55 protein-coding genes (2 of these 55 only partly in view) are annotated in these 57,671 nt (G+C 55.7%); 34 read left to right on the top strand and 21 right to left on the bottom strand.

Going from position 1 to position 57,671, the window contains the following annotated elements; translation table 11 throughout:
• The 21 genes from B3K78_RS01660 to B3K78_RS01760 form a co-directional block, all read left to right on the top strand.
• On the top strand, positions 1-1,001 hold the final stretch of the coding sequence (locus B3K78_RS01660) for a phage terminase large subunit family protein (RefSeq protein WP_286694069.1). Its footprint begins 1,003 nt before the window's first position; the window shows 1,001 of its 2,004 coding nt (coding positions 1,004-2,004); its start codon lies beyond the left edge, outside the window; its stop codon occupies positions 999-1,001.
• Entirely contained in the window at positions 1,001-1,201 is a 201-nt protein-coding gene (locus B3K78_RS01665) for a DUF6148 family protein (RefSeq protein ID WP_286694070.1), read from the top strand. The genes B3K78_RS01660 and B3K78_RS01665 overlap by 1 nt, the downstream gene beginning before the upstream one ends.
• The gene (locus B3K78_RS01670) at positions 1,201-2,742 is read left to right on the top strand and encodes a phage portal protein (RefSeq protein WP_286694071.1); all 1,542 of its coding nucleotides are present in this window, start codon (positions 1,201-1,203) and stop codon (positions 2,740-2,742) included. The genes B3K78_RS01665 and B3K78_RS01670 overlap by 1 nt, the downstream gene beginning before the upstream one ends.
• A complete protein-coding gene (locus B3K78_RS01675) occupies positions 2,678-4,675 on the top strand; it encodes a ClpP-like prohead protease/major capsid protein fusion protein (protein WP_286694072.1) in 1,998 nt (665 codons plus the stop codon). Before B3K78_RS01670 ends, B3K78_RS01675 begins: the two co-directional genes overlap by 65 nt.
• 84 nt (positions 4,676-4,759) lie before the next feature.
• Positions 4,760-5,062 carry a DUF2190 family protein gene (locus B3K78_RS01680; protein ID WP_286694073.1) on the top strand — a complete coding sequence of 101 codons (303 nt, stop codon included), beginning with the start codon at positions 4,760-4,762 and terminating at the stop codon, positions 5,060-5,062.
• Entirely contained in the window at positions 5,063-5,377 is a 315-nt protein-coding gene (locus B3K78_RS01685; RefSeq protein WP_286694074.1) for a head-tail joining protein, read from the top strand.
• Positions 5,378-5,380: 3 nt separating this feature from the next.
• Positions 5,381-6,010 carry a phage tail protein gene (locus B3K78_RS01690; protein ID WP_286694075.1) on the top strand — a complete coding sequence of 210 codons (630 nt, stop codon included), beginning with the start codon at positions 5,381-5,383 and terminating at the stop codon, positions 6,008-6,010.
• Positions 6,011-6,012: 2 nt separating this feature from the next.
• Complete coding sequence (locus tag B3K78_RS01695; RefSeq protein ID WP_286694076.1) at positions 6,013-6,477, top strand: hypothetical protein; 465 nt, start codon at positions 6,013-6,015, stop codon at positions 6,475-6,477.
• Positions 6,478-6,480: 3 nt separating this feature from the next.
• The gene (locus B3K78_RS01700) at positions 6,481-7,233 is read left to right on the top strand and encodes a phage tail tube protein (protein WP_286694077.1); all 753 of its coding nucleotides are present in this window, start codon (positions 6,481-6,483) and stop codon (positions 7,231-7,233) included.
• A gap of 120 nt (positions 7,234-7,353) precedes the next feature.
• Positions 7,354-10,362, top strand: a complete 3,009-nt coding sequence (locus tag B3K78_RS01705) for a coiled-coil domain-containing protein (RefSeq protein ID WP_286694078.1) — start codon at positions 7,354-7,356, stop codon at positions 10,360-10,362.
• On the top strand, positions 10,362-10,757 hold the full coding sequence (locus tag B3K78_RS01710; protein ID WP_286694079.1) for a hypothetical protein: 396 nt from the start codon (positions 10,362-10,364) through the stop codon (positions 10,755-10,757). Before B3K78_RS01705 ends, B3K78_RS01710 begins: the two co-directional genes overlap by 1 nt.
• Entirely contained in the window at positions 10,754-10,996 is a 243-nt protein-coding gene (locus tag B3K78_RS01715; protein WP_286694080.1) for a hypothetical protein, read from the top strand. The genes B3K78_RS01710 and B3K78_RS01715 overlap by 4 nt, the downstream gene beginning before the upstream one ends.
• A complete protein-coding gene (locus B3K78_RS01720; protein WP_286694081.1) occupies positions 10,989-11,771 on the top strand; it encodes a hypothetical protein in 783 nt (260 codons plus the stop codon). Before B3K78_RS01715 ends, B3K78_RS01720 begins: the two co-directional genes overlap by 8 nt.
• The gene (locus tag B3K78_RS01725; RefSeq protein WP_286694082.1) at positions 11,768-12,124 is read left to right on the top strand and encodes a hypothetical protein; all 357 of its coding nucleotides are present in this window, start codon (positions 11,768-11,770) and stop codon (positions 12,122-12,124) included. The genes B3K78_RS01720 and B3K78_RS01725 overlap by 4 nt, the downstream gene beginning before the upstream one ends.
• On the top strand, positions 12,121-13,596 hold the full coding sequence (locus B3K78_RS01730; RefSeq protein WP_286694083.1) for a hypothetical protein: 1,476 nt from the start codon (positions 12,121-12,123) through the stop codon (positions 13,594-13,596). The genes B3K78_RS01725 and B3K78_RS01730 overlap by 4 nt, the downstream gene beginning before the upstream one ends.
• 9 nt (positions 13,597-13,605) lie before the next feature.
• Positions 13,606-15,690, top strand: a complete 2,085-nt coding sequence (locus B3K78_RS01735; RefSeq protein WP_286694084.1) for a hypothetical protein — start codon at positions 13,606-13,608, stop codon at positions 15,688-15,690.
• Entirely contained in the window at positions 15,690-17,426 is a 1,737-nt protein-coding gene (locus B3K78_RS01740) for an SPRY domain-containing protein (RefSeq protein ID WP_286694085.1), read from the top strand. The genes B3K78_RS01735 and B3K78_RS01740 overlap by 1 nt, the downstream gene beginning before the upstream one ends.
• Before the next feature lie 2 nt (positions 17,427-17,428).
• Complete coding sequence (locus B3K78_RS01745) at positions 17,429-19,360, top strand: hypothetical protein (protein WP_286694086.1); 1,932 nt, start codon at positions 17,429-17,431, stop codon at positions 19,358-19,360.
• Between the two features lie 9 nt (positions 19,361-19,369).
• Positions 19,370-19,603, top strand: coding sequence for a hypothetical protein (locus B3K78_RS01750; RefSeq protein WP_286694087.1), 234 nt, complete (start codon positions 19,370-19,372; stop codon positions 19,601-19,603).
• 160 nt (positions 19,604-19,763) lie between these two features.
• Positions 19,764-20,567 (top strand): hypothetical protein, encoded by an 804-nt coding sequence (locus tag B3K78_RS01755; protein ID WP_286694088.1) that lies wholly within the window; start codon positions 19,764-19,766, stop codon positions 20,565-20,567.
• Complete coding sequence (locus tag B3K78_RS01760) at positions 20,515-20,985, top strand: thermonuclease family protein (protein ID WP_286694089.1); 471 nt, start codon at positions 20,515-20,517, stop codon at positions 20,983-20,985. Before B3K78_RS01755 ends, B3K78_RS01760 begins: the two co-directional genes overlap by 53 nt.
• A 43-nt stretch (positions 20,986-21,028) precedes the next feature.
• Here B3K78_RS01760 and B3K78_RS01765 read toward each other — a convergent pair whose 3' ends face one another.
• On the bottom strand, positions 21,029-21,601 hold the full coding sequence (locus tag B3K78_RS01765) for a hypothetical protein (RefSeq protein WP_286694090.1): 573 nt from the start codon (positions 21,599-21,601) through the stop codon (positions 21,029-21,031).
• Between the two features lie 518 nt (positions 21,602-22,119).
• On the opposite strand from B3K78_RS01765, the gene B3K78_RS01770 reads away from it, so the two are divergent.
• The 3 genes from B3K78_RS01770 (at position 22,120) to B3K78_RS01780 (ending at position 25,769) form a co-directional block, all read left to right on the top strand.
• A complete protein-coding gene (locus B3K78_RS01770; RefSeq protein ID WP_286694091.1) occupies positions 22,120-22,953 on the top strand; it encodes a hypothetical protein in 834 nt (277 codons plus the stop codon).
• 181 nt (positions 22,954-23,134) lie between these two features.
• A complete protein-coding gene (locus B3K78_RS01775) occupies positions 23,135-24,049 on the top strand; it encodes an OmpA family protein (protein ID WP_286694092.1) in 915 nt (304 codons plus the stop codon).
• Positions 24,050-24,065: 16 nt separating this feature from the next.
• The gene (locus B3K78_RS01780) at positions 24,066-25,769 is read left to right on the top strand and encodes a ShlB/FhaC/HecB family hemolysin secretion/activation protein (RefSeq protein ID WP_286694093.1); all 1,704 of its coding nucleotides are present in this window, start codon (positions 24,066-24,068) and stop codon (positions 25,767-25,769) included.
• Here B3K78_RS01780 and B3K78_RS01785 read toward each other — a convergent pair.
• Genes B3K78_RS01785 through B3K78_RS01795 form a run of 3 tightly spaced genes read right to left on the bottom strand, consistent with a single transcriptional unit; the run spans position 25,759 to position 28,120 of the window.
• Positions 25,759-27,105, bottom strand: coding sequence for an ATP-binding protein (locus B3K78_RS01785; RefSeq protein WP_286694094.1), 1,347 nt, complete (start codon positions 27,103-27,105; stop codon positions 25,759-25,761). The two genes, B3K78_RS01780 and B3K78_RS01785, sit on opposite strands and share 11 nt — an antisense overlap.
• Positions 27,105-27,791: a response regulator transcription factor gene (locus B3K78_RS01790; protein ID WP_286694095.1), complete on the bottom strand. Its 687-nt coding sequence runs from the start codon at positions 27,789-27,791 to the stop codon at positions 27,105-27,107. The genes B3K78_RS01785 and B3K78_RS01790 overlap by 1 nt, the downstream gene beginning before the upstream one ends.
• 5 nt (positions 27,792-27,796) lie before the next feature.
• Positions 27,797-28,120 (bottom strand): PepSY domain-containing protein, encoded by a 324-nt coding sequence (locus B3K78_RS01795; RefSeq protein WP_204995565.1) that lies wholly within the window; start codon positions 28,118-28,120, stop codon positions 27,797-27,799.
• 188 nt (positions 28,121-28,308) lie between these two features.
• Between B3K78_RS01795 and B3K78_RS01800 the strand changes: the two genes are divergently transcribed.
• The gene (locus B3K78_RS01800; protein WP_204995564.1) at positions 28,309-28,932 is read left to right on the top strand and encodes a glutathione S-transferase family protein; all 624 of its coding nucleotides are present in this window, start codon (positions 28,309-28,311) and stop codon (positions 28,930-28,932) included.
• Between the two features lie 152 nt (positions 28,933-29,084).
• Positions 29,085-31,046, top strand: coding sequence for a DUF3604 domain-containing protein (locus tag B3K78_RS01805; protein WP_286694096.1), 1,962 nt, complete (start codon positions 29,085-29,087; stop codon positions 31,044-31,046).
• A gap of 14 nt (positions 31,047-31,060) precedes the next feature.
• Here the strand turns inward: B3K78_RS01805 and B3K78_RS01810 are convergent, their stop codons facing one another.
• Positions 31,061-31,846, bottom strand: a complete 786-nt coding sequence (locus B3K78_RS01810; protein ID WP_286694097.1) for a hypothetical protein — start codon at positions 31,844-31,846, stop codon at positions 31,061-31,063.
• A gap of 52 nt (positions 31,847-31,898) precedes the next feature.
• Between B3K78_RS01810 and B3K78_RS01815 the strand changes: the two genes are divergently transcribed.
• Positions 31,899-32,687 carry an alpha/beta fold hydrolase gene (locus B3K78_RS01815; RefSeq protein WP_286694098.1) on the top strand — a complete coding sequence of 263 codons (789 nt, stop codon included), beginning with the start codon at positions 31,899-31,901 and terminating at the stop codon, positions 32,685-32,687.
• Between the two features lies 1 nt (position 32,688).
• Positions 32,689-33,543 (top strand): DUF2971 domain-containing protein, encoded by an 855-nt coding sequence (locus B3K78_RS01820; protein ID WP_204995560.1) that lies wholly within the window; start codon positions 32,689-32,691, stop codon positions 33,541-33,543.
• 2 nt (positions 33,544-33,545) lie between these two features.
• On the opposite strand, the gene B3K78_RS01825 is transcribed toward B3K78_RS01820, so the two are convergent.
• Together B3K78_RS01825 and B3K78_RS01830 are read right to left on the bottom strand one after the other, a co-directional pair.
• Positions 33,546-35,144: a GMC family oxidoreductase gene (locus B3K78_RS01825; protein WP_286694099.1), complete on the bottom strand. Its 1,599-nt coding sequence runs from the start codon at positions 35,142-35,144 to the stop codon at positions 33,546-33,548.
• 104 nt (positions 35,145-35,248) lie between these two features.
• Positions 35,249-36,067, bottom strand: a complete 819-nt coding sequence (locus B3K78_RS01830; protein WP_286694100.1) for a pseudouridine synthase — start codon at positions 36,065-36,067, stop codon at positions 35,249-35,251.
• 91 nt (positions 36,068-36,158) lie between these two features.
• Here B3K78_RS01830 and B3K78_RS01835 point away from each other — a divergent pair, with 91 nt between their 5' ends.
• A complete protein-coding gene (locus B3K78_RS01835) occupies positions 36,159-36,659 on the top strand; it encodes an SRPBCC family protein (RefSeq protein ID WP_027872665.1) in 501 nt (166 codons plus the stop codon).
• Positions 36,660-36,687: 28 nt separating this feature from the next.
• Here B3K78_RS01835 and B3K78_RS01840 read toward each other — a convergent pair whose 3' ends face one another.
• The 4 genes from B3K78_RS01840 to bioA form a co-directional block, all read right to left on the bottom strand.
• Positions 36,688-37,269: a YtfJ family protein gene (locus tag B3K78_RS01840; protein WP_204995558.1), complete on the bottom strand. Its 582-nt coding sequence runs from the start codon at positions 37,267-37,269 to the stop codon at positions 36,688-36,690.
• A 141-nt stretch (positions 37,270-37,410) separates the two neighbouring features.
• Positions 37,411-37,830 (bottom strand): secondary thiamine-phosphate synthase enzyme YjbQ, encoded by a 420-nt coding sequence (locus tag B3K78_RS01845; RefSeq protein ID WP_286694101.1) that lies wholly within the window; start codon positions 37,828-37,830, stop codon positions 37,411-37,413.
• Positions 37,831-37,855: 25 nt separating this feature from the next.
• The gene (locus tag B3K78_RS01850) at positions 37,856-38,671 is read right to left on the bottom strand and encodes an ion transporter (RefSeq protein WP_204995556.1); all 816 of its coding nucleotides are present in this window, start codon (positions 38,669-38,671) and stop codon (positions 37,856-37,858) included.
• A complete protein-coding gene (gene bioA, locus B3K78_RS01855) occupies positions 38,668-39,975 on the bottom strand; it encodes an adenosylmethionine--8-amino-7-oxononanoate transaminase (RefSeq protein WP_286694102.1) in 1,308 nt (435 codons plus the stop codon). The genes B3K78_RS01850 and bioA overlap by 4 nt, the downstream gene beginning before the upstream one ends.
• A gap of 111 nt (positions 39,976-40,086) precedes the next feature.
• Between bioA and B3K78_RS01860 the strand changes: the two genes are divergently transcribed.
• A complete protein-coding gene (locus tag B3K78_RS01860; RefSeq protein ID WP_286694103.1) occupies positions 40,087-41,469 on the top strand; it encodes a class II fumarate hydratase in 1,383 nt (460 codons plus the stop codon).
• Here B3K78_RS01860 and B3K78_RS01865 read toward each other — a convergent pair.
• Positions 41,466-42,128 carry an arylesterase gene (locus B3K78_RS01865; protein ID WP_286694104.1) on the bottom strand — a complete coding sequence of 221 codons (663 nt, stop codon included), beginning with the start codon at positions 42,126-42,128 and terminating at the stop codon, positions 41,466-41,468. The two genes, B3K78_RS01860 and B3K78_RS01865, sit on opposite strands and share 4 nt — an antisense overlap.
• Between B3K78_RS01865 and B3K78_RS01870 the strand changes: the two genes are divergently transcribed.
• Both B3K78_RS01870 and B3K78_RS01875 read left to right on the top strand, forming a co-directional pair.
• Positions 42,103-42,783, top strand: a complete 681-nt coding sequence (locus tag B3K78_RS01870; protein ID WP_286694105.1) for an ABC transporter ATP-binding protein — start codon at positions 42,103-42,105, stop codon at positions 42,781-42,783. The genes B3K78_RS01865 and B3K78_RS01870 overlap by 26 nt on opposite strands.
• A complete protein-coding gene (locus B3K78_RS01875) occupies positions 42,777-45,257 on the top strand; it encodes an ABC transporter permease (RefSeq protein ID WP_286694106.1) in 2,481 nt (826 codons plus the stop codon). The genes B3K78_RS01870 and B3K78_RS01875 overlap by 7 nt, the downstream gene beginning before the upstream one ends.
• Before the next feature lie 7 nt (positions 45,258-45,264).
• Here B3K78_RS01875 and B3K78_RS01880 read toward each other — a convergent pair whose 3' ends face one another.
• Complete coding sequence (locus B3K78_RS01880) at positions 45,265-45,948, bottom strand: TetR/AcrR family transcriptional regulator (RefSeq protein WP_051170802.1); 684 nt, start codon at positions 45,946-45,948, stop codon at positions 45,265-45,267.
• A gap of 234 nt (positions 45,949-46,182) precedes the next feature.
• Here B3K78_RS01880 and B3K78_RS01885 point away from each other — a divergent pair, with 234 nt between their 5' ends.
• Entirely contained in the window at positions 46,183-46,974 is a 792-nt protein-coding gene (locus tag B3K78_RS01885) for an SDR family oxidoreductase (protein WP_286694107.1), read from the top strand.
• A gap of 85 nt (positions 46,975-47,059) precedes the next feature.
• On the opposite strand, the gene B3K78_RS01890 is transcribed toward B3K78_RS01885, so the two are convergent.
• From B3K78_RS01890 to mutS, 4 genes are all read right to left on the bottom strand, one after another.
• Entirely contained in the window at positions 47,060-48,787 is a 1,728-nt protein-coding gene (locus tag B3K78_RS01890; protein ID WP_286694108.1) for a potassium/proton antiporter, read from the bottom strand.
• A gap of 119 nt (positions 48,788-48,906) precedes the next feature.
• The gene (locus tag B3K78_RS01895; RefSeq protein ID WP_204995549.1) at positions 48,907-49,134 is read right to left on the bottom strand and encodes a hypothetical protein; all 228 of its coding nucleotides are present in this window, start codon (positions 49,132-49,134) and stop codon (positions 48,907-48,909) included.
• Positions 49,135-49,380: 246 nt separating this feature from the next.
• Positions 49,381-49,704 (bottom strand): ferredoxin FdxA, encoded by a 324-nt coding sequence (fdxA, locus tag B3K78_RS01900; protein ID WP_027872654.1) that lies wholly within the window; start codon positions 49,702-49,704, stop codon positions 49,381-49,383.
• Positions 49,705-49,839: 135 nt separating this feature from the next.
• A complete protein-coding gene (gene mutS / locus B3K78_RS01905) occupies positions 49,840-52,404 on the bottom strand; it encodes a DNA mismatch repair protein MutS (protein WP_286694109.1) in 2,565 nt (854 codons plus the stop codon).
• Between the two features lie 222 nt (positions 52,405-52,626).
• On the opposite strand from mutS, the gene recA reads away from it, so the two are divergent.
• The gene (gene recA / locus B3K78_RS01910) at positions 52,627-53,661 is read left to right on the top strand and encodes a recombinase RecA (protein ID WP_204995548.1); all 1,035 of its coding nucleotides are present in this window, start codon (positions 52,627-52,629) and stop codon (positions 53,659-53,661) included.
• Between the two features lie 54 nt (positions 53,662-53,715).
• Here the strand turns inward: recA and B3K78_RS01915 are convergent, their stop codons facing one another.
• The 4 genes from B3K78_RS01915 to B3K78_RS01930 all read right to left on the bottom strand — a co-directional run.
• Positions 53,716-54,885: a PilT/PilU family type 4a pilus ATPase gene (locus tag B3K78_RS01915; RefSeq protein ID WP_204995547.1), complete on the bottom strand. Its 1,170-nt coding sequence runs from the start codon at positions 54,883-54,885 to the stop codon at positions 53,716-53,718.
• Positions 54,886-54,989: 104 nt separating this feature from the next.
• Positions 54,990-57,083 carry a TadG family pilus assembly protein gene (locus B3K78_RS01920; RefSeq protein WP_286694110.1) on the bottom strand — a complete coding sequence of 698 codons (2,094 nt, stop codon included), beginning with the start codon at positions 57,081-57,083 and terminating at the stop codon, positions 54,990-54,992.
• 2 nt (positions 57,084-57,085) lie between these two features.
• Positions 57,086-57,340 (bottom strand): DUF3613 domain-containing protein, encoded by a 255-nt coding sequence (locus B3K78_RS01925; protein WP_204995545.1) that lies wholly within the window; start codon positions 57,338-57,340, stop codon positions 57,086-57,088.
• Positions 57,341-57,351: 11 nt separating this feature from the next.
• A protein-coding gene (locus B3K78_RS01930) for a tetratricopeptide repeat protein (RefSeq protein WP_286694111.1) crosses the window boundary here: on the bottom strand, positions 57,352-57,671 show its 3' end. 391 nt of this gene lie beyond the right edge of the window; only the last 320 of its 711 coding nucleotides appear in the window; the start codon falls outside the window, past its right edge — the gene reads right to left on this strand; it ends in the stop codon at positions 57,352-57,354.

Genomic DNA, 57,671 nt, shown 5'->3' on the forward strand with positions numbered 1-57,671 from the left:
ATATCACCTTCCACGTCTGGACGGCCTACAGCCCATTCACCACCTGGGCCCGAATCGTCGAGGATTTCCTCAAGGCCAAAGGTGACGCCAGCAAACTAAAAACGTTCGTCAACACTACTCTGGGCGAGACCTGGGAGGACGAGACCGGCGAAGGCCTAGAGTGGGAACAGCTCTACAACCGGCGCGAGGTATTTCCTCAGGTGCCAGATAGAGCCGTTGCCCTGTTTGGTGGAATCGATACCCAAGATGACCGCTACGAAGGCAGGGTCTGGGCCTACGGACCAGGTGAGGAAAGCTGGCTGGTTGACCGCTTTATTTTGTTTGGTGACCCGGCCGGCGAGGAGCTGAAGAAGAAAGTCGAAGAGCGCATCCGGAAGCACTACACCCGAGAAGATAACAGTCCGATTGGTGTCACTCGATGGACCTGGGATTCCGGGGGGCATTACACCGACGAGGTGTATTCAATGTCCAAAAAGCTCGGGATCTTCACGATCATCCCGACTAAGGGCGCCAGTCAGTACGGCAAGCCTATCGCAGACTTCCCAAAGTCGCGCAACCGCAAGGGCGTATTTCTGACGATGGTCGGGACAGACAACGCCAAAGAGCTGATTTATTCAAGGTTGCGGATTCAGCCAGAGCCGGGCGAACCGGTACCGGGCTGTATCCATCTGCCTGCCAATTCCGAGATCTGCGACCAGGACGAGGTCAAGCAGCTAACTGCAGAGGTTAAGCGCACGAAGGTGCAGAACGGCCAGCGCGTCTACCGATGGGATTCGATGGGCCGAAGAAACGAGGCCTTGGACTGCTGCGTTGGTGCCCTCGCAGCCCTGCGCATATCGCAACAACGATTTGGGTTCTCCCTCGATGCACCGCCTCCCAGGCAGCCGCCGGAGAAGCCCGACTCCAAACCAACCAGCAAAGACGACGACTCCCGCAAGAAGGGTGGGGACGGTAGCGATTGGCTTGGCATCAAAAACTCAGGCGGAGGATGGCTCACCTAATGCCAACACCGACAGCACAACAAATGCTCGACAAGTACATGGAGGCCGAGCTGGCCCTACTTGAGGGCAAATCCATTACCTGGAATGGCAAGACCTACACCCGGGAAAACCTCGGCGAGATCCAGCGCGGCCGCCGGGAGTGGGAGCGCCGCGTTGGTAGCCAGGCGGCCCGGCCTTACGGATTCGCGAGATTTTATTAATGACCATGAACTGGATTGACCGGGCACTGGCACCGCTGTTTCCCGGCATGGTCGCTAGCCGCGTGGCTGCTCGCCTGGCAATCCGCGCCTATGAGGCCGCTCACCCATCCCGCACCCACAAGGCCAAGGCCGAGCGCCGTTCAGCGAACGCCGCGATAAAGGCCTCAGCCAAATCCCTGCGGGATCAAGCCCGGGCATTGGACGAGAATCACGACATAGTTACCGGCCTTTTCGACAAGCTCGAGGAGCGTGTTGTTGGCGCCAAAGGTATTGGCATTGAGCCATTGCCGCTGCTGACAGCTGGGGAGGTCGCCACCGATCTAGCGGCACAAATTAAAGCTGCTTGGGGCGAATGGAGCCTGCGGCCAGAGGCATCGGGAATGCTCTCCCGGCCCGAAGTAGAGAGACTGGTGGCCAGAACTTGGTTGCGTGACGGCGAGGCCCTGGCCAGCTTCATTGCCGGGAACGTGCCCAGTTACACCCACCTGACCGATGTGCCATTTGCGCTCGAGCTGCTGGAGCCCGATTACCTACCGCACGAGGATGACGCGGCCAAGGGCATTACCCAAGGCGTAGAGCGAAATGAGTGGGGCAGGGTAAAGGGCTACCACGTATTCAAAAAGCACCCGGCAGATTCTATTTCGTTCAAGGCTGACACCAAATTCGTCAAAGCCGACGACATGATCCACATCGCCACCCGCAAGCGCATTGGTCAAGTGCGTGGTGTGTCGCTGCTGGCGCCGGTAATGATCCGCTTGGCAGATATCAAGGATTACGAAGAATCCGAGCGCGTGGCGGCCCGCATCGCCGCGGCGCTGGCGTTTTACATCAAAAAGGGTGACCCGGGGCTGTATGCGCCCAACACTGACACGGACCAGAAAACCGGAGAGCGCAGCATTCCGTTTGGTCCCGGCATGGTGTTCGACGGGCTAGCACCGGGCGAGGACGTTGGCACCATCGAGAGTAATCGGCCCTCAGCCCTGCTTGAGGGCTTCCGCAACGCCATGTTGCGGGCTGTGGCTGCCGGTACCCGCACCAGCTATTCATCACTGGCCAGGGATTACAACGGCACTTATTCGGCGCAGCGCCAAGAGCTGGTCGAGTCGCAGTCCGGTTTTGAGGTCCTGCAAAACACCTTTATCGATCAATACGCCCGCCGGGTTTACCGGCGCTGGCTAGAGGTGGCCATTGCTGCCGGAAAAATCCGAATTCCTGCTGGCGTCGACAAGCGCACTCTTTTCAACGCGGTTTACATCGGTCCAGTTATGCCATGGATCGATCCCAAGAAAGAAGGCGAAGCATGGAGAGGGCTGGTCGCCGATGGATTTGCCACCGAGGCAGAGGTTGCTCGTGCCCGCGGCGGCAACATTGCGGAGGTCAAGAAACAACGGCGTCAGGAAGTCGCGGAGAACCGCGAACACGGTCTGGTGTTCGACTCCGATGCTTACCACAAATATTACTCCAAAGGTGAAAACGATGGCGAAACGACACCAGGCAGTCCCGGTAGTGCTGGCGATGATGGGGAACAGCAAGAAGAGTGACCGCTCGGTTGAACAAGGGTCGTGGTTCTCCATGCGAGCTGCGGCCAACGACTCGCTGGACATTGCTATCTGCGACGAGATTGGCTTCTGTGGCATTTACGCCAGTGACTTCAAGAATGTCTTGGATCAGTACCGAGGCGTAAGTGAGATCAATCTATCGATTCATTCTCCCGGTGGTTCGATCTTTGAAGGTTTTGCCATTTACAACATGCTGCGTGCCCACCCTGCAAAGGTACATGTGCATATCGATGGCGTTGCTCTCTCAATAGCATCGGTGGTCGCCATGGCTGGCGACACAATAACGATGCCGGAAAACGCTTATTTGATGATTCACAAGCCTTGGAACGATGTGCGAGGCAACGCGGACAAGCTCCGCGAGGATGCAGATCTTCTCGACAAGTTCGAGACCAGTTTGCTTGCGGCCTACCGCAACAAAACCGGGCTGCCCGACGACGAACTCACCGAAATTATAGCTGCGGAAACGTGGCTGAATGGCGTTGAGGCTGTCGAGAAAGGGTTCGCCGACTCTCTAGCCGAGCCTGTCATGGCCGCGGCGTCTTTTAACTCCAATCTGATGACGAGGTTCACCGCTATGACCGACAAGGTTACCGACAAAAAGCCCGGAGACGGTAAACAAGCTCCCGCGGCTCCACCCGCACACGCTCCCACGGTGGCTGATTTCCAGGCCGCTGAAACCCAGCGCCGCACCGAAGTTCGCGCCGCGTTTGAAAACTTCGACTATCCAGACCTGCGTGACCGCTGCCTCGACGATATGACCTGTACCGTGGAACAGGCCCGCGCTGCTCTGCTGGACGAAATGGGCAAAGGCCGCGAGCCCAGCCAGCCCTCTGCCGCGCAGATTCATGTGGGCAATGGCGCCCTGGTGCGAGACTCTATCCGTAATGCGTTGTCTGCCCGGGTAGGTGTCGCAGAAATCGAGAACGGCAACCGCTATGGCGGTATGACCCTTATTGAGCTGGCTCGCGCTTCACTTATCGACAATGGCGTGGGCGTGGCCAGCATGACTGACCGCCGCATTTTGGTGGCGAACGCGTTCACTCACTCAACTGGCGACTTCTCTATCGCGCTGTCGGATGTGGCCCACAAATCCATGCTGCGCGGCTATGAGGAGGTGGAGGAAACTTTCGAGAAATGGACCAGCGAAGGGATTCTGACCGACTTCCGTGAATCGAGTCGGGTTGATCTGTCTCGTTTCCCCTCGCTTGGAAAAGTGGCAGAGGGTGCCGAGTTTAAATACGTGACCACCAACGATCGAGCTGAAAAGATCATGCTGGTCACCTACGGCAACCTGTTCTCCATCACTCGGCAGGCCATCATTAATGACGACCTGGGTGTATTCGACCGTATCCCTCGTATGTTCGGTCGCGCAGCACGCCGCACCATTGGCGATGCCGTTTATGCCGCCTTGATCTCGGGGCCGAAGATGGGCGACAACAAGGCGCTATATCACGCGGATCACGCCAACACCAGCACGCCAGACGCACTTACAGTGCCGGCGCTGGATGCAATGAAGGTCGCCATGGGCACGCAGAAAGAGGGCGGCGCCTCGCTGGGAATCCGGCCTGCGTACCTGCTTACTCCCATCGCCCGGGAGTCGACAGCCAAGGCACTGTTGGCGGCTGAGTTTGATCCAGCCTACGCCAATGATCGAGTGCCAAACCCCATTCGCAACTCAATGGAAGTTATTGGCGAGGCGCGCCTGGATGACGACAGCACCGACAAAATCTACGGCGTGGCCAGCCCGGGCATGTACGACACAATCGAGGTGGCTTACCTGGACGGCAACAAAGAGCCATTCCTGGATCAGCAGGGTGGCTTTGAAGTGGACGGCATTACCCACAAAGTCCGCATCGATGCGGGCGTGGCCCCGATGTCTTTCCGCACCATCCACCGGGCAACCATCACTCCCTAACCGGGCTTAATGCCTACTCACTGATTTGCTCCCGCCACTGGCGGGGGCGGTCGTTTCCTATCTCAGAAATCGCGAGGATTCGAGATGAAAAATTATGTGCAAAAGGGCGAAGCGATTACCGTCACCGCGCCCGCTGATGTTGTTGCTGGCGAAGGTGTTTTGCTTGGTGATGGCTTGTTCGGCGTTGCCGTCAATGGCGCGCTTACCGGTGCTGAAGTAACGATCATCACTGAAGGCGTGTTCGAGTTGCCAGCAGATGCCACTGTTGCCGCTGGCGATGTGGTTGAGTGGAACACCGGCGAGCTGTTGCCAATCGATGCGGGTGTGCGAATTGGCGTTGCTGTTACCGGCCACGCCAATGGTTTGGCTCAGGTGAAGATCGGCTAAATGTCGTTTAAATCACTTAAAGCAGCCATGACGGTAATGGCCCGCGGTGTTTTTGGTTCCACGGTAACCGTTACTCCGCCCAGCGCCGGGGCGATCCCCGGCGTTGGCGCCATCATTGATAAAGGCGCCGAGGTCGTTGACGACTATGGCGTAGTTACAGACACCCGGATCGAGATAGAACTGTTCCGGTCGGAAGTTGGCGGCGTTGGTCGCGGCACGCTGGTGCTTGACGACGAAACGGCCGAAACCTTCCGGTTGCTTGAGCCGATCGACATTCGCGGCGAGGTTATGCGCTGGGTGGCCAGCGAGGTTTAAAGCATGGCCGACTTGCTGGACGCCTCCGCGTTGTTGTCGCAGTTTGCCGACAAGATTCGCAAAGCTCCCGAAAAATCAGAGCGCTCGCTCGTAACGGCGTTGAACAAGGGTGGTGAGCTCGCACGCCAGAGAGGCATCGACCAGATCCACTCAGAACTGAACCTTGAGCGAGGCTACATTGAAAAGAATCTTCAGATTACGCGTCTAGCTTCGCCTGGTGACCTGCGAGTGGTCATCACTGGTCGGGCCAGACCGACCACACTCAGAACCTACGGTGGTGCCAAGATCGCCACCGTGGCTGCCAAAAGCCCGGTGCGAAAGCTAAAGGGCGACCGCCGCCGGCGCATTGCCAGAGGGCAAAAAGCCGCTGGCATCAAGCCATTCAGTGTTCAGCGCGGCGGCACGGCAACACGCTGGGCAGGGGGCTTTATCGTTTACCTGAAGGCGGGCAACTCCCTGGAAAACGGCAATGTCGCGATGGCTATTCGCACCGGCAAAGGCCGTGACGACTGGAAAGTGGTTTACGGCCCCAGTGTCGGCTCGGCCTGGAAGAATGTGCGCGGCGACATTTATGCCGAGGCAGTACAGGCCGTAGCGTCGGATTTTCAAGATACCTTCACCCGGATTTTCTAACCATGACGGAATCAGTTTCGACCTCGGTTGCCAAGGCAATTGAGCGATCACTCGCGTCCATTCGAAAAAGCGCCGGTTATCTCACCGATTGCGGCCAGAGCGTGCATCGTGGCTGGTATGCGCATGCGATTGATGCGCAGGACGTGACGTTCCCCCTCGTTGCTATTCAGCCCGACACCGAGGCCGTAGCCAGTGTTGGGGGCACAGGCTTCAGCTTAAAGATCACTGACAACTACCGAATAGTCGTTATTACCGACGACGCGGAACATCCCGCTGATGTCCTTAAAGATTGTCTTGCCGATATCCGCCGAGCGTTTGCGCTCAATTGGGACGCGGAGAAGAAGCTGATCCCAGGCGTGCGAGCTCCCGAGTTCGGCGTGGCCGAGTTTGCCATTGCCGCCGATTCCCCCCACACCCTCGCGGCTGTGCCCGTGGGGATCTCCTTTAATGAAAAACACGAGGCGTAAACCATGGCTCTACAGACATACAGCTATATGGGCAAAGGCAAAATCTACCTGCGCTCTACTTCCGGCGGCGGCGCCATGCCCATTGGTAACTGCTCTGCATTGACTCTCAGCGTTGAGACCAACTCGGTCTCGCAGCCCAACTATCAAGTGCCTGGCGGTGGTGTGGCGAACGAGATCCAGCGTATCGCAACCGTTGGCCTGGCAATGACAATGCTCGAATTCCGCCCCAAAAACCTCCAAATCGCCCTGCGCGGTACCGTTGCGGCCATTGTCGCGGCAGCAGTTACGGACGAACGACATGAGGCATACGCTGACGGCTTGGTCGCGTTTGACCATGTGCCCGATAAAGGCGAAACAATCACGGTTACCCATGATCCGGACGGTACGCCTGAAGTCCTGGCAGAAGGAGTCGACTACCAGGTTACCGGTGCCGGGATCGTCATGTTGGATTCTGAAAATTACCTGGATGGTGATGAGATTGCTGTGGCCTATACCAAGGTCACCGGTAACGCTATCGAGGCTATGACCGGCTCGGGCGACGAGTATGAGCTGATCTTCGACGGACTCAACGAGGCGGAGACAGACAAGGCGGTAATTATCCGGGTGCACCGCGTAAAGTGGTCTCCCACCTCGGGGCTGGGCTTCATTGGCGAAGACTTTGGCGAACTCCCGCTGGAAGGCTCGGTGCTTGTAGACAGCACTAAAAGCGGCGCTGGCGTATCGCAATACTTCAAGGTGACCTTCGCCGACGAGTAGTCGGTCAAATCCGTCCAGCGCATTAATGCTGGGCGCTTCCACCCGTTTCGGGTGGACTTTCCCCCTCCGGGCGCCGGTCCCACCGTGCGCTCCATCTCCTTTCTGTAAGCGGTGCTACTCATGTCTTTAAAAGACCAAGCCGTTAATCTCATTCTCCGAGCCAAGAACCTCCTCAGTGGCGACACCGATAGTGCCGCAAAAAGTCTCGATGGCTTGTCCAATAGCGCCGAGCGATTGCAAGGTGAGCTGCGTGAGCTTGAGGACAACACTGCACTCGTAAAGGAATTTGGTGCGGCAGAGAAGGCCGTCGACCGCACATCCGCAGCCTATGATCGTGCCAGACTTCGAGCCGACAAACTCGCCGACAAACTTGACAAGGTTGGCGCCCCTACGCGTCGCCAGGCTCAAGAGTTCGAGGCGGCGCAAAAGGCCGTGGATGCCGCAGAGCGTGAATACCAGCGTGCAGAAAAAACGCTCGCTGAGCTTGGCGAGGAAGCGCAAGAGGCTGGGATCAACCTCGAAGATCTCAATGGTGAGCAGCGCCGCATGGCTGCCCGTGCCAAAGAGGCCCGCCGCGAACTTGAAGACCTGGGTAACGAAACCGAGAAGGCCGACGGCCGCTTCCTGTCATTTCGCAAAAACCTTTCAAACGGCATCATCACCTTCGGCAAATGGGCGGCTGCCGCTACTGCGGCAGGGGTAGCGCTAACCGTAGGCGCACTTACTCGGTTTACTGCCTCGCAGGCCGATCTTGCCCGCCAGACGCTTGCCAGCGCCGATGCTTTTGGAATTTCTGCGGAAAAGCTACAGGAGTGGCAGTACGCGGCAGAACGTGCTGGTATCGACAGCGAGAAAACCGCAGACCTCATGAAGGACGTTGCCGACAAAATCGGTGACGCGTTTCTGAACGGCGGCGGCGAGGCAATTGAGGTTATTGAAGGCCTCAATCTCGATATCGAGAAACTCGTGAGGCTCAAGCCAGACGAGCAAATTCTGGCGATCGCAGAGCGGCTGAATGGGCTTCCCAAAGCGGGGCAGATTCAAATATTGGAATCTCTGGCCAACGATGCATCGCTGCTGCTGCCGTTACTTGAGAACAATGCCGAGAAGCTGCGCGAGCTGTCGGAGGAGGCTCAGCAGCGCAATGCCATTTTCACTGAGGATGAGCTGAAGGCACTGGCAGACGTCGATTCAGGATTCCGGAAAATACTCGCCTCGGTAAAAGGCTTTGGGAACGAGTTGGCCATTCGGTTAGCGCCCGCATTCAGCAGTCTCGCAGAGACCATCGACCAAGCACTTACTGACAAGCCGAAGCTGGTTGAGGACATCTCCGGTGCCTTTGTCACGCTGATCGAGAAGGTAGAGCAGTTTACCAAGGCGATTGTTTCTGATGGCTCCGGCATTACAGCAACGCTTTCCACTATCGCGAACACAGCAAGCGGTCTAGGTAATACCTTCAAGGCTGTTTTTCGGGGCGTCCAGTCATCTGTTGCGGGTGCTCTGGAGGTGGTGGCTCGATCAGCATACTCCCTCCAAAACATCGTTGTTCAAACTACTCGAGGCCTGAGCGCGGTCGGACTTGCCACCGACGAAAGCCTAGCGAAAGCCGAGGCCAAACTGGCTGTTATCGGTGAGTCGGTCAAAGACCTGCAAAGCCAGTCAGAAAAGTATAAGCGGGAGATGATCGAAGCCGGAAAGGCTGCAGCGGACGCGTTTACCAGAGCCCGTGATGGTGCAGTGGAAACGGCAAAGGTGACTGCAAGTGCTGCTGCTGAGATGGTTGGTTTGGGCTCAGCAACTGAAAGGGCCGCCAAGGCGACTGAGAAATTTAGCTCCGATCGTGAAAAGTTGATTGCGAAAGAGGGGGAGCTGGGCGCTGCGATCGAAATGACAGCCCAGGCACTCGATGAGCTTGGGGCGGCGATAGCCAACAACCCAACGCAAGAGCAGCTCGAAGAGCTTGAGGCGTTGAACACTCAATACGCCCAGCAACAGCTCCAACTTAGGGCTGTTCGGGAAGAGCTGGAACAGCTTGATCGTCCCGTGAATATCTCTGTCAGTACAAACATCGAGGCCATCGCTGATCAGTACAGAGAAGCGAGTGGAGCAATTGAAGAAGCCACGCAAAGCGTATCGGATTTCAGCGAAAAAGTCGGTGAGGCTGGCGATCGTGCTCAGGCCACAGGTGAGAAAGCGCAGTCCATGGGCAGCGCGATCGCAGATTTTTACAACAATATCACTGCTCGTCTTTCGGATCTCAGCCAGAAGGCCCTTGCAGCGTTTGAAGCATTAACCGGGGGAAGCGGCGAAGCTCTCACTGAGCTTGATGCGATGAAAGCCCGTGTCAAGGCGCTGGGAGAGGGAATCCGGGCCTTGGGCCAAAGCGGGGTTGTTGCCGGTAGCCGATTAACTAAGTGGTTCATTGATACGGCCAAGGCATCGAACACCGTTGAGCGACAGTTTCTAAAACAAAAAATCGCCCTTGAGGAAGTAGTTAATCAATTTGAACGGGGTGAATACCAATCCCGATACCTCAATTCATCGCTTAGTGATCTAGAGCGCCAATTCAACCTCCTGGACGACCAGGATCTAAACCGCCTGCAGGGCGCCATCGAGCGAGTGCAGTCGGAAGTGGACGGCCTGAACGACTCCCTGCAGGACACGATCAGCAGCCTACGCCAGGAGCTGGCCAGCCTTGAGGGCGACAGCGAGGAGGTGGAGCGGCTGCGCTACCAGGAGCAGCGGCTCGAGTTGGAGGCGCAATTACAACGCGCTCGGTCAATGGGCGACCGTGAGGCTATCACGTCGGCCCAGGAGGCGCTAAATCTGGCGAAGCAGGCCTACAACCTTCGCCTGCAGCAAGCCCGCCAGCGCAGCGAGGAGGAGGCCCAGCGCGCGGCAGAGCAGGCGGCTGCCAAGGAGCAGCGCCGCCAGCAGGCCGAGGCCGAGCAGCGGGAGCGCCAGGCGCAGGACTTCGCCCGCGAGGATCGCCAGGCGCAGAGCCAAAGCCAGCGGCCGACGCAAACCATCATCCTGCAGGGGCCGGACGGCACCCGAGTGCCCGTTACCACCGACAACCCCGACGACCTGCTATCGGTCCTAGAGAGTCTGGGGCGGAGAGTTAGCTAATGGCAATCACCATCACCGACGGCACGACCACGATCGACCTACCCAACGACCTGCAGTGGGTCGACGAGTTCGCCTGGTCGGCCGTCGAACAACAGAAGGATTACAGCCTCACCGGCGCGGTGATCGTTCAGCAGGGCGTCAAGCAAAAGGGCCGCCCGATCACCCTGCAGAGCAACGGCGGGGCCTGGATCAAGCGCTCGACACTCAAGGCCCTGCAGGCGTTCTACGACACCCCGGACCAGGTTTTCGAGCTGGATCTATGGGGCGAGATCTACGCTGTCCAGTTCGAGCGCCCAGACGGACTCGGCGCCGACGAGGTCCTCCGCCAGGCGGACCCCGACCCCGATCATTACTACACAATCACTCTAAAACTGTTTGAGGTAGCGACACCATGAGGATCACAAACGCAGACGCGGCAAAAGAATTCACCATGAGCGGTGGCTCGTTCGCTATGGCCTTTAAGGCCAACGGCGGCACGCTGAAGGTAGAGGTCATGGTCGATGAGGGCGAGTACGTGACCGCTAAAACATACAGTGACGATGCTGTTGACGTGGCTGACTTTGGGCGAGCCGTTTGTCGCTTTGTCGTCACCGGTGCGGGCAAGCTGAATATCTATGGTGGCATTAATGCTTAGGCCGTTATTTCGTCGGGTTGTGCGTGGTGCAGTTCGTCAATCTGTTGGCCTGAGCCTTGAGGAGCAGATAGCGGCAATGTTTGGTTCGAGCGATGGATTTTGGCTAGATCCTAGCGACCCGTCGACGGTTTTCCAGGATGCTGCAGGCACCATACCTGCCAAGCCTGGCGACCCGGTCGGGCTAATCCTGGATAAGTCGGGGAACGGTACTCACCTGAGTCACCGGACGGCCACCTCGCGGCCGATCCTTCGACAGTCCGGCGGCTACACGTATCTCGAATCGGATGGCGTAGACGACGTGCTCGTCGGGGATTTAAGAGAGCCCGCCGCGGGAATCTTTATGGCGATCACGTTCGCTAGGCGCTCAAGCAACAGCGGGCTAGACGTTCTATCTAACCTTGATACCGCGATCTCGACTAACACCACTGGGCAATCGTATTTGTCCATGAATAGTTATGCTTTCAGGGCTCACGATCAAAACTATTTTATGGGCTACGACACGCCGAACGTCGGGGAGCCAATAGTTGCTGAGGGCGGCTGGTCTCCTTCGCTCGGGCAAGGCTACTCCGCAGACGGCGGCCAGATAAAAAATACGGCCAACGGCGTCAAGGTCGGTGACAACCGGAAAATATCCGTCTGTGCTCGCAGCAATGGATTCAATCCATCCGACATTGAGGTCTACGGCGCGCTGGTTATTTGCAAAGACCCTGAGCAAATCGACCGGGAGATCGCCCGCGAGTGGCTCGCACAAAAAGCAGGAGTGACACTGCCATGAACCAACACAAAACCATAATCGCCCCGGCGGCCGTCGTGGATCAGATCCGAGCGCTGGCAGCGACCTGGCCAGGCGGCGTAGGCATGTTTCAGGCGGCACTCTCGGCCGATGGCTTGGAGCCCGCAACGCACTTTATAAGCTCCGGAATGATCGACACCACGATCGCGACTGCGCTGGAAAGCGCTCCAGTGCTCGTCGCCATGATCCTGGCCGCGAACCCCGAGAGCACAGCCACAGAGAACGAGATCCAGGCCGTCATTGACGCTTGCGACGTAACTGACGGCGAGCCATGGGCGCGCCTAGCGTCGCTCGGGCTGCAGATCATCAATAAGACTGAGGAGGGTCTCGCATGACCATTACGCGCGACCAGATTGTCTTGGCTGAATCCCAGGTAATGGCCGATACCGACGACGGCGGCGGCCGCATGAGCGGAGAGGTCGTCGAGGAGGGCGCGATCAATAACACGATGCCCGATGTCTCCCGGCTCGATCGGGTTTACGGCCGCGTCAACATGCGCAAGCTGTTTTTGTCTGTGCGCGCGCCGAACCAGGACACGCTGCTCGGGGCGCACTCGATACTGTTACGCCAGCCGGCCGACCCGCGCGTCGCTGTCTCGCTATTCCAGACCGGCAGCCACACCGACCGCCGTGTCGACGCCCGCGACCGCATCGAGAGCTATCTCGTCAAGTCGAGCGAGGCGAATTTCTGGCTATGGGGCGACCACCTGGAAAGCCAGCGCGGCCTGGCTGCGTTGCAACGCCTGGACGCGGTCCCGCCTGAGCCTGGCGAAGTTTACTGCCTCATTAGCGACGACGGCAGCAAAGAGCAATATGTCCGCATTACTGACGTCACCGTCGGTCGCGAGACTTTCACCGTCCAGGTCGGGGCCGGGTTTCAGACATTCGAGCTGCAGACGCTGCAGATCTCGCTTGCGAATTCGCTCGACGTCGATTTCATGGGCTCCGACCCTTACCCGACCGGCCGCCATCCTGGCACCGCAAAGGTCCTAATCACTCAGGTAGCAGACGCGGCCCGCTATTTTGGCGCGGCTAAACTCTCAGCCGCAGGCGCTCCTGGAGATCTGACCGCCCAGGTCGACTCGGTTTATACGAACCTGGTCCCCAGTGCGCAGAGCGAGACGCCGCTCACCGATCGCAACGGCGGACCCGGCCGCTTGCCTGTGGTACCTGCTGACGACGCGACGATCTCGGTCAATGCCGACGACGTGAACGAGGATACGGCCGGCTATGCGGTCTATTACACCGGCCGGGGCTTTGTCCCCGGCACGCTGCAGATCACCGGCAGCAATGGCACCTATGACGATGCCGGCGGCCAACTCGAGCACTCGAGCGGATCCGATCGCCTGGACGCCTCCGATCTTGACTACCAAAACGGGATCGTGCGGATCAAGTGGACCTCGAGCAGCTACAAAAACAACCCGATCACGCTCACGTTTCAGCCTGGGGCGGCGTTCTCGCAGCAGGCCTATTCCTATGGCGTCGAGATCGAGATCCAGAATCGGTCTCTGACCTACGTCAATCAGCTGCGACCGATCCCGGCGCCGGGAACCCTGATTTTTGAATTTATGGCGTTGGGGCGCTGGAACACCCTGGCCGATCGCGGCGACGGAATCCTCGAGGGCGCAGGCACCGGGCAGATCAACTACGCGACTGGCACGGTCGAGACCACGCTCTCGGCACTGCCGGACGTCGGACCCGAGATCATTTACTCCTGGGGCGACGATCAATCATTCGACATTGCGGACGGCAGCGGCACCGCGCCGGTCTCCGAGGTCGTCTTTAACGCGACCGACGTGGTCGTCTAAGGGGGCAAAATGGGAAGCATTGGAGCAACTGATCGGCGCGCGATGACGCCGAACACCGTCTCGGTCGAGTGGACGATCGGGCCGACCACTTACACGCTCACCGATAACGGCGAGGGCCTGCTCACCGGGAATGGCTCGGGCAGTGTCGAGTATGGCTGGGGCGGGCTGTCGTTTCGGCCGAACCCCGCGCCGCGGCCAAGTGATGGCGACTATACCGTCAGCTATGACAAGTGGAACGCCGCCAGCAAGCTAACCGACTCGGTCGCGCCGACGCAGTCGTCGATCACGCGCACTTTGCCAGGCGCGCCACTCAAGGCCGGCAGCCTGGTTATCAAGGCGAAAATGATCCGCCTCCGCGAGTTCCTGGATCATAAAAAAATGGACTACAGCGCGCCCGTGGGGGACGAGCGCCGCGAGTACAAGCTCGACGGGGTCGCTCACGACGACGGTAACGGGAACCTACTCCGCGACGGCGTCAATGTCGGGACCGTGAACTACACGACCGGCGAGGTCACGTTCGACATGCGCCTCGGCTATCAATATCAGAAGCTCAAGCAGGAGACGGTCGGTTTTGCTTATAGTGCATGGGAGCAAGTGCCCGCCAGTGCCACCGAGGATTACGACACGTCGGTCAACGTCGAATTCTATTACGGCGGCAGCGCCGACCCAGTCGCCAGTGAAACCGTTACGATCCCGATTGAGGGTATCCAGATCGACCTGATCCCAGGCAACGGCCGCCCGATCATCGCCGGCTCTCTGTTGTTCTCCTTCGGGGGAAAAACCTACCGGGACCGCCAAGGCGCAATCATTACCGACTGGTCGAGCACCACCGACGCCGGGACGAATGTCGGCTCGATCGACTACTCGACCGGGATCGTCACCCTCAACGACTGGGCCGCGGGGGCGGACCTGACCCAGGCGCCGCAGATCCTCGCCTGCCTGACCTGGAAGGGCGAGCGGACGAGCAATTTTTCCAAGTTCCGCACCGCCGGCGCGCCGCTGCGCCAGGGCTCGCTGATCCTTAATGCCGTCACCGAGAGCGGGGAGGAGGTCGTCGTCCAGGCCGCGAACGACGGCAGCATAACGCACGCTAAAATTACCGCCGGCCAGGTTGACGCGGAGACCGGGATCGTCTCGATCGAGTGGGCGGAGCCGGTTTTCCCGACGTCGGTCAAATACTCGGCGGTCGCGTATAAATACCTGCCGCTGGATCCTGACCTCCTTGGCCTGAATCCGACGCGCCTCCCAAGCGACGGCCGCGTTCCGATTTTCCTCCCTGGCGACGTGGGCGTATTCAGTCACACGATCGAGACCGAGGTCGCCAGCCCGACCGCGGGCGCGACGCTGACGTTCACCCGCGACCACCAGGCCGAGGTATGGGTCAAAGGCGCGAACGGGCTTTTTCTGGATCCAGTGCAGTACACCCTGGACCGCGAGGCCGGGGTCCTGACGTGGGCGGATCCGCTCACCCTGGAGACCGACGAGGACACGCCCCAGGCTGTAACGACGCCGCTCACCGTTTACGATCGCGTCGAGGACATGGTCCTGATTACCGACGTTCAGATCTCGGGCCTGGTCGGCTTTAACGCGCCGCTGTCGCAGAACTATCCGGCCGGCGAGGCCGTGCTCAGCTCCGCGGTATTACATGGCGACTTGCGCGCCCGCGTTTATAACTTGTTCCATCAAGCGAGCTGGACCGGGGCCTGGTCGGACGAGCGAATCGGCAGCGACACTACCGCGAAATATAACGAGGTCGCGTACCCGCTCGAGATTACCAACCAGGGATCGATCAAGGAGCGTTGGCGGATCTCGTTCACCAGCTCGACAAACTTCCAGGTTGTCGGCGAGTCGGTCGGGGTCATCGGCACCGGCAACACGTCGGCCGACTGCGCGATCGCCAACCCCGCGACCGGGGCGCCTTACTTCACCATTCGCGCCGACGGCTGGGGCACTGGCTGGGACGCGGGGAACCAGGTCCGATTCAACACCGACGGCGCGCAGGCGCCTTTCTGGATCGCACGGACTATTCTCTCCGGCCCGGCAACGGCCGAGGAGGACAGCTTCGCAACTCAAAACCGGGGGGATGCTGACTAATGGCGGGTTTTGGATGGCATTCGAGCAGCGCTGGGCCTGGGGTAGAGGTCAGCACCGACAAACAGACGCTTACCAGGCCGACCGATGGCGGGGGCGGCAGCTATGCCAGCGGCAGGGGATCGGCGGGGCGAAAAAAGGGACGGCGTTATTTTGAGGTTGACGTCGGGGCCTCTTGCTCGGTCGGGATCGTCGATATTAATGCAGATCTCGACGCGTTGCTTGGCAACGGCGCAAGCCCTTCGCAATGGGGTTTTTCGCTGCAGAATGGGTACTTCTATTATCGCGACTCTGGCACCAACGGGAGCAGCGACAAGGGCACTGGCGCTGTTGCGGCCTCTGTGATCGGCGTCCTGGTTGATTTCGATGCTAACACACTGACCCTATACGACGACGGGGTCGAGCTGTTCACTGAATCGATTTCATTTGCGGTCGACACCGTGCTTTATCCGGCCGCCAGTTTAGGCACCGGCGACAGCGCTGCCCTGAATACACAGGAGCCGTTTCAGTATCCGCCGGCCGCCACCCATATTCCCTGGGATAAATCTGATTTGGCGCTCGGGAGCAAGGTCTCAGGGACGCTTCTGATAGACGGGAATCCAGCTGCCCGACTACTAAAAGCCTTTTCCTTCGAACGCCTATCCTTCGATATGGACGGTCAAACGATCACCGAGTCGCGTCCGCTTGGGCAGACAGTCAGCGACGCCACAACCGGCGACTACGAGATCGTTCTCCGCGACGGCTTCCCGCGCGAGGTTTTCGTCGTGGCCTTCGATGACTACGGCGCCGGATTTGAGGCGAACGCAGGCGTCATCGTTGGCAATCGCGTTCACCCAACCACGCCGAACGGCTACGTCTACGAATGCACCGGAGCGGGAGACCTCCCGAGCACCGAACCGAATCCATGGCCGACCGACACCGAGGCGAGCCACTCGATCGGCACGGCATCGTTTGACGCCAAGCCTTTTTATCGGCCAATGGTTCACGGCCCGATTACACCGCAGGCGATCGACTGGACTCCGGCCACGCTCTTCGCGCTAGGCGAGTCTGGCGTCTGGCTGGATCCGAGCGACCTTTCGACAATGTTCAAGGATACAGGCGGGACCGACCCGGTTACGGCAGACGGCGACGCTGTCGCCTTAATGCTGGATAAGTCGGGCAACGGGAATCATGTTTCTCAATCAGAGAGCAGTCGGCGGCCAATCTACCGCACTAGCGGCGCGCTTCACTGGCTCGAATTTGACGGATCGAACGACTACTTGGAAGCGGCCAGCGCTCCGGCGGTCGGTCATGGCGACGGCCTAACATTCTCCGCGGCGGCCGATTTCGTCGATCGGACATCTACAAACAACACTATTATTCATCGCTCAGCTGGGAGCACTGAACAGGATTGGTGGTTCAAGCGGCGGTCGGGGCTAGAGAAGGAGCTCGACCTCGCTGACGACGGAAAAGAGATATTGACAAACACGATGCCTGACGGGGAAGTTCATATCGTCACGCGCTGGGATGGCGGCAAGGTTATTCACCGAATAAACGGAGCGCAGGACACCGTGGTCGCAAAGCCGGTGGTAATGGGAGGGGCGTCCGACCGTTTTACTGTTGGGTCGAGAATGTATAGCAATGGGAGCTATAGCAACCATTTGAGCGGCAAGATTTATGCGCTAGTGGCTCGAGGAGCGGACACCGCCGGCGGCAGTCTGCTTAGCCTCGAGGACTATCTCGCCAGTAAACGGCCGTAAAAATGGGATACGTCGTTCCTGGTCCACTCGTCGCTGATTTCGGTTTCAATGCCGGGGGCGCGTTGTACCTACCGCCGCCGGCTTGGTCGGCCGTGGACTTCGACCTCCTGGCGTCGGGCTGGGAGCCGCCGATCGTCTACCCGCTGCCGCCCGAGTTTATGGTCGCGTCAGGGATAGGGATCACTCTCGCGAGCTGCACGCCGGCCAGCGCTGCCGGCATCAGATACAATCCGACGCCCGCGCAGATCGACGTGCAGAGAGCGCTACGCCTGGGGCCTGCCGTGAACCGCTACGACGATCGAGCGGTTCAGAGCTGGGGCTCGGCGCCGAAAAAGGACGACCAGCGTGGGGCGCCCTCGCAGGCCTGGGACCAGGCGGTCCCGAGATATCCGGCAACAGCCGCCCAGGGCTGGGACCCGATACCTATCAAGGACGACCAGCGCGGAGCGCCCTCGCAGGCCTGGGACGACTCGATCGAGCCGATCGACGGTGCGCCGGTGCAATCCTGGAATGTACCGCCGGCAAAAGACGTCATCGATACCCAGGAGCACGCGGACAGCTCGAAATTCTGGGAGCGGCCGCCGGTCGAGCTGAACGATCCCACTTACGCGATCGGGGCGACAGACTTCGACCTGCAGAATCCCTACGCAATTCCCGCGGCTAATTCGGTCGACTTTAGCCTGCAGTCGGAGGGCGGCGCGCCTATCGAGATCATCGTCCCGACTCGCCCAGTCGATGCCGGCCGCGACTTCCAGGGCTGGGCGACGAACCTCCCCGCTGATGTGCGCTATCGCCACCCCTGGGACCGGAAACCGCGCATAGGGACAGAGGTCGAGTGGGACTACGACCAGGAGCCGCCGCTCCCCGACAAGGACCCGGCCGACCCGCCGGAGATCAAAGAGGCCTATTTCTACATGAACGCCAGCAGCTTAAAAAAACTCCCCGAAGGGATCCCGCTCGAGTTCGCCGACCTGACGATCTCGCTCGATATTGATTCGTTTAGCTGGGCCTTTTCGGCGACGATTCTCAACAGCGCCAGCATGGACCAAATCCGCCCAGGGCCGAGCGGTCCGATCGAGGTCGAGGCGAAGGTCAATAACAAGACCTGGCGTTTTATGGTGGAGCGCTACAGCGAGGCGCAGAAATTCCCGGCGCAGACCTACCGCGTCAGCGGCTCGAGCCTGACGCAGTTACTGGCGGACCCCTACAGCGCGAAGGCCTCGGCACAGATCGAGACGCCGACGAACGCGCTCCAGGTCGCGCAGGACGTCCTGGACCTGACCGGCTTCACGATCGAGTGGGACACCAGCCTCGCCGACTACACGATCCCGGCGGGCGCCTGGGGCTACGAAAACAAAACCCCGATCGAGGTCGTCGACGAGCTAGTCAAAGCCGCAGGCGGCATCGTCACCCCAGCCCTGGGCCTGTCGAAGGTCTACGCGCAGCAGCGCTACCGAGAGGGGCCTCCCTGGTACTGGCCGCAGATCGACGCCTCGCGCCTCGATTTCCAGGTCGCCGACTCGATGATCCTCGGCCTGTCGAGCGAGTGGCAGCCGACGCCCGAATACCGCGGCGTTTATGTCTCCGGGATCTCCCATGGCGTCGCGGTCGAGGTCAAGAAAAACGGCACCGACGGCACGCCCTGGGCGGCTGACAATTACGACGCACTGAACCTATCAACTCAGCAATGCCGCGGCCGCGGGATCTCGATCCTAGGGCAGTCTGGCGCGCAGGAGATCGTGACGATCGAGCTCCCGGTCCCCACCTCCGGGGCGCCTGGCCTGGTCGTGCCTGGTCAGTGGGGCGAGATCCAGGACACCAGCAACCCGGCGAACACCTGGCGCGGCCTGGTCCTATCGACGTCGGTCTCGGTCAGCCAGCCAGGCGCGAGCCGCGCCGTTCAAACGATCCGCCTCGAGCGCCATCATTACTAGGGGGACAGTATGACCACTGTGAACGCCTTTCTGCGATTCCGCCGTCTGCTACCGCAGCGGACCCGCTACACCGCAACGATCGACACCGTGAACAGCGACGGCACCAGCACCGCCACCACCCGAGACGGTGGCAAGGTCCGCGTGATCGGGGACAGCCTGACGGTCGGCACAAAGGCCTGGATCGAGGACGGCCGGATCGTCGGCGAAGCGCCCGCCCTGCAGGAATATCAGGAGCAAATTTAATGCTTTTGCAAATCGTTACCTTGGACTTTCTTCGTGCGTTTGCTCGCTGGTCTGCTTTACTTATTGTTGAGGGTGTGACTTAGCCCTCATGGTTTGATTTGCTCAGAGAGATTTGGAGGTTCTCGCGCTCTGTTGATACTTAAGCAAAGGGAGAGGCAAGATGAATCAATGGATCATGAGAGGTTTGGTTGCAGTACTAGCCTGCATGAGTTCGGTTGGCGGGGCTGCTGACGATATAGAGTGCGACACAAAAGTAGGGGGAGAGTATCAGTGCGTTTTCAATTCCGATACTGCGCCTTTTTATCGCATGTCATTTTCGCCAATTTATACAAATGACTACGAGATACTCCTTTACCCGCTGTCAGTCGCAGATGCATGCAATGCGAAAAAGGGCGGTCTAGCCCTGCCGCGGAATTCATACTATTTGCAAACTGGGGACTTTGACGCCCAGAGTTCTAAAGAAAGGGTAGTGCATGTCTATCAGGTGACATTGAGTCCGGGCAATCGCAGCCAGAAAGATGCACTGGAGGCGAGAAAAAGGTTCTTTGCTGGACCAATGAAACTATGTCTACAGGGAGCGAACAGAGTAAATCCATCATCCTACTATCGTGTCGGAGGCTTCGATACTGGGGTTCTGGTATTGCCATTTAAATTGCGAAGCGGAGATATTTACGGCGACTCATCTATTGGTCCTTATATGGGGTATCGCTACAATAAAACTCAGTACCTATTTAGCTTAGGGTTGACTCAAGTTTCGGTCTCAGAAGTTGGGACAAAGGATGTTGAAACTAAGAGTGGCATCACGTTCGCATTGGGAGTGAGCCGCGAAATAGCTAAGAACTGGGAGATTGGTTTCGTAGCTGGTGTTGATCACTTGTCTGGTGATGTTGGCAAAAATTGGGAGTATCAGGATGAGCCTTGGGTGGCCTTCAGTATTGGTTTCAACTTCACAAGGGATAAATAGGCTCTTCATCGTAATATTTGTCTCCCTGCTGGCCCTGGGAGCTTCGGCAAAAGAGTATGGAGATGTTGTCGTCTCTGAGGTGAGAACCATCTACGATGGTGACACCTTTCGAGCCAATATCAATGGCTGGCCTGCTGTTGTTGGAGAGAGCATGTCGATCAGGATTAAGGGTATAGATACTCCCGAATTACGCGGTAAATGCCAGTCAGAGAAGGAGGCCGCGAGATTGGCGAAGCAGTACAGTGTGGCGAAGCTGAGGGCGGCAAATCGCGTTGAATTAAAAGCAATTGAGAGAGGCAAGTATTTTCGCTTGCTAGCGGATGTTTGGGTTGATGACGAAAACCTCGGCGAAGCCCTGATATCGGCAGGCCATGCTGTCAGATATGGTGGGGGTAAAAAGAAGGATTGGTGTACTTGAGTGCACAGTCAACTTTGGCGATATGCTTTGTGCCCATTTAGAACTATGACCACAGTGGTGCGGATATCGCCGCCATGAATACTACCCAGGGCAGCCCAAATTGGGACGCTGCCGGCAAAGTAATAGCATTCTTTATATAGAGGCAGGCCAGCATGAGCTTTCCTGCGATACCGCTTATATGGAGCTCTTGCGTTTTAAAGTCAGACTCTGATTTTGGTTTGTACCTGAACACGACTTTCTTCTCCATCGGTGATCTCGAGTCGATGCCGTAGCCCATTTCCGGGCTAAATTCCTTCACATCCAAAGAGCTTTCTCTCAACGCATGACGAATGTAGAGCTTCACGGCCACAGATTTCTCCGACTTCGATAGCTCTTGGCTCATCTTTGCCGAGAGCATTCCACGCGAAAGTTGGGCCCAGCGAATGGCAAACCATAGAAGGAAGCACCAAGCCGATATGGCAAGAACCTCAGGTCGCTCGAATATGATGTTGACCATAGGGAGCTTGAGGGAGGGGCCGTCTAATTGCCCTTGGCCACCAAAATACAGGATAAATGCGAATGACATCGCGAGAAGATTTCGCCTTGCCGCTTCGGGAGTTCCTTCATCTATACCCAATTTTATGCGCTCCTTGCTGAAGTAGTTCCGAGAGGTTTTCGTGAGATATGCTGGTTGTAGCGGCGCATAAATTCAACAATTTTTGCCACATCGACGGTGGCATATCGAGGTATATGGCGGCATAACTCATTGATTTTTTTGGGATATGGGGTTATGTGAGTCTATGGTGGCTTGGCTGTGCAGGTTCGAATCCTGCCGTTCCGACCATATTTAAAGGGCCGCTTCAGCGGCCCTTTTTCATTTTTAGACTGTTATTTTATTTAATCCGGCTTGCTGCATAGCATGCTGTTCTAACGATGCCCCTTATCCTGCATATACTCGGTCAGTAACTGACTGATTCAATACGCCATTCAAGCAAGTTGCCACCTCCAATCAGCTGCTTTTCACATAACGCAGGCTTTTGTGATTTGAATCACTATAATCAATACGTATAAACGCGTATTATCCGCCTATAACACAAATAAAGCAGAACGTAGATTCTGTTCGCGGAAAAACAAAAAATGTCTGGAGGACATGCTGTGAAAACTCTATCAATGAAACAACTGTCATTAGCGGCAGCCATCGCGGCTGCATCATCACTCTCAAGTGCTGGCCCTTTGGCGCCAATTATCGAACCGCTTGCTGAAGGCTTGGCGGGAACGCCGCTCGACGCAATCATCGCGCCGTTAAACGAAATCGATTCTCAGCTCTCAGCGCTCGATGGTGGTGGCGATAATCCTCTGCAGCCGATCCTGGATCAATTGCAGGGCGGCGGTAGTGGCGGTGACAACCCCTTGCAGCCCATTTTGGACCAGCTTCAGGGCGGTGGTGAAAACCCTCTTGCGCCATACGCATTGCAGCTGACGAAGACGGTTGACGACTTGGCCAATGACTTGGCGGGCAAGGACGGAACCGTAGACGCAGTGACTGATGTCGTTGATACCCTGGCAACCGACCCAACCGCCGTTCAAGCGAGTGTGGAAGCCATTCCACCGACACTGGAAGTGCTGTTTGCACATCTGCAAGAGAACTTGATGGGATTTGCGCCGGAGGGCGGCAGTGACGGTGGCGACAACCCGCTTCAGCCTCTGCTTGATCAGCTTCAGGGTGGTGGAGAGGGCGACAACCCGCTGCAGCCCCTTGTTGACCAATTTGAGAGCGCCGCAGCTGGCGGTGAGGGCGGTGAAAGTGATAACCCTCTTCAGCCAGTATTAGATGTACTGCCTATCCCCGCGCCATCTGAGGGCGGTGATAGCGACTCTGAGCCCAGTGCATTGCCGCTTTCACTAGCGTTTTCTTTCGAGTCAGCGGCTTTCAGCTTTTCATTCGGGTTTGACGGCCAAGAGCCGGTATTTGAATTGCCAACACCTTAACGAGGCGTGTTGACCTGATATAGTAGAGCCGGTTTCCTTAGGGAGCCGGCTTTTTTACTTTCAAGTTTCAGCTAGCTATATCACAATAACGCATAATATAAATTTGGGTCATGTTCCGGCAGATAGGCATCGACACTTGAATTTTCGGGCATTTATACAATCCTTCCTTATCGGCTTGCTCATGGCAGCGCCGATTGCGCAGGCACAGTTGATTTCGGTCGATGTACTGGGTATCGGGGTGGATGTTACCGTGCCAGGAGCCGGTAGCGGCGAAGATGATATTTCGGTGTTGTCGCTAGATGTTTTGAGCGACGATGCGGTGTTAGGGGCCGGAATCGCCGGGCAAGACATCCTTTTGCTGGGAGCGCCAGCGTCTCCTCTTGAAGTAGAGGGAGGGGGGAACGCTTTAGCACCCTTACTCGATAATTTGGGCGGTGAGAGCTCGGTTATTGAATTCCTGCAAGACACCGCCGGAGACGGCGACATTATTCCTGAAGTGCTTACCATAGAGCTTTCCGACGACACGCAAGCGAGTGACGAGGGGGCGAGGGTTGATGGTAATCGCGCAAAAAAGCCCTTAGCGCGGTCCGCTGCTGCGGCGCAGTGCCGTGATGCGGATCGCGACAGTGTATGTGACGAAGTAGATCTCTGCCCAAACTCGCCTGCTGAGGCGATTGTATTGCCCTCGGGTTGCCATTTCGAAGCCGGGCGTACACTGCGTCTCGTCGGGGTGAGCTTTGCCAGTGATACCGCTTTGCTCGACGCTTCTTCTGCGGCTACCCTCAGGCAGGCCGCCAATATCCTGAATTCACAGCGCTTTAAGAAAATTGAAATTGAGGTTGTCGGCCACACCGACGACCGCGGTGATGATGATTATAATATGCGCCTGTCTTTAGAGCGTGCTCAGGCCGTGGTACGTTTTCTCGCTGCCGAAGGTGTTGAGGTGCAGCGTTTGCAGGCAGTTGGCTTCGGTGAAAGACAGCCAAAGGTAAGTGTTGAGGGTTTGAGCGGACGTGACTTGGCCCAGGCTCGCGCAGAGAATAGACGTGTCGAGATGCGAGCGGCAAAGAACAGCGTCGAATCTGATGCTCGCTAAAGGTTAAGGACTTTGTATGGCAATTGATTTACCCCCAGTCATTCCTCCCCAAGCGTCCACTGCTGAGCGGATCGTGCAGTACAGTTCTGCACGTGAAGACGCGGTGTACGAGGCAGAGGTGGCGGGCTATACGCTGCGGATAACTGGGAATCGTCACCTTAGCAAAGAGCAATTGGATATGCTGATGGCGGCGGCGAAAACGCCGGCTCAGGCGGTCAATGCGCTAAACCAGTCATACCATCACCTGGGACACCTGTTAACGACGATCTATTTCGCCCAGCGCGACGAGACAATTTTTGTCCATGTTATCAACGGCACGTTGGCCGATATAAAAGCGCCGGAGGGGATCAAAGAGCATTTTTCGTCCTTGATTGGCGATAGCGACCTTCATCGCAGTGAATTCGATACAAAGCGCGTGTTAGCGAATTTAAAAAGTGACCGCGCAGGTCTCGACTATGGCATAAGCTATCAGGTCTCCGGGGACCCCAATGCCTTAACCATGGTATTCAGCGAGCGTGAAAAAGCTGACCATGATGCGACGGTGTTAAGCCTTTCCGCTAACAATTATGGCAATCGTTTTTTAGGACGCTATTTCGGTGGTGTCTCGGCTAAACATGATTTCGCCAATGGCCTCCATTTACAGTTTTTGTACGACCGAGCACTCACGGAACTCGGTGAGGTCAATGGTGGTGATTACTACGATGGCTATACGTTTCGGCTGAACTACCCGAGCCAATGGGGGCTTTATGGCATCGAAGCGCGCCATATCGAGTATGCGCGCTTTGCTGACGCCTTGGTGACTACCGCAAATGACCCTTTGCTCAGTCTGGGTACGTGTGACATTGCGCTGTTGTGCGCGCTACTCGGCGGTACAGGCACGTCGATAAACATTGGCGGTGGCGGCACCACGACAACGTCTGAAGAGGTGTACTTAGAGCATCGCACGCAATCCGCAGCGCTTACCGGCGAGCAGGTTTTGATGAGCGATAGCCTTTACCGCTTGACGCTCACCGAACGCGTGGAATACATCGATTCCACTATTGATCTGCGCGGCGGTGGGGCACTGTTGGACGAGCCCCAAACCAACCTTGAATTGGGTCTTAAGTTTAACCGCTTATTGCGTTTAGCAGGTTTTCCTAGCCGGTTAACAGCGCAGGCATTCATCGATTTTGGCTTGAAGTCAGACAGCGGCACCTTTGCCACAGACGACCGTCAAGGCGTGGTGTTCATCGGCAGAAGAACAAGTGAGTTTACTATCTTTAAGCCCCGTTTCTCGCTGCAATCTGCCGTGGTTGATTGGGCGAATCTAACGGCGAGTTTCACAGGCCAGTACTCCGATGGCAGCCAATTACCGCTACAGCAGCAATACTATTTGGGAGGTAGCAACGGTTTAGCGGCCTACCTTCCAGGGGTGCTGGTGGGTGATTCGGGTCACTATGCGAAGTTGAGCTTTGAATCTAACCCACTGCCTTTCATGGGCTTGGAAATAAAGCCGTCTGTGTTCATCGAGCAAGGTTGGGTTTGGTACGAAGATGCACGCGGTGACGCCGGTGATACAAGAATGATTAGCGACGCAGGCTTCGCCTTAAAAGCTAGCTATAAGGACTATTTGAGCAGCGAGTTTGTGGTGGCCCACCCGATCGATGATGAAAATATCAATCAGAGCTTACTCGATGCTGCCGAGGTCGACTTCTTTTGGCGGCTTAAAGTCAGCTATTAGACGGTGACGGGAAGAGCAGGGTGACAACACTGCCGCCTCGCTCGCGTGCGGCAAAACGTAGCTCGATGCCACAGCTGTCGGCAATGTCTCGCACTATGGCCAGCCCCAGGCCCTGGCCGTCGCCATATTGATCACCGCGTTTGCCGCGAATCATCATACTATCGATGTCTTCTTGTTCTAGGCCCTTGCCGTCATTTTCAATAAACAGTGCGACAGCGCCGTTTACCATCAGCTCGGCATAAACACATACCCGTGCATGACAGGCCTTACAGGCGTTATCGAGCAGATTGCCAAGTAATTCCATTAAATCCTGCTCGTCTACGGGCGCGGTTGTTTGGTCGTTGAGCGCGACCTCAGCAGTAAATGGCTTGGTGTGGTAAACCTTTTGCAGGGTGTGAATAAGCCTATCCACTAAGGGTTTAATCTGCGTTTTGGTGTGTAGTTGTTGCTGGCCGCTACTGACGGCCCTGCGCAGCTGGTAGCGAACAATATTATCCATTCTCTCGATTTGTTCGTTACGCTGAGTGTCGTCTAACTGGCCACTTTTTAGTACCGCAAGCGGGGTTTTCAAACTGTGCGCGAGGTCCCCCAGGGTATTGCGATAGCGCTCGCGCTGCCGGCGCTCTTTTTCGATCAGTTGATTGAGGTTGCTGGTGATAGCGGCCAGTTCACTGGGGTAGTTATCGCCGAGCCGCTCGGCCTGGCCTTTCTCCAGTAAACGCAGTTCTTTCGCCAGTCTGCGCAGTGGTTTTAAGCCCCAGTATTGGGTGACGGATATCAACAGCACAGAAAGAAAAGCAACGATGGTCATCCATATCGCCATCTGCCGGCGGAATTGCCTCTGCTCTCGAATGAGGTTTGTTTTTTCCGAGTACAGAGAAAAAACAATCGCCAGATCCTCATTTTCTTCCGTTTCCCACAGGGCGCGGTAGCGGTAATAGAGGAAGGGTTTTTGGTCGATGAGCGTTTCGCCGGTAAGGGCCTCGCCAGGCCGTGATATTTCGAAGTTGTTGGGTAGCGACAAGGTATCGGCGCTTAGCGATCGCCACAGCTGCTTACCGTCGGGAGATTGTATGTCCGCGTATAGCCCGGAGCGAAATTGCCAGAAATCAGGCTCCTTGAGCCGATCATCAGTGCGAAAGCCATCTTCTTCATTCCACTCAACGGCTCCCAATAGAGAAAAGAATTGGGCTTGGAGTCGGTTTTCCTCGGCTTTCAGCAAACTACTCAGATAAGCGCGGTCAATAGCAGCGGCGGTCAAACCCAGTAGCAGGGGCATAGCAATGATCATCGAGATGATGAGCCGACGGCTAATTGAGGAGCGGCGCGTCGCCATTATTGTTGCGAGTCCTCTCCCAGCTCGAAGCGATAACCGCGGCCACGAAGCGTGCTGATGGGCTTGAGCTCGCCAGTTGGGTCAATTTTCTTTCGCAGTCTGGCGATAAATACCTCTATAACGTTGCTGTCGCGATCAAAGTCTTGATCATACAGGTGCTCCGTGAGCTCCGTTTTAGAGACGACTTGCCCGCTGCGCATTGCCAGGTATTCCAGCGCATTGTACTCAAAGGTGGTGAGCTCTAGTTTACGTCCGGCGACGGTAGCCGATTTGGCAGCGGTATCAATTTGTAGTGCACCAAAACTGATGCGCGGGCTGGCAAACCCGGCTGAGCGTCGAATCAAGGCATTTGCGCGTGCCAATACCTCCTCGATCTGAAAGGGCTTTGCAACGTAGTCATCTGCGCCGGATTCTAGGCCCTTTACTTTGTCTTGCCAGCTGTCTCTCGCTGTTAAAATGAGTACAGGAAAGTCTCTGGCATCTTCACGCCAGTGCCCGACGACGCTAATGCCATCTAGCTTGGGTAGGCCTATATCAACGATGGCAAGGTCGTAGGGGTGCTCCCTTCCCAGGAACAGGGCTTCTTCTCCGTCACTGCAGGCGTCGCAGGCAAAGCCCGATGCCGTGAATTGCTCGACAAGCTGGGCTTGCAACAGAGACTCGTCTTCAACGATTAATACACGCACCTGAGCTACCTTTGATCGATGATGACGTTTTTGACCTTGCCATTTTTTTGCAATATGCGCACGCGGTAGGCACTGCCGTTAACGGTTTGAATTTTTTTAGCGCCGACGGCGCGGCCGCCGTAGCGCCGTTCAGCAATTGAGATCGCCTCACTCGCGCTAATCAGTGGCTGATTTCGTCGCGGGTCCAAGGCGTTGCGCGGCGAAACACCTAGTGCCCCTCGGCCGTTATTAATGCCTTTTTCCAGCAAACCGCTACTGTAGCTGTTTATTGAAATAAGCATGCCGAAAACGATTGCGGCAAGGGTTTTAAAACTATGTCGAAAATTCATAATGTCACTGGCTTTGCGGGTTAGCGTGGCCGTTCGGGGGCTGACTCAGTATGCATAGGTTACCGTAGTCAACTCAATTTGTTCAGTGTCTTTGTTCGGTAGTCCTGTCAGACACTTGCAGTTTGGGGGGACTAGGCTTAACTTTCGCTGAACCGCTTTGTTCAGCGTCAACCAATAAGGAGAATAGTGTGAAACTTTATACCTTTGATCCCGCGCCAAACCCCAGGCGGGTGAGCCTGATGTTAAAACATAAGGGCATCGACATTGATTCTGAACAGGTCGACCTGATGAAAGGCGAGCAGATGAGCGGTGAATACAGCAAAATTAACCCGCTGTGCACGGTGCCTGCTCTGCAACTCGATAATGGCGATACCCTGTGTGATGCCATTGCCATTTCGCTCTATATCGACGACCAGTTTCCCGAAAAGAGTGTATTCGGTGCGAATGCGTTAGAGCGTGCAAAAATTGTCGCTTGGTGTCAGCGTCTCTATGTTGATGGCTTGGCGGCTGTTGCAGAGGTGCTGCGCAACACTAACCCCGCGTTTAAAGACCGTGCGTTGCCCGGGCCGGTAGCCGTGCCGCAGATTGCTGAACTGGAAGAAAGGGGCAACCTTCGAATTACCGCTTTTTATCAAACAATGGAAAAAGAACTGCAGAATCGCCAGTATTTGGTGGGAGAGTCCTTAAGCCAAGCGGATATCGATCTCTATGCCGTACTCGGGTTCTGCAACTGGGTAAAACGCGATATTCCTGAAGATTGTCCGGTGCTGCGGGCGTGGTTCGATACCATGAAGCAGCACTTCGGTGAGTAAGTTAGCATAACAACCAGCCGGCTGATCTAGGTGCAAAGGCCTCCAGCCGGTTCACACCTCGCTGCACTTAAGACAGTTGGCTAGGCCGGATGGAGGATGTAGGCCATCGGCTGTTGGCGCAAAATAGTCATTTACCACCCGGAATGGCTAATATGAAAAGAATAATAGTTGCCGCTTTGAGTGTTTGTGCTCTCATGCTGTGCCAACAGGGCTATACCCAGCCGATTGCAAACCTGGACACCTCCACCACGAATCTGGTTACAAAGCCCCGCTGCAAAAACTGGCAGCCCGAACGGCAGTTACTTTTTGGTGATCTGCACGTACATACCAAGTACTCCCTGGATGCAAGTACTCAAGGTACTCGAACCTCTCCCGCCGATGCCTACCGTTTTGCAAAAGGTGGCCGTCTACCCGTTCAGCCCTGGCTCCCCGATGGCGAGGCGTTGAGAGAGTTGCAGCTAGAGAGACCTCTGGACTTCGCGGCCGTGACAGATCACGCCGAGTTATTTGGCGAGCGCGATATATGTTTGGACCCGTCACAACGCGGCTATGGTAGTTGGCAATGTCGTTTGTATCGCGGTTGGCCTCGCGGGGCATTTTTTCTGTTCAATACCAAAGCGGCCATGGCCGGTCGCTTAGGCTTTTGTGGTGAAGATGGCGAATACTGTCGACAGGCGGCCTTGCGCCCCTGGCAAGACATTCAAACCTCAGCTGAAGTGGCTTACGACCGCAGTGATGACTGTGAATTTACCTCTTTCGTGGCCTATGAGTGGACGGGGGCGGCCGAGAATCTCGCCAACCTCCATCGCAATATTATTTTTCGCAATGCCAGTGTGCCAGCGTTGCCGGTTTCCTTTATCGATGCCCCCAGTGCCCCACAACTATGGGATGGGCTTGATGCGCAATGTGGCAAAGCGAGCGCCCTCAAAAACTGTGAAGTGCTGGTGATTCCTCACAATAGTAATTTGAGTGATGGCTATATGTTTGCCTTGAACGAAGAGGGAAATAACGACCCAAGTAGAGAGGCGCAGAGAGCGCGTTTAGAGCGCGTTGTAGAAATTATGCAGCACAAGGGCAGTTCCGAGTGCTACTACGATCCGCTGCAATCTGAGGATGAGCTGTGCGGCTTCGAACAATTACCTTATGGCAGCTTTCGCAGTAAATTTCTCGGCAAGCTTTCCCCATCGTTAAGTGAACCGGCAGGGCCAAAATCCGGTTTTTTGCGCGAGGTATTGCGCGATGGCCTGGCGTACGCCAACTCCAGCGACTCGGGGCTCAATCCACTGGCTTTTGGCTTTATCGCCAGCAGCGACACCCACATTTCTGCGCCTGGAGCGGTGAGCGAGGAAGAATTCCTAGGGCATGGTGGGGCAGGTATGCCAGCGGGTGAAAGTGTGCCGCCGGGGTTGCCCGATGATATCGAGTTTAATCCGGGTGGTCTTGCGGCGGTATGGGCAGAAGAGAATAGTCGCGACGCCATTTTCGATGCCTTGCTAAGGCGCGAGGTCTATGCGACCAGTGGTCCGCGTATCGCCCTGAGAGTTTTTGCGGGCGAGGAACTCCCCAGCGATTTATGTGAGCGCACGGATTTTGCCAAAGTGGGTTATGAAAACGGTGTTCCCATGGGAGGGGAGCTCCAGCTTAATTCATCATCGGCCCCCCGTATTGCGGTGATGGCCGCAATGGACCCCGGCACAGCGAAGCGGCCTGGCTTACCGCTGCAAACTCTACAGATTGTAAAAGGCAGTGTTGATAGCGAAGGGCAGCGCTCAGAAACAGTGATTGATATTGCCAGCTCGGGAAAACCGGCGACCGTAGACATAAACAGCTGCCAAACGCAGGGTAGTGGCGCCGCGCAGCTGTGCTCGGTATGGCAGGATCCGGATTTCGACCCAGAGGCGCGCCATTACTACTACGCTCGCGCCGTCGAAGTGCCCCGTTGCCGGTGGAGTCAGCAGCTGTGCGTGGCGGCCGCAGTAGACTGCAGCCAGCCGGACACTATTTCACCCGGCTATGAAAGCTGCTGCCGTGATGATCACCGACGTCAAATACAAGAGCGAGCATGGAGCTCGCCTGTGTGGGTGACCACGCAGCAAGCTCCCTCTGGCAGCTAAGTGGAGTGCCTTATTCAAGGCTGCTTTTTGGGCGGCGCCGGATAGCGATCCATAACAATTAATGGGTGAAAGGCGAGCTCAATACCCTCTTGGATACGGCTGCTGTTCCCAAGGATTTTTTTACGGCGCACGAAGCCTTTCTGGCTCTTGCGAGAGTCGATCGCATGCAGCGTATCCAAACCACCGCGGCTGGCGAACAGCGGCTGCCCTTCGTTGCTGTAGAGAGTAATCACTAAGCTCGCGCCCTTGATCACTTGAGTCCAATTGAAATCAACTGGAACACTGGCGCTTGCGCCCTCTGTGGCAGGTTCGCGGGTAACGCCATACCAGCGGGCATAGTGTTTCATGCCCGTGCTGTGCTGCACGTCGTGAGCGATTAGATCAGTAAAGACGATCGCATCGATATCTTTATGTGCCTGCAGGCTCTGAAAGGTGCTGGCCATTACCTGCTGCCAGCCCTGTTGGTCGACTTTGCCCGTTGTGGGGTCGTAGAATTCACCGAAGTTTAGCAGGGCCTGCTGCCAGGCATTGTTGAATAAATGTTGAGGTGCGATCTCGAAGCCATTTTCTTGCAGGTAGTCCACCACCATCGAATCGATTTTCGTTACGCTGTCCCGTAACATGGAGCGGGTGGGTTCACCGGTGACATTGACACTGGCAACAATCACTTTTTTCACTGGTTTCGCAGCCATAGCGTCTTTGGCGATAAAGAAATCGAACACAGTGGGGTTGTAGCTCACGGAGCTGCAGGCACCGAGCAACAGTCCTGCTGCAGCAACTATCGGAAGCAAAATTCTCACAGTAACACCTATTTATTTGAATGCGCAGGCATTCTAGCAACCGGATCAGAGCATGAGAAGTGAAGTAAAAAATGCAGCGGCGGTGCTGCACAGCGAGTCGCGGGGTGAGGGGCCTACCGTCGTGCTATTGCACGGGCTATTTGGCTCGGCCAGCAATTTATTGACCCTGTCACGCCACTTGGAGCCCAACTATCGTGTCGTTCGCATGGATCTGCGCAACCATGGTAAGTCTCCTCACCGAGACTATATGGATATTCCCAGTATGGCTGAGGATGTGGCCAAAACCCTCGGCGAGCTGGCGGTGCAAAGTGCGGCGTTTCTGGGGCACTCTCTCGGTGGCAAGGTGGCGATGCAATTGGCGGCTTCTCAGCCCAACTTGGTAGAGAAACTTGTGGTCGCCGATATTGCACCGGTTCGCTATGGGCGCGGCCACGATGCCATTATTGAAGGTTTATTGGCCATGGACTTGCGCGCGCTGCGTAACCGAGAGCATGCCGACGAGCAGCTTCAAGCAGCCGTGCCCGAGCTGCCCATACGACAGTTCTTACTGAAAAACCTAGTGCGCGAAGGCGAGGGTTGGGCCTGGCGCATGAACCTTTCGGTAATTGCAGACTGCTACGATTTACTGCGTGATGCGCCCGCTGCAGAGCCCTATGCGGGGCCGACGCTATTTATCCGCGGAGAGAACTCTCGCTACATTATTGATGAGAACCGGGTGGGAATTATGAAGCAGTTTCCCGACAGTCGCATCGAAACCATAGCGGGAACAGGGCATTGGCTGCACGCCGAAAAGCCGCGTGAATTCAACGCCTTGGTGTCTGGCTTTTTGGCTGAGACCTAACATGATTGATGCCATTAGTGCGCAGCTATACGCAGAGCAACCCCAGGACACGCTTTACCATTACACGTCGTTGAGCGGCGTTTTGGGCATTCTGGGCAGCGGTGTACTGTGGGCCAGCGACATACGCTACATGAATGATTCTGCGGAGCTCAGGCATACCGCCGATTTGGTGAAGCGCGAGGTGGAGCTGCGAATTCGCCAAGGGCATGATCAGCCAGCGCTGCTAAATGCCTTTATCGATTGGGTGCAGCACCGTATTACCAATGGCCATATTTTATTTGGTGCTTCGTTTCGCTCCAATGGCAATTTACTGAGCCAATGGCGTGGGTATAGCTCTGTAGGTAAAGGCGCAAGTCTCGGCTTCAATGCTGCCTTTATTCGTCGCTGTGCGAGCAGCCAGAGCTTTAACCTGGGGCGCTGTGTCTATGCGCCGAGCGCGCAGCATAGTTTGATCGCAGAAATTATCGACGGTGTTGAACTGTTGGCCGGAGAAGGGGAGCAGAAGGATTTCCCGAGCTTATTTGCTCACCTGGAAACCGACTTACTGCGTATCGCCGCCATTTTGAAGCACCCCTCGTTTGAGGAAGAGCAGGAGTGGCGTTTGGTTTCGCCAGTAATTTCCAACTACCCCAATGCAGAGGTTTTCTTTCGAGAAGGAAGGAGCATGCTGGTGCCGTATATGAAGTTTGCACTGGCCTCATCAGAGGGTGAAGCAATGGCTCTCGATCATGTTTACTTGGGCCCCACGCCCAATATTAGTTTGTCGATGAACTCGCTGAAAATGTGCCTGCTGAAGCACGGTATTCAGCCAGCAGAGGGTATCGACTATTGCCAGATACCCTACCGCCAGCGCTAGGACTACTGGCCGGAGAGGATGAAGTCGGCGCAGCGCTCGCCGATCAGCACTGAAGTTGCGTTGGTGTTTCCGGAAATAATTGTTGGCATCACGGATGCATCGGCAACGCGAAGGCCTTCAACGCCATGTACTTTGAGGTGTTGGTCGACCACGGCCATGTCGTCGTTACCCATTTTACAGGTGCCAACAGGGTGGTATACCGACTCGCCGGTGTTGCGCACAAACTCAAGAATCTCTTCGTCACTTTGTACTTCAGGGCCGGGCACAAGCTCTTCACGGCGCCAGGAGTCGAAGACGGGAGCCTCAAAAATTTCACGCGTTTTGCGAATCGCTGCGATCATCTTTTGACGATCTTCCTCTTCCGCTAAGTAGTTGTGAATAAATGCCGGTGGCTCGGTTGGATCTGTGCTGCGAATGTGCACCCAGCCGCGGCTCTTTGGTCGCAGATAGCATACTGTCGCCGTGGTGCCTGGCACGGTAAGCATGCGGCCGTTTTCGTCCTGATCACCGGCGGCGGGGGTGAAGTGAATCTGCGCGTCGGGGCGATCGACGTCGTCCGAGGTGCGGAAGAAAACACCAACCTGCGAGGCCGGATGCGCCAGCATGCCTTTGCCCTTAAACCAGAACTTGAATAAGTTGCCGATCATTGGCAGCGGGCGTGAGTCCTCATAGAACGTTCGCAGTCCCTCGAAGGAGCGCTGGGTGTTCACGGTTAGGTGGTCCTGCATATTTTCACCGACACCAGGCAAATTGTGCACGGACTTAATGCCTTTCTGGCGCAGCAGCTCGGCATTGCCGATACCGCTAAGTTCTAACAGCTGCGGTGAGTTCATTGTGCCACCGCATAAAATGATTTCTCCCCGGCAGCGAGCGGTGACATCCTTACCATTTTTCAAATAGCGAAGACCGGTTGTGCGATGACCTTCGAAAATAATCTGGCTGGCCAGGGCGTTGGTTTCAATCGTCAAATTTCTGCGCTTCGCGGCATTGCGCAGATAGGTGCGTGCGGTGCTCTGACGGCGGCCGCGGCGAATATTCACTTGATAAAACCCTGCGCCTTCCTGAGTTTCGCCATTGAAATCAGGGTTGTAGGGGATGCCCACTTCCTGCGCGGCTTTCACGTAGAGGTCCGCCATTTCGTAGTGGTCTTGCACGTCATCAACGTGGAGTTGGCCGTCGCGCCCGTGGTATTCGTCACTGCATTGGCCCACATAGGCCTCGTTGCGCTTAAAGATAGGCAGCAGTTTGTCATAGCTCCACTCGGTGTTACCCAGGGCCGCCCAATGGTCGTAATCTTCCTTTTGGCCGCGTATATAGACCATGCCGTTAATTGAACTGGAACCGCCGAGCACCTTGCCTCGGGGCTGGTCAATGCAGCGATCATTCATATGAGGCTCAGGCTCACTGGCATAGCACCAACTGAATTTGGGGTTTTTCATGGTGAAGGCAAAACCCAGTGGCATATGAATGACAGGATTGCTGTCTTTCCCACCTGCCTCTAGGAGCAGGACATTGCGTTGGCCGTCCTCACTGAGGCGATTGGCCAGGGCGCAGCCAGCGGAGCCGGCGCCGACAATAATGTAGTCATAGAGCTTAGTCACAGTGAGTTTGCCTCGCGTTATTGTTTTACTGGTGTTCGGGCGCTGGGGCCGGTCAAGTTATTCCCACTAGCCTAGAGGGAATGGGCGATAAGGTTAAGTTATAATTATGTAACCTTCGGCCAGCCAAGTCTATGCTCGGCGGTATTCACCGCTGTCTGCCAGTTAAACGCCTCCACTAATGCCGCATAGGTCCCCGTTAACGGCGACACAAAGCGCTGCCGTTTGCCACTGGCGGGATGGCTGAACTCCAGGGCCATGGCGTGCAGTAACAGGCGAGGGCAGGCTAAATGCTCAGCAAAATAACGGTTATGCCTACCGCGGCCATGCTTGGCGTCACCAATAATGGGGTGGGCGATATGCTTCATGTGTCGGCGAATCTGGTGGGGCCGCCCGGTCAGCGGCTGGGCGAGCACCAATGAGTAGCGCGATTGAGGGTATTTTTCGATACAGGCATCAAGTTCGTACTGAGCCAGGCGCTGATAGTGGGTAATGGCCGGCTTGGCGTCCCCGAACTCCGTTCTTCCCGCATAGCGATCGGGGTCTGCCCGCAATGGGTGATCGATGCAGCCACTGTCTGGGGCGTAACCCCGAACTGTCGCTAGGTAGGCCTTGCGGATCTGGTGCTGGGCAAACTGTTTGGCTAATACCGAGGCACTCTCGCTGTGCAGGCCAAAAACCATAACCCCTGAGGTGGGCTTATCCAGGCGATGAACGGGGTAGATGTATTGCCCTAGCTGCTCGCGGAGTATCTGTAAGGCAAAGCGCGTTTCTCGCCGGTCTATTGGGCTGCGGTGAACGAGCAGGCCGCTGGGCTTGTCCACCACAACAATATCGTCGTCGCGATAGAGCAACGGCAGTTGCTCAACGGCGTTTTCTGCACTTTTTGGTTCCTTATCTTGCGAGTTTGATGAAGAGTTTGTCATTTTCCCTAGGTTTTCTTGTCGCTAGTGGCTGGGCGGGGTAGATTTCCCGATCTACTACTACGTATGCCAGAAAAATCAGCGGAGATAATAAGTGGCAGAAAAATTTTTGTGTCAAGCCGTGGATATGACCTTCTTTGAATCAGCACCGTTTAAGTACGTTGCTGAGGTAGAGTTCGGTGTCAGCGCGGCAGATGTCTTTGCATCTTTTGAAAATGCCGATGACTGGCCCCGTTGGGCAATGCCGATCCAGCGCGTGGAGTGGACCTCGCCGAGGCCTTTCGGGATCGGGACGACTCGTACAGTATATATGATGGGCGGGCTTACGGGTTTCGAAGAGTTTATTGCCTGGGAGCGGGGCAGGGAAATGGCATTCTGTTTCACACACGCTACCCGGGACAATATCGAGTCCTTTGCCGAGCGCTACGAAGTGGACGAATTGGCGGATAACCGCTGTCGCGTGCGGTGGACAATGGCGATGAAGCCAAAGGGCTTTAGTAAGGTATTCCTACCCGTATTCAGCCCTGTGATGCGTTTTGGTGTGAAAATGATGCTCAAGAACTTGAAACGCTTATTGGAGAAGCGCGCCAATTGATACATGGCGCGCTTTTTTACGACCTAACTCAGTTGTTCGCAACACGCTCCGCACTGGCAATTTCGGCGTCCAGCTTTGCGATAATGGTATCAATATCATCCTGCGACAGTTCGCCTTCCTTCAGGTAAGTAATTTCACCCTCGGCATTGAGCAGAATAACCGCAATGGTTCGAGACTTTAATTGCCAGGCCTTTAGCCCGCGTCCAGCATCGTCGGCAACAAGCACAGCTTGGGGGTGAGCGCGCTTATTCTTGGCGAGCTCACCAGCGACCAAGCCAGAGGTTCCCCACAGTGCGTCATCAAGGTTGACCACGGAAATTGATTGGAAACTCTCAGTTGGATACTCGCCGGCTTCCAGCCGTGCGCGAAGGGGGGCAATCGCGGCATCTGATGACATGCGCGCAGGCATGTGAAAAATAAGTGCTGGGCTGCCCGTGCTGATACTGGTGCTAGACCAAGGGCTGAAGCTCACCTTATCGCCCGACATAACCAGCTCCCCGCGGCTTGGCACGTCCAGTGTAGGTAAATTGCCGCCCACTTCCAGTGCCATACCCAAGCTGCTGCCAAGCAGAGCCAGTGAGACGGCTACAGATTTCCATAAACGCAACATGAATCGATCCTTATAATAGTAGTTAACGCAATGCGCGGCAGAATAGCATAGCCGCTGCGTTGCAATGATGACGCTTAGTTCACATTATCGGCCTCGTATCTGAACCGAGGCTGAATTGACTGAGACCGTCACTGAGACCCATTATTCGCCAAAAAGTGTCGCAACAATGCGGCGTTGGCCACCTCTGTTGCGGTGCTCTCCAAGGTACACACCTTGCCAAGTACCCAAGGCAAGCCGTCCCTCGCTTACGGGTATTGTCACGTCACTGCCCAATAGACTGGCTTTAATATGAGCTGGAAGGTCGTCGCAGCCCTCATCGGTATGCTGGTAGTGGATATCGCCTTCGGGAACGCAGCGTGAGAAAAAATATTCAAAGTCGCTGCGGACTGTGGGGTCGGCATTCTCGTTAAGCGTTAATGATGCCGAGGTGTGTTGAATAAATAGCTGACATAAACCGACAGATAATTGTGATATTTCCGGCAGTTGCGCGATGATCTCATTGTCGATGAGGTGAAAGCCACGCGCTTTCGCGCGTAGAGTAATCGTTCGTTGTATCCACATAGCGCGCGAATCTCGAAGTGTCAGTTCATTGCTCAGGCAGTAATTCACCGCAGTATTTGCAGTGAATGGCGTCCCGTTCGTGGTTGCCCTGTTGGCAAGACGTGCAACGCTTTAACCCTGCCTGACGTTGGTTTTCTTGCACGAGCTCAGCGCTGAGTATCCCGGTTGGGATGGCAATAATGGCGTAGCTGGTAACCATTGCCATCGCTGCGATGGCGCGCCCCAGGGGCGAATGGGGAACAATATCCCCGTAGCCGACTGTCGTGACGGTGACGATGGCCCAGTAGATACTTTGCGGCAGACTCGTGAAGCCATTTTCAGGCCCTTCGACCAAATACATCAAAGAACCAAAGACGATGACCAGTGTGACGACGGTGATGAAGAACACGGTAATTTTGTGGCGCGACGATTTGATCGAACGCACCAGAATATTCGCCTCAGACATGTACTTGAAAAGCTTAAACACGCGGAAAATACGCAGTACGCGAAAGATGCGAATCACCAGCAAATGCTGGGCGCCGGGTAAAATTAACGCCAGGTAGGTGGGCAGTGTCGCTAGCAGATCGACGATGCCGTAGAAGCTGGTGATGTAGCGTTTTCGGTCTACAGAGCAGTATATTCGCGCTAGGTACTCGATACTAAACAGCACGGTAAAGGCGATTTCTGCAGTGTAAAAAAGCTCGCCATAGGCGGCATGCAGGGGCTCCACGGAGTCCAAAAATAGGGCTAAAACGCTCGCGATGATGACGATGATAAGCGCGATGTCGAAGTTCCTGCCCAGACCTGGCTCTGTGCCGAAGATAATCTCGCGAAGGCGCTCCTTGAAGGTATCGCCTGTCATTGTGCCTGTTCCTCACGAATAACCGCGATAATCTCCCGACAGAGGAACGCTAGTTGCTCGTCGTCAATGATGTAGGGCGGCATGGTATAGATGAGTTTTCCAAAGGGCCGAATCCAAACACCGTGATCGACGAAGCGGCGCTGAATAGAGGCCATCGTCACCGGTTCGGCCATTTCAATCACGCCGATGCCGCCGAGGCAGCGCACATCCGCAACGCCCGGGATCTCGCTGGCCGGTGATAAGCCTTGTTTTAATCCCTGCTCGATACGCTGGATATTGCCCTGCCAGTCGTTGGCAAGCAGCAGGTCGATGCTGGCATTGGCGATGGCGCAAGCCAGAGGGTTGCCCATAAAAGTCGGGCCGTGCATAAATACGCCGGCCTCACCCTGGCAAATACCTTGGGCAATGTCTTCAGTGCACAGGGTAGCAGCAAGGCTTAGATAACCGCCGGTTAGCCCCTTGCCAACGCACATAATGTCGGGGCTGATGTCGGCGTGCTCACAGGCGAAAAGTTTACCTGTACGACCGAAACCGGTGGCAATTTCGTCGTGAATCAGCAATACATCATAGCGGTCGCACAGTGCGCGCAGGCGGCGTAAATAGTCGGCAGAATAAAATCGCATGCCGCCAGCCCCTTGCACGATGGGTTCGACAATAACGGCCGCTACCTCACCGTGGTGCTCGTGAAGCAGCGCTTCCACCGAGGCCATATCGCCATCGCTGGCTGCCTGTCCAAATGGTGTTTGTGGCGCCTCTGCAAACAGTTGCTGACTCAACACTGAGCTGAATAAATGGTGCATACCATTGACGGGATCACACACTGCCATCGTGGCAAAGGTGTCGCCATGATAACCATTGCGAAGCGCGATAAGTCGGTGCTTTGCTGACTGCCCCTTGGCGATCCAGTATTGCAGCGCCATTTTAATCGCGACTTCAACCGCGACTGACCCCGAGTCAGAAATAAATACTCGTTGCAGGGGTGGCGGCGTCAGGTCGACCAGCCGTTTGCCGAGTGTTGCCGCGGGGGCGTGGGTCAGGCCGCCGAACATAACGTGGGACATGTCTGCCAGCTGACGCTGTGCGGCGTCGTTTAACACGGGATGATTGTAGCCGTGAATCGCCGACCACCAAGACGACATGCCATCGATTAAGCGCCTGTCGTCCGCCAATACAATTTCAACACCACTGGCAGATTTAACCGGGAACATCTCTGGCGCGGATAGCGCAGACGCATAGGGGTGCCAGATATGATCGCGATCCCAAGCGAGCCAAGTGCTTGTGTCGATATTGCTGTAGTCGTGCATAGCGGTCTCCGTTGCTGGCCAGCTATTCTAGAAGCTGACGCCGCGTTTTGCATCTGCCGACCGTGGTAGGGATACTGGAGGCCATTGCGATAACTCGATTGGAGGCAACAGATGAGCCAATTTCGTGTGGTAACCGACAGCATGGGCGACGTCAGCGTGCCGGCTGATGCCAAGTTTTCCGCCCAAACCCAGCGGGCATTGGACAACTTTCAGATCAGTTCGCTGACACTTCCCGACAGCTTTATTGACGCGGTATTACATATCAAGCGTGCGGCCGCTGAGGTAAATACCGAACTGGGTGTGCTGGACGCCGAGATTAGTCAGGCCATTATTCAAGCAGTGGACCGCGTATTGGCGGGCGAATTTCGCGACCAATTTCCCGTTGACGTGTTTCAGACTGGCTCGGGTACCAGTACAAATATGAACGTGAATGAGGTGGTGGCGACCCTGGCGAGTGAGATGTCTGGCCTGTCCATCAGTGCCAACGACCACGTGAATATGAGCCAGAGCAGCAATGATGTGGTGCCGACAGCGATACACTGCAGCGCTGCCATTAAACTACAGGAAATATTGATCCCAGCGGTGAAGCGTTTGCAGGCGACGATTGATGAACGCGCTGGAGCTATGACAGGCGTAGTCAAAACGGGCAGAACACATTTAATGGATGCCATGCCGATGACACTTGCCCAAGAGATGTCGGCGTGGTCTTGTCAGCTTGAGAAAGCGCAGGCGCGTCTGCAGCATGTCCTGTCGGAATTGCGGCTGTTAAGCCAGGGCGGCACGGCGGTCGGTACCGGTGTGAATGCGCCGCAGGGCTTTTCGGCGGCATTTTGCGAGGTGATTTCTCGCAACACCCATACCGATTTCCGGCCGAACAATAATTTTTTTGAGGGTATCTCCTGCCAGGACACGGCGGTGTCGGCATCGTCGCAATTGAAAACGCTGGCGGTGGCTCTGACGAAAATCAGTAATGACTTGCGTTGGATGAACAGTGGGCCGCTCTCAGGACTGGGCGAAATTCAGCTGCGGGCGCTGCAACCGGGTAGCAGTATTATGCCCGGTAAGGTTAATCCGGTGATTCCCGAAGCGGTAGCGATGGCCTGTGCGCAGGTGGTCGGCAATGATGCCTGCATTGCCATGGCAGGGCAGTCGGGGAATTTTCAGCTGAATGTGATGTTGCCGGTGATTGCCTATAACCTGCTGCAGAGTACCGATGTGATGGCGTCGTCATGCACTGCTCTGGCCGATCAATGCATTGTTGATTTCCAGGTAAATCACAACAATTTACAGGCTGCCCTGGCTAAAAACCCGGTGTTGGTAACGGCGTTAAACCCGCTAATTGGCTATTTAAAGGCGGCTGAGATTGCAAAGCGGGCATACAGCGAACAGCGCGATATCCTCGATGTTGCCGAAGAGATGACGACATATTCCCGCGAGGAATTATTAGGCTATCTGGATCCAGAGCGGCTTACTCGAGGAGGCTTACACGCCTAGTTTTTTTCTTCCAGCGCCATCAATATTGGCCGAAGTGCATCGCCCACCGTAGCCGCCATCGCAGGTTGTGCCTGGGCGTTGGGGTGGATGCCGTCATTCTGCATTAGTGTGGCGTCTCCGGCGATGCCTTCGAGTAAAAAGGGCACAAGCGGCAGCGTGTGCTCCTCGGCCAATGCCGGATAGATTTTCTCAAACCCCAGGCTGTAGCGCCGCCCGTAGTTGGGCGGAATGCGCATTCCCACAAGGAGTATTTTTGCGCCGCTTTCTCTGCTCAGGGTGATCATTTCGCTCAGCGTGTTGCGTACACGTGTCAGTGGGTAGCCCCGCAAACCATCGTTGCCGCCCAACTCGAGCACCACGACGTCCGGGGCGTGCTCTTGCAACAAGCCCGGCAAGCGCTGCAGGCCTCCTTCGGTCGTTTCGCCGCTAACACTGGCATTAATAATGGTTGCACTGTCTGCTAAGTCGCGGGCAAGTAGGGCGACCCAACCCTTTTCAGGCGCCATGCCATAGGCGGCGCTGAGGCTATCACCAAGAATAAGTAGTCGCGGGCTACTGCGGTCCTGAGCATGGAGCGATACACTAAACGCAAAGCCGCAGGCGACGACCAGCAAATGCAGTACAGGAAGGCGAATGATAAAAGTTGAAAAGCTCAGCAAGACAGTCCCCAGTGGTGATGGCGAGCTACGAATACTGAAAGGGATCGATCTCGAAATCAAGGCGGGGCAGAGCGCGGCAATTGTTGGGCCGTCTGGGTCGGGGAAGTCTACGTTGCTCGGTTTGTTGGCAGGCCTGGACTCGCCGAGCGAAGGTGATGTTCTGCTTCAAGGCCAGTCTTTGGCGTCCATGAGTGAGGATCAACGGGCGGCGCTGCGGGCACGCTCAGTGGGGTTTGTGTTTCAGTCCTTCCAGTTACTGCCCTCACTAACGGCACTGGAGAATGTGATGCTGCCGCTAGAGTTGGCAGGTATGGAGGCGCCGCGTCAGCGCGCGTCAACGCTGCTTGAAGAACTGGAGTTAGGACATCGGCAGCACCACTATCCGCGGCTGCTCTCCGGTGGTGAACAGCAACGGGTAGCGATAGCGCGCGCTTTTGCCAGTGAGCCCGCGATCCTGTTTGCCGATGAACCTACCGGCAATCTCGATGCGAAAACCGGCGCCCATATCACCGAGCTGCTGTTCAGCTTGAACCGAGACAAAGGCACTACATTGGTACTGGTGACCCATGAGCAGGGCTTGGCAGACCACTGCCAGCGAGTGTTTGAAATGTACGATGGTGAGTTGTCAGAGTTGCAGCGGCAATGCCCATGTTGATGCTCAAGCAATGGCTGCGCGCCTGGCGCGGTGGCGAGCTGGGCCTATTGTGTATCGCCCTTAGCCTAGCGGTCGCCAGCGTTAGTGGTATTGCCGGTTTCTCAGAACGTTTACAAGCGACGATGGCGACGCAAAGTCGCACCTTTTTGGCTGCAGATCATGTGCTGACCAGCCCACGACCGATTGAGCCGCAATGGCTGGATAACGCGCGCTCTGAGGGCCTGCGCACAGCGCAGCTTGTGGCGTTTCGCACAATGGTCTATGCCAGTGAAGAGATGTTGCTGGTGTCTATGCGTGCCGCCTCCGCATCCTACCCATTGAGAGGCGAGCTTCGCGCAGCCAAGCAGATGTTTGCCGATGGGGAGGGGGTTGAGCACGGGCCATTGGCAGGGGAAGTTTGGCTGGATTCACGGGCGATGGCGACGCTCGGTATTACCCTGGGTCAGACCGTTGAGGTAGGGGAAAAAGCGCTAGTGGCAACGCGGGTATTGGTTGATGAGCCCGACCGCAGTTCTGCGTTGAATATATACGGTCCTCGTGGGCTAATGAATTTGGAAGACCTGGGTGCCACCGAGGTGGTACAGTCCGGGAGCGTTGTGGACTACCGCTATCTTTTTGCCGGCGATGACGCGGCATTCGCGGCATATCGGCAAACTCTCAGCGCCAGTTTGTTGCCGGGGCAAAAGTGGCTGAATATCGAAGACAACCAGCCAGCGCTGGCCAGCGCTTTGGCGCGCGCAGAAGAGTACCTTCTTTTGGCTGCTAGCCTTACCTTGGCACTGGCGGGGGCGGCCATTGCGCTGGCTGCCCAGCGCTACGGCCAGCGCAATATTGACGCGGTGGCCTTAATGAAAACCTTGGGCGCGAGTCGGCGATATATCTTACTGCACTACCTTCGGCAGTTACTGCTGGTATTGCTACTTGCCTCGGTGCTGGGAGGCTTGGTTGGCGTTGCCGTGCAATATTTGTTGTTTGCCAGCCTCAGTGACCTGGTGTCTGCAACCCCGCCGGCTGGAAGTTTGCGGCCGCTTTGGATGGCTATTGTCAGTGCAGCGTTGTGCCTGTTGTGCTTTGCCATGCCACCGATAGTGCGTTTGAGCCGCGTATCGCCCGTTCACGTGTTGCGCCGCGATGAATCGCTCGCGGGTGGGGTTCGCCTTGCGACTGCTGCCGGGGCTGCGGGCTTAGGGTTGCTGATGTACTGGTATAGCGGAGATCTCTCACTGGTCATTGCGCTGATGCTGGGTTGTTCAGTGTTACTTGTGGCGGCGGCTGGCGTCGTGCTTATGGCGCTGACAGGTATTCGTCGCCTCAGCGGTCGACTGCCGGGCAGTGCTCAACGCCTGGCTGTGTCGAGCATTTATCGGCGGCGCTACGCCAACGCCTTTCAAACTGCCAGCATCGCCCTTGCCTTGATGGTGCTGGTGAGTTTACTGCTGTTACGGGAATTACTCCTTAAGGACTGGCAGCAACAGGTAGCTGAGGACACGCCCAACTACTTTTTGATCAATATTGCCGGTCGTGATGTCGAGCCGCTGGAGGCCTTCCTCGCTGACCGCCGTATTCACCACGCAGGCTTGTATCCAATGGTTCGTGGTCGCCTCGTAGAAATCGACAACATGCCATTGCAGGACATTGAGGGTCTGGAAACCCGAAATACGGGTGTGGACCGAGAGTTGAATCTCAGTTGGTCAGAGGCGCTGCCAGAGGACAATCAGCTGATCGCTGGTCAGTGGTGGAGCCAGGCTGCTGAGCCACTGCAGACAAACCCTGTGTCAGTGGAGCAAGAATTGGCTCAACGCCTCAATATTACTGTGGGCACGGCGTTACGTTTTAACGTTGGCGGCAGAGATTTAACCGCGACGGTTGCGAGTTTACGGCAGCTCGACTGGGCCAGTATGCGTCCGAACTTTTACTTCCTGTTTCCAGAGGATGCGTTGCGCAGTTACGCCGGTAGCTACATTACCAGTTTTTACCTCGACGACTCGCAGCGCCCGCTATTGGTCGATTTGCTCGGCCGCTACCCGACGGTCAGTCTGATTGAAATTGGCGCAGTACTTAAACAGGTTCAAGGCGTGGTTGCGCAGTTATCTCGTGCACTGGCTGTGGTGCTTTTACTGGTGCTGGTGAGCGCCTTAATGATTAGCGCTGCAAATGTGATGCTGAGTTTCCAGACCCGCAAACAGGAAAACGCGTTGTTGCGAACCTTGGGCGCCAGAAACCGTTTTTTATTCGCGGTAGTCATCGGTGAATTTGCGTTGCTGGGCGCACTGGCCGGGGCGGTTGCTGGGCTGGGTGCCAATTTTTGTTTGTATTTTATTCAGCGCTGGGTCATGCAGTCAGAAGCACTTCTGTATTGGGCGGCAATACCACTAGCGAGTGTGGCAGGGGCTGGCATATTAGCACTGCTGGTGTTGACGAGTAGCCGAAAAATGTTGCGCAGCTCCGCGACAGTGTTACTGCGCGGAGCGTGATGGAAAGCTATGCCGAAGCCTTCTGCGCCGACTCTGGAGGGTAGTGCGTCGACTCGTCAGGCAGTGTCGAAATGTAGCTCGGGTCCGTGCAGAGGCCTGCGATCATCATGCGCATAGATTTTTCAGCTTGAAGGTGCAAGTCGCGGTGGTAGCCATAGGTGTCCGCGTGGTCCAGCATCAGTGTGGTCACGCCGTGCACGGCTGCCCATACCGTGTGGGCAATAGATGCAACGTTGTCTAAGGGGCGAAGTTCGCCGTTGGCGAGACCACGCTCCACGCCCGCGCGCACTTTATAGATCGCCTCGCGGCCGGCCGCAAACAATTCGGGGTATTGGTTACGAGGTTGCAGTGCCGGGCCGAACATCAGATGAAATAGTTCAGTGTGCTCTCGGGCAAACTTCACATAGGCCAAGCCAAAATAGAGTAAGCTTTTGTCCGCCCGGGGCTCTTCTTCACTGGGGCGCCCCATTTCAAAAAAGCGTTTAAAGCCCTCTGTTGCGAGAGCCGCGAGTAGCGCATTTTTGTCGCGAAAGTGGCGATAGGGAGCGGTTTGCGATACGCCGATTTCGCGGGCGAGGGCACGCAAGCTCAGGTCGCGGACGCCGCCCTCGACCAAGTGTTTTTCTGCAAGCTCCATCAGCTCTTGACGGAGATTGCCGTGGTGATAACTGGAGGATGTATTGCTGGCCATAAGGTCACTTCTATGCTGATGCGACAGCAATGTTGACAGCTGGGAGTGGGCTTGTCATCTTTTTTTCACGAAAATGCGATTTTTGCCCCAAAACCGTGACAAAGCCCGAAATTCGGCGGTTTTCGTGGCCGACTTCGATAATTTAACGGCCGGTATTGTCGGTGCTCAGGTGCAATTCAGGCCACTATGGCGTGGGTGGGCGCTGTCGCGGTGTCATGTTTCAGGAGAGAGGAAATGGACTTAGGTGTGAACGGGAAGGTCTTTTTGTTGGCGGGTGCCAGTAAAGGGTTGGGCTATGCCATCGCTGAGAACCTGGCCCAGGCCGGAGCAACGCTGCTATTGGGTAGCCGCGATGTACAGCGAACGCAGGCATCGGCAGCCCAGCTAGCGGAACGTTACGGCACCCGCGTTGTGGGCGCGGCCCTGGATATGGCTGATGCAGAGAGCATTCGCGCTTGGGTGGCTCGAGGCGTGGAGGAGTTTGGTGAGGTGAATGGAGTCTTGGTCAATGCTGGTGGACCACCTCCCGGGGGCTTTGACGCGTTTACCGATGATGACTGGCAAAGTGCATTCAACTTAACCTTGATGAGCGCGGTGCGCCTAGTGAGGGAAACCCTTCCTCACCTGCGCAGTGCGGGCGGGGGAGCAATTTTGATGCTGACGTCGTCATCGGTAAAAGAGCCGATCGATTTTCTCTTGTTGTCTAATGTGATGCGTTCGGGCGTCAGTAGTTTGGCAAAGAGTCTGAGTCGTTCCCTGGCTGCTGACCAAATCCGCGTTAACAATTTGATTCCAGGGATAATCTATACAGACCGTATAAAGTCGCTGGATGCCAATCAGGCGCAGATGAGAGAAGTGGCGGTGGAGCAGCAACGGGCCGCCAATGAGGCGTTGATTCCGCTCGGGCGTTACGGTGAGCCGGAGGAGTTCGGTCGCGCCGGTGCATTTCTGCTGTCGGATGCGGCCAGTTACATCACTGGCTCATCGTTGGTGGTAGATGGCGGAACGATGAAATCCCTATTCTAGGGCCTGCTCACATTCATTGAATTGCACTTGCTGGGGTGGCAATTTTTAGCCGCAACGGGCGTAACGTAACTAGCGTAAACGGGCCCTAAGGCAAGCCCTCAGTTGAGTCGCTGCGCAAGCCTATTTTGCTGATGCGTTTGCCTTTCATCTCGGCGACCGTCCAGATCATGTTCTGCCATCGAATGTGGTCGCCCAACACCGGTTTGCTGGACAATCGCCGAGATAAAAATTGCGCGAGGGTGAGGCCGGCATTCTTCTCGTTGACCTTCAAGTTATAGAGCTGGGCAATATCGGCTAAGCGCGCATCTGCTTGAAGAATAAAGTCGCCGAAGAAGCGCATATCCAAGCCGTGCGTCGGCGCCTCGCTAAACAGCTTTCCAAGGGCTGGCAGATCTACATCGTGTGCGATGACACAGAGAATATCTCCGCTTAGGAGCAGTGTACTGCCACTTGGGTGGAGGAGCTGTCGGTCGCGGAATAATGCCGCGATCCGCGTATTCTCGGGCATGTGCAGCTGCTTTAATGGCCGACCGATATACCACTTGTCCGCAGCGAGGGTGTAGACGAAGAGCTCCCATTGACTGGCGATATGTATCTCAAGGCCAACGCGCGAAACCGGGGCCGGCGTCGCGGGCACGACGACATCGGCGCGTCGCGCCGCCCAGCTCAGGCTGCTTCCCTGGAATAACAGCGATACTAAAACAATAAAAAAGGCGACATTGAAGTAGAGTTGGGCGTCTTCCAGGCCTGCCATCATCGGGAATATCGCCAGGATAATGGGTACCGCGCCGCGTAGCCCAACCCAGGCTATGAAGGCCCGTTCACGCAGGGCAAAGCTCCTGAAGGGCAATAGGCTGGTGAATACGGCGAGCGGCCGTGCAAAGAAGATCATCCACAATGCCAGTGCGAGGGCAGGCAGGGTCACTGCAAATAACTCGCTAGGGGTAATTAATAGTCCCAGCACCAAGAACATCGCGATTTGGCTGAGCCAGGCCAAGCCGTCAAACATATGCAAAATACCGTGGCGGTTGCGCACCGGGCGATTCCCTAGCACCAAACCACACAGGTAAATAGCGAGAATACCGCTGCCGCCAGCTGCGGTGGTGAGGGCATAGATAACCAGGCCGCCGCTAACAGCCAGCAGGGGATAGAGGCCACTGGCGAGTTCCATTTTATTGATTAAGCGCCACAGCAGGTAGCCGCCGCCGACACCCAGGCCGATTCCTAAGCCAAACTGCCACAGTAAATCCACCGCCAGTGAAAATGAGAGTGGTTGGGCGCTGCGCAGTAATTCAATAAGACTGATCGTCAGGAACATCGCCATCGGGTCGTTGCTGCCCGACTCTATTTCCAGGGTGGCGCCAACCCGCTCATTGAGGCCCTTACCGCCTAATAGCGAGAAAACGGCTGCAGCATCGGTGGAGCCGACGATGGCACCTATTAGCAGGCCCTCCATCCAGGTGAGAGGGAAAAGCAGTGTGGCGATCCAGCCGGTGAGCGCTGCGGTAATCACAACACCAAAGGTGGCGAGTGACAGGGCGGGCCACAGTGCAACCCTAAAACTGCTTATTCGCGTGCGCATGCCGCCATCAAGGAGGATAACCGCCAGAGCAAGATTGCTGATGAGGTAGGCGGTTGAAAAGTTGTCGAAGCGAATACCTCCCGGGCCTTCTTCGCCCGCGAGCATGCCGACACCTAAAAAGATGAGAAGAATAGGAATGCCCAGCCGTGAGGACACGGAGCTAACGAGGATGCTGGCTGCGACGAGGCTGGCGCCGATCAGAAAAAGGGTGTTGATGCTGGCAGCGTCCAAGGGAGTCCTATTCGGTTGGCGTGAAAACGCTAATTAAAGCGAGAGTGTAGGGGCGCTGTCAAAAGCTAAAAGGCAAGATATGAAAGGTCAGCAGGGCTGACCTTTCTCCGGCGAGGGGCTTATTCAGTGGTGTGATCGTCGTATTCGTCTTTAACCTCTTCCACGCCCTCTTGGTAGGAATCTCTGGCGCTTTCAAAGCTTTCATCAACGCTTTCCGCCGCTTCTTCAACAGGGCCCTCGTTGCGGTCGCACGCCGTTAAAGCAGCTGTGCCACCGAGTGTTATCGCAACCATTAAGATGCCTCGTCCGAGAAAAACATGATCAAAGAATGACGTGAATTTCTTCATATGAATACGCTCCATAGTTGTTAGGTTTCGGGCGTCGATGTTCCTTGCGCCTCGCTGTGCAAACGCTGACGATGGGTATTTCTGTCGCTAGCTCTTTTGCATTGGCCATGTCGTGACATGGTGTAGCTGTGACGCAAATTCAGCGACTTTGTTCCCTTGTCGTTGGTGAGGCTGAGGAATATGGGCGGGAGTCAGGCATAAAAAAACCCGCATTGAGCGGGCTTTTTCGCAGCAGACAAAGAGTGATTATCTCTCTAAGTACTGGAGTTTGTCAGGCTTTCCTGCCCATTCTTCTGCGTCGGCCGGAGCATCTTTCATTTCTGTGATATTCGGCCAAACCTCTGCGAGCTCGGCATTCAGCTCGAGGAATACTTGTTGATCATCTGGGAGTTCATCTTCCGAGAAAATGGCTTCTACCGGGCACTCGGGCTCACACAGTGCGCAATCGATGCACTCATCTGGGTGAATAACCAGAAAGTTCGGGCCTTCGTAAAAACAATCAACAGGACATACTTCCACACAGTCTGTGTGCTTACACTTGATGCAATTTTCACCTACAACAAAAGTCATTTTGGTCAGCCCCTTACTCTCTGACTGTGAATCGGCAAGCGCGCATTGTAACACCAGGAAAAAATATCGGTACAGCGTCAGCCTTAACAATAATTTAGGTGTACATAATTTGTTTTACTGATGAGCCGATATTGATCACTTATCACCCAATTCTTTGAGGTGATAGAGGGCCTCCAGCGCTTGGCGGGGAGTCAGCGCATCGGGGTCGATGTCCGCCAGTGCCTCGTCGACCGCTGAGAGGGTGGGGCTGGCAAACAAATCCGCTTGCGGGCCACTGGTTTTTATCACCGGAGCAATCGCCTGTTGTTCCAGCTCGTTGAGTTTACTGCGAGCGGCCGAGATGACTTTTTCGGGCATTCCCGCAAGCTTTGCCACTTGTAGGCCATAACTGCGATTAGCTGGCCCCTCTTCAAGGCGGTGCAAGAAGACGACATGGTCTTTGAATTCCCGCACCCCAAGGTGAACATTGGCCGCGCAGGGGTAGGTTTCGGGCAGTACCGTTAATTCAAAGTAGTGGGTGGCAAACAGGGTAAAGGCCTTGACCTTGTCCGCGAGTTCAATAGCGCTGGCCCAGGCAAGCGAGAGGCCGTCAAAGGTGCTGGTACCGCGACCAATTTCATCCATTAACACCAGGCTGTTTTGTGTGGCGTTGTGGAGAATATTTGCCGTCTCGGTCATTTCCACCATAAAGGTCGAGCGACCGCCAGCCAGGTCGTCTGAGGAGCCGATACGAGTGAAGATCTGGTCAACGACGCTTAGCTTGGCGCGTTTCGCCGGAACAAAGCTGCCGATATGGGCCAGCAGAACAATCAGCGCGGTCTGGCGCATATAGGTCGATTTACCGCCCATATTCGGGCCGGTAATGATGAGGGTTCTGCGACGGCGATCCAGGTTGAGGTCGTTGGCGATGAAGGGTTCGTCTAGAACGCTCTCGACCACGGGGTGACGCCCCTGTTCGATATCGATGCAACCATTGTCGGTAAACTCCGGTTCACAGAAGTCCAGTTGTACGGCGCGTTCTGCGAGGTTGCTTAACACATCTAATTCGCACAGTGCGTGTGCCGAGAGCTGTAGGGCACCTAGATGCTCATTCAAACGATCCAGTAATGCTTCGTAGAGCGCTTTTTCTCGTGCCAGTGCGCGGCTTTTGCTGCTGAGTGCGCGGTCCTCGAACTCTTTGAGTTCCGGCGTGATAAAGCGCTCGGCATTTTTTAAGGTTTGCCGACGAATATATTCTGTTGGAGCATTTTCCGCCTGTGTACGGCTGATTTCTATGTAATAGCCGTGCACACGGTTATAGCCGACCTTTAAGCTGCTGAGTCCGGTCCGTTCTTTTTCGCGCTGTTCCATTGCCACCAAAAATTCGCCAGCATCACTGCTCAGGCTTCGCAGTTCATCCAGCTCGGCATCATAGCCCGGTGCAATGACGCCGCCGTCCCGAATGACCATAGGTGGATTGTCGATAATGGCGGTTTGTAGCAGTTCAGCGAGTGTTGGGAAGCTACTGATATCTGTTGCAATCCCACGAATATGTTCCGTGGGAATTGCCGCTAAAAGTTGCTGCAGGGGCGGCAAAATCGCAAGGGAGCTCTGCAGGCGAGAAAGATCCCGGGGGCGGGCCGAACGCAGCGCAACACGCGCCAAAATTCTTTCCAGGTCGCCAATGGCTTTTAGCTGTTCGCGAATGGATTCAAAGTGATAATCCTGAATCAGCGCTGCGATACTGTTTCGCCTGGCCTCTAATACTGCTCGGTCGCGCAGCGGGCGATGAAGCCAGCGTTTGAGAAGCCGGCTGCCCATCGCTGTCTGGCAGCGATCAATCACGGAGGCGAGGGTGTTGTCGGTACCGCCGCCGAGATTTGTATCAAGCTCGAGGTTGCGGCGGGTGGCGGCGTCCATGGCGACAGCCCGCTCGCATGCATCGTGCTGGAGTCGTCGAATGTGGGGCAATTCGCAGCGCTGTGTATCTTTCACGTATTGCAATAAGCAGCCGGCAGCTGCTGTTGCGACGGGCAGGTTGTCACAGCCGAAGCCGGCGAGGTCTTGAACCTGGAAGTGGCTACACAACAGTCGCAGCGCACTTTCGCTATCGAAGTCCCAAGGCGGAAGGGCACGCCTACCGGGTAAATCTGGCAACCACTCGCCGCCAAAATCTTCGGGTATTAGTAGCTCGGCTGGGCGCAGCCGTTGCAACTCGCTCAGCAAGGCTGGCTCATTTGTTAACTCTGATACGCTGAAGCGGCCGCTGCTCATATCGAGAACGGCTAGCCCGAAGGTATTTTCTTGTCGGCAACAGGCGACCAGTAAATTGTCGCGGCGTTCATCGAGCAGCGCCTCATCGCTCAGTGTTCCGGGGGTGACAATGCGTGCGACCTTTCTTTCCACCGGGCCTTTGCTGGTGGCGGGGTCACCGACTTGCTCGCAAATTGCGACGGAAACGCCATATTTTACCAGGCGAGCGAGGTAGCCTTCCGCGGCGTGATAGGGAACGCCGCACATGGGAATTGGGTTTCCGCCGGATTTTCCGCGGGCGGTGAGGGTGATATCCAGCAAGTCGGAAGCGCGTTTTGCGTCATCGAAAAAGAGCTCATAAAAGTCGCCCATCCGGTAAAATAGTAATTCCTGCGGATGTTGCGCCTTAATTTTCAGGTATTGCTGCATCATTGGCGTGTGCTGGGCCAGGTCGATGCCTGCATTCATAATCACTCTCCGAACCCGAGGGAAAACTCCGCTCGTCACTTTGCTGGGGAAAAGCGAGAAGTTTACGGAATGCCTCGTTGTGTCGCCAGCGTCGCGAGCAGGACTTTTTTTCAGCAGGGATTGACAACGCCTTATATAATACTGAGTATATATACAGTAATTAGTCAGCGGCCTCGCAAGTGTGGTTGAGACCACTAGCGACATGAAGAAGGGTGAGAAACTATGGACGCCAACAAACAGAAGGCTCTGGAGTCGGCATTAGGACAAATTGAGCGCCAGTTTGGTAAGGGCTCAATTATGAAAATGGGGGATAGCTCTCGTGAAATTATGCCCTCTGTTTCCACCGGCTCATTGGGTTTGGATGTTGCCCTTGGGATCGGTGGCCTGCCATTTGGAAGAATCGTAGAGATATATGGCCCTGAGTCTTCGGGTAAAACCACGCTGTGTTTGCAGGTAATGGCTGAAGCGCAAAAGCTGGGCAAGACAGTGGCGATTGTTGATGCAGAGCACGCTCTTGACCCCCAGTATGCCGAAAAGCTTGGTGTAAACCTGGAAGATTTGCTGGTTTCTCAGCCTGACACCGGGGAACAAGCGCTGGAAATTACCGATATGCTGGTTAGATCCGGCTCTGTCGATGTCATTGTTATCGATTCGGTCGCCGCGCTGGTGCCGAAGGCTGAAATCGAGGGCGACATGGGTGACTCTCACGTTGGCCTTCAAGCGAGACTGATGTCCCAGGCACTTAGGAAGCTTACCGGCAGTATCAAGCAGACTAATACACTGGTTATTTTCATCAACCAGATTCGTATGAAGATTGGGGTTATGTTTGGTAACCCCGAAACCACCTCTGGCGGGAATGCCCTGAAATTCTACGCGTCAGTTCGCATGGATATTCGTCGCACCGGCGCGGTGAAGGAGGGCGATGAAGTTGTTGGTAACGAAACCCGCGTTAAAGTTGTGAAAAACAAGGTTTCACCGCCCTTTAAACAAGCTGAATTTCAAATCATGTATGGCCGTGGTATTTACCGCATGGGTGAAGTTATCGACTTGGGCGTCAAGCTGGGCTTAGTTGATAAATCTGGTGCCTGGTATGCCTATAAGGGCGACAAGATTGGTCAGGGTAAGGCGAACGCTGCACGCTTCTTGAGTGAGAACCCCGAAATCGCCAATGAAATTGAATCGGCCATCCGCGAACAGCTGCTACCGAAGCCGGCTGCCAAGAAGGCAGAAGAAAGTGTAGAGGCCAGCGAAGAATAGCGTTGCAGCCAACTGGTTCAGGGGCATTTACCACTGCCCCTGAGTTTTTTCAGTTTAACTTTCGGGCTCTGGAGGCTCTTCCTCAATTTGCAGGCTGAAAGCGTTATCAGCTTTTCTATTACTACTGCTTGTATCAGGTTCTTCTTCGCCGGCGGGAATGCCTCTTGTGCTTTCTAGTTTAATTCTGAGACGCAGGTTGTTGGATGAATCAGCGTTTTTTAACGCATCCTCAAAAGAAATTTTCCCTTCCTCGTAAAGCTTGAACAGGGCGGCATCAAAGGTTTGCATCCCCAGATTTTCTGATTTTGCCATGATCTCTTTGATCGACTCGACTTCGCCTTTGTGAATAGCCTGGGCGACGGTTGGCGTGCCCAATAAAATCTCGATAGCAGCGCAGCGTTTGCCGTCTAGGGTGGGAATCAGACGCTGGGAGACAAAGCACTTTAAGTTGAGGGAGAGGTCGAGCAGTAATTGATTCCGGCGCTCTTCGGGAAAGAAGTTAATGATCCTGTCGAGTGCCTGGTTGGCGTTATTGGCATGCAGTGTGGAAATACACAAGTGCCCTGTTTCGGCAAAGGCAATGGCATGTTCCATCGTTTCACGGTCGCGGATTTCTCCTATTAAAATGACATCAGGTGCCTGCCGGAGTGTATTTTTCAGGGCTTGGTGAAAGCTGCGCGTGTCCACACCAATTTCGCGTTGATTAACAATGCTGCGCTTGTGCCGGTGTATGAACTCAATCGGATCTTCGATCGTAATTATATGACCGCTGCTGTTGGTATTCCGGTGATCAATAAGTGCTGCAAGAGACGTTGATTTACCAGAACCCGTTGCCCCAACGAATAGCACCAGGCCCCGTTTTGTCATAATCACGTCTTTCAAAACTGAGGGTAGCCCCAGGGAGTCGACGTTGGGAATATCGGTGACGATATTACGAGCTACTATCGAGATTTCGTTGCGTTGTTTAAATATATTGACGCGAAAACGGCCAACTTTAGGGATGGCGTAAGCAAGGTTCATTTCGAGTTCTTGGTCGAACTCTTTCTGTTGCTCGCCATCCATAATTTCGTAGGCGATGTCTCTGATCTCGCCCGGTGTAAATGGGTCTTTATCGAGAGGTTTGAGTTTCCCGTGAAATTTCGCGCACGGCGGAGCGCCGGTGCTGAGAAATAAGTCGGAGCCGCCATTTTTCGCGAGAAGGGTGAGGTAGTCATTGAAGTTCATCGTGGTTACAGCCGGCAGATTCTTGTTTTTTTTACAGTGTAACAGTAGTGGTTGTCAGACTATATTTTTTTGCAGGAGGCAGCATTAAGGTAAAAAGGCTCGCGCTACATTACGAGCTTCACTCTATCACTTTCGCAGGTCATGGCTGCGCCTACTTCGGTCTCGGCCAAACTGACGCCGAGCGCATCCAACAGCTGATTAACAATGGCTGTCAGCAGTGGAGAGAGCGTAGATGTGATAATCGCTTCCACAGCGCCCGTCAGCGCACTGGCGGCTGAACCCACAAGGAAGAGGAGCCCACCGAGCGCGTTTCCGGTAATACCATCGCCGCTGTTGGTGGGGGCATAGAACTCGAGGTTTAAGCCCAGCAAATCGCCCTCTAAGTTATCGACCAGGCTTTGAGTATCAACGCTTTGATAGGCCTCATCTATTGGATCTACACCGAACTCGGGCAGGTAGTCGTCGGATGGGTTGTTGGCGAAATTCAGGGTTTCTGAGCCTGCGAGCAAATCAGAGTCTAAACTCAGGCCCAGCCCGCCTCCAGAGAAGGCATCCCGCTCGGCGGCACCGGGATCACCATCCCAAGCGCTGCCGTCCCAGTATTCAGTCCAGCAAATCAGCAGAAGGGTGCACTGGTAGCGTACCCGCTTGGTGCCGATATCGAGTATCGGAATGGGGGCCACGCTTGGTGAAGCTTCATCAAAGGCGTTAGTGGCGGCATCATTCATATCGCTGCCCAGGCTACCGGCAAGTACGCTGACAGCGGAGCTATTGGCGAGCGCATCCAGTGCTTTGTCTTCGCCATCGCAATCGTAATCGGTTACGCGGCCGTCGCCGCTGCCCGCTTCAAGAAGGATATCCAGCCTCGGCGAGCTTAGTACTTCGATATCTAAAAGGTCTCTCTGGATATCACAGTAAACCACGCAGCTCAGTCCCTGAAGTACGCCGAGTATATCCAGTGACAGCAAGCTGCTGACTGTGCCAGCGATGCCGCTCAGTAAAGGGTTGTCATTTACGAGGCTTAGCAGCGTATTTAAGGTAGCGCCGACAATTGGCAGATCCAGCGAAATAAATGTGCGTACTTGGGCTGATCTGACAAATATCGCATCTCCGCCGTAAGGCGCATCTGCAGCGAGTTTTGGGTTGCCCGTGGCCATGAGTCTTGGCGGGTCGGTCACTTGCAGTTTTACCGTTGCGCCCGCTAAGCCGAGAAGGTTTATGGGTATGTCGGCGGCGATCGCGGATTTGCTATTCGCCAGTTGAATGGTCCCTTGAACAAGTTGCATTGCTTGTAGGCCAATATCTAGTGCGGCTTCGGGTGCTCCCGTTTGCACCTCAAGCAGCTCACCGAGCGATATCAGCGGAGTGGCCCCAGGGATGGCTAAGACGAGATCACGAAATGCGCTAACCGCAGCGGTATTACCGCCTAACTCCAGTACATCTGCGCCGACGTCGAGTAGATCTCCCAGACTAACGTCGGCGTTAAGTACGCTGTCATAGTCTCCTGCAGAGATGCCGAGATCAACGGCCAGAGCATCAAGGTAACTCAGCAAATTGAGGTTTGTGTCCAGTAGACCGTCCCACTGTGCGACACTGAGGTTAAGGGTAGTACCTAACAAGCCGCCTAAGACGCCGTTAAGAAGTGCTGATTGGCTTGAGTCGACATTGAGTAAATTGCTGCGCAAATGTAGCGATGCGACGGGCTGGCAAGCTTCTGCAGCGCCCCGCGCCTCAATAGTGATTGTTTGGCTGCCGCCAGGTACTACACTGCCGAAAAGGGATGCACGTATTGTTCGCGTCAGCGTGACCTGTACGGCCTTTCCATCTGCGCTTGCGGTGAATTGTTTGACGCTACCACCGTTGCCGTCGTCAGCGCTCGTAATCTCACCGAGCACAACCGCAATGCCGCCCGCATCGCCACGAAAATTATTGCGCTCACTAGCCAATGCCGCCTGGGCGGCCGCAAATAGGCCGTCATCATCTAGCGATTGGTCGCGACAATAAGTCAACGACGTTTCCAGGGCCGCTAAGTCAGCCTGCCTTTGTAGGGTGCGCTTCTCAAGAAAGAGCCTGCCAGTATCGACTGAGAGCGCAAGAAAAGCAGTTATTGCCAACATCAACGCAGCTAAGGTCAGCGTCATTACCCCTCTCTGTTGCGAAGGCGTTGGCTGGCGAATAAAGCGGCGGGCAGCACTCATTACTATTCCGTTTTAAAGTCTGTGTCGATAAATGACACGGGAATCGGGCGGTCAAAGCTTTCGGTATAGCGCTTGTAGCTTAATGCGCGCGAGGCGCCGTTCTGCTTCTGAGGAATATCAGAGGCTATTTCTCCAGAACGTTGAGCGTCTAGGGCTCGGGTTGTTGCAGTGTCGCGGCTAATGTCATAGCTAGGTTCGCCCGCGGTGACCGCACAACTAAAGGCGAGTGATGAAAGTATCAATAGTCGATTTTTCATACGTTAATTCCCTATCTAACAATGGCGCGTTTGGCGACAGTGGGCTCTGTGAAATGGTTTGCTTTTTCAAGGAGCTGATTAAATTCTGCACTATTAATGTCGTTGTTTTGAGCGAGGCGTAGTGCGGTTCGGGTGTCACCATCAAGTATCAGGCTGATGATCATGTTACGCAGAGCGACCGGATGACCATTTTTCAGTTGCAATGCGGTCATAAACTCTCGTTGGGCTGCTTTGAAGTCTCGCATTGCCAGGAGAATGAAGCCGTAGTCATTGCGAACATCTGCGCTGGTAGGGGCGAGGTGTCTGGCTTTCAACATGTGCTGATGGGCAA

This window comes from Spongiibacter sp. UBA1325 (assembly GCF_002306875.1).
Classification (GTDB): domain Bacteria; phylum Pseudomonadota; class Gammaproteobacteria; order Pseudomonadales; family Spongiibacteraceae; genus Spongiibacter; species Spongiibacter marinus.

Coding starts and splice junctions, on each gene's coding strand:
- B3K78_RS01895 (WP_204995549.1), bottom strand. CDS start 49,134: ATGAAGAAATTCACGTCATTCTTTGATCATGTTTTTCTCGGACGAGGC.
- B3K78_RS01735 (WP_286694084.1), top strand. CDS start 13,606: ATGGGAAGCATTGGAGCAACTGATCGGCGCGCGATGACGCCGAACACC.
- B3K78_RS01780 (WP_286694093.1), top strand. CDS start 24,066: ATGGCAATTGATTTACCCCCAGTCATTCCTCCCCAAGCGTCCACTGCT.
- B3K78_RS01690 (WP_286694075.1), top strand. CDS start 5,381: ATGGCCGACTTGCTGGACGCCTCCGCGTTGTTGTCGCAGTTTGCCGAC.
- B3K78_RS01695 (WP_286694076.1), top strand. CDS start 6,013: ATGACGGAATCAGTTTCGACCTCGGTTGCCAAGGCAATTGAGCGATCA.
- B3K78_RS01705 (WP_286694078.1), top strand. CDS start 7,354: ATGTCTTTAAAAGACCAAGCCGTTAATCTCATTCTCCGAGCCAAGAAC.
- B3K78_RS01850 (WP_204995556.1), bottom strand. CDS start 38,671: ATGACAGGCGATACCTTCAAGGAGCGCCTTCGCGAGATTATCTTCGGC.
- B3K78_RS01725 (WP_286694082.1), top strand. CDS start 11,768: ATGAACCAACACAAAACCATAATCGCCCCGGCGGCCGTCGTGGATCAG.
- B3K78_RS01820 (WP_204995560.1), top strand. CDS start 32,689: ATGATTGATGCCATTAGTGCGCAGCTATACGCAGAGCAACCCCAGGAC.
- B3K78_RS01720 (WP_286694081.1), top strand. CDS start 10,989: ATGCTTAGGCCGTTATTTCGTCGGGTTGTGCGTGGTGCAGTTCGTCAA.
- B3K78_RS01915 (WP_204995547.1), bottom strand. CDS start 54,885: ATGAACTTCAATGACTACCTCACCCTTCTCGCGAAAAATGGCGGCTCC.
- bioA (WP_286694102.1), bottom strand. CDS start 39,975: ATGCACGACTACAGCAATATCGACACAAGCACTTGGCTCGCTTGGGAT.
- B3K78_RS01760 (WP_286694089.1), top strand. CDS start 20,515: ATGAGCCTTGGGTGGCCTTCAGTATTGGTTTCAACTTCACAAGGGATA.
- B3K78_RS01670 (WP_286694071.1), top strand. CDS start 1,201: ATGACCATGAACTGGATTGACCGGGCACTGGCACCGCTGTTTCCCGGC.
- mutS (WP_286694109.1), bottom strand. CDS start 52,404: ATGAATGCAGGCATCGACCTGGCCCAGCACACGCCAATGATGCAGCAA.
- B3K78_RS01740 (WP_286694085.1), top strand. CDS start 15,690: ATGGCGGGTTTTGGATGGCATTCGAGCAGCGCTGGGCCTGGGGTAGAG.
- B3K78_RS01860 (WP_286694103.1), top strand. CDS start 40,087: ATGAGCCAATTTCGTGTGGTAACCGACAGCATGGGCGACGTCAGCGTG.
- B3K78_RS01870 (WP_286694105.1), top strand. CDS start 42,103: ATGATAAAAGTTGAAAAGCTCAGCAAGACAGTCCCCAGTGGTGATGGC.
- B3K78_RS01815 (WP_286694098.1), top strand. CDS start 31,899: ATGAGAAGTGAAGTAAAAAATGCAGCGGCGGTGCTGCACAGCGAGTCG.
- B3K78_RS01775 (WP_286694092.1), top strand. CDS start 23,135: ATGGCAGCGCCGATTGCGCAGGCACAGTTGATTTCGGTCGATGTACTG.
- B3K78_RS01755 (WP_286694088.1), top strand. CDS start 19,764: ATGAATCAATGGATCATGAGAGGTTTGGTTGCAGTACTAGCCTGCATG.
- B3K78_RS01925 (WP_204995545.1), bottom strand. CDS start 57,340: ATGAAAAATCGACTATTGATACTTTCATCACTCGCCTTTAGTTGTGCG.
- B3K78_RS01875 (WP_286694106.1), top strand. CDS start 42,777: ATGTTGATGCTCAAGCAATGGCTGCGCGCCTGGCGCGGTGGCGAGCTG.
- B3K78_RS01680 (WP_286694073.1), top strand. CDS start 4,760: ATGAAAAATTATGTGCAAAAGGGCGAAGCGATTACCGTCACCGCGCCC.
- B3K78_RS01785 (WP_286694094.1), bottom strand. CDS start 27,105: ATGGCGACGCGCCGCTCCTCAATTAGCCGTCGGCTCATCATCTCGATG.
- B3K78_RS01795 (WP_204995565.1), bottom strand. CDS start 28,120: ATGAATTTTCGACATAGTTTTAAAACCCTTGCCGCAATCGTTTTCGGC.
- B3K78_RS01920 (WP_286694110.1), bottom strand. CDS start 57,083: ATGAGTGCTGCCCGCCGCTTTATTCGCCAGCCAACGCCTTCGCAACAG.
- B3K78_RS01730 (WP_286694083.1), top strand. CDS start 12,121: ATGACCATTACGCGCGACCAGATTGTCTTGGCTGAATCCCAGGTAATG.
- fdxA (WP_027872654.1), bottom strand. CDS start 49,704: ATGACTTTTGTTGTAGGTGAAAATTGCATCAAGTGTAAGCACACAGAC.
- B3K78_RS01880 (WP_051170802.1), bottom strand. CDS start 45,948: ATGGCCAGCAATACATCCTCCAGTTATCACCACGGCAATCTCCGTCAA.
- B3K78_RS01715 (WP_286694080.1), top strand. CDS start 10,754: ATGAGGATCACAAACGCAGACGCGGCAAAAGAATTCACCATGAGCGGT.
- B3K78_RS01805 (WP_286694096.1), top strand. CDS start 29,085: ATGAAAAGAATAATAGTTGCCGCTTTGAGTGTTTGTGCTCTCATGCTG.
- recA (WP_204995548.1), top strand. CDS start 52,627: ATGGACGCCAACAAACAGAAGGCTCTGGAGTCGGCATTAGGACAAATT.
- B3K78_RS01885 (WP_286694107.1), top strand. CDS start 46,183: ATGGACTTAGGTGTGAACGGGAAGGTCTTTTTGTTGGCGGGTGCCAGT.
- B3K78_RS01665 (WP_286694070.1), top strand. CDS start 1,001: ATGCCAACACCGACAGCACAACAAATGCTCGACAAGTACATGGAGGCC.
- B3K78_RS01710 (WP_286694079.1), top strand. CDS start 10,362: ATGGCAATCACCATCACCGACGGCACGACCACGATCGACCTACCCAAC.
- B3K78_RS01750 (WP_286694087.1), top strand. CDS start 19,370: ATGACCACTGTGAACGCCTTTCTGCGATTCCGCCGTCTGCTACCGCAG.
- B3K78_RS01675 (WP_286694072.1), top strand. CDS start 2,678: ATGGCGAAACGACACCAGGCAGTCCCGGTAGTGCTGGCGATGATGGGG.
- B3K78_RS01700 (WP_286694077.1), top strand. CDS start 6,481: ATGGCTCTACAGACATACAGCTATATGGGCAAAGGCAAAATCTACCTG.
- B3K78_RS01840 (WP_204995558.1), bottom strand. CDS start 37,269: ATGTTGCGTTTATGGAAATCTGTAGCCGTCTCACTGGCTCTGCTTGGC.
- B3K78_RS01685 (WP_286694074.1), top strand. CDS start 5,063: ATGTCGTTTAAATCACTTAAAGCAGCCATGACGGTAATGGCCCGCGGT.
- B3K78_RS01745 (WP_286694086.1), top strand. CDS start 17,429: ATGGGATACGTCGTTCCTGGTCCACTCGTCGCTGATTTCGGTTTCAAT.
- B3K78_RS01845 (WP_286694101.1), bottom strand. CDS start 37,830: ATGTGGATACAACGAACGATTACTCTACGCGCGAAAGCGCGTGGCTTT.
- B3K78_RS01830 (WP_286694100.1), bottom strand. CDS start 36,067: ATGACAAACTCTTCATCAAACTCGCAAGATAAGGAACCAAAAAGTGCA.